Source organism: Acinetobacter sp. WCHA55 (genome assembly GCF_002165305.2).
In the GTDB taxonomy this organism is placed as follows: domain Bacteria; phylum Pseudomonadota; class Gammaproteobacteria; order Pseudomonadales; family Moraxellaceae; genus Acinetobacter.
In genome coordinates, this window is record NZ_CP032285.1 from 284,859 (window position 1) to 342,529 (window position 57,671).

At 40.2% G+C, this 57,671-nt stretch carries 54 protein-coding genes and 6 pseudogenes (2 of these 60 cut by a window edge); 36 read left to right on the forward strand and 24 right to left on the reverse strand.

The window, feature by feature from the left end; genetic code table 11:
- The 5 genes and pseudogenes from CDG62_RS02400 to CDG62_RS02420 form a co-directional block, all read right to left on the reverse strand.
- Positions 1–1,595 carry the 5' portion of a zinc ribbon domain-containing protein gene (locus CDG62_RS02400; RefSeq protein WP_024160893.1) on the reverse strand. It extends 214 nt beyond the left edge of the window, so the window shows 1,595 of its 1,809 coding nt (coding positions 1–1,595); the start codon lies at positions 1,593–1,595; its stop codon lies beyond the left edge, outside the window.
- A gap of 242 nt (positions 1,596–1,837) precedes the next feature.
- Positions 1,838–3,010 (reverse strand): annotated as a pseudogene (locus tag CDG62_RS02405) (IS3 family transposase).
- A gap of 99 nt (positions 3,011–3,109) precedes the next feature.
- A complete protein-coding gene (locus CDG62_RS02410; protein WP_024160894.1) occupies positions 3,110–3,439 on the reverse strand; it encodes a hypothetical protein in 330 nt (109 codons plus the stop codon).
- 242 nt (positions 3,440–3,681) lie between these two features.
- The gene (locus CDG62_RS02415; protein WP_042892477.1) at positions 3,682–4,143 is read right to left on the reverse strand and encodes an H-NS family nucleoid-associated regulatory protein; all 462 of its coding nucleotides are present in this window, start codon (positions 4,141–4,143) and stop codon (positions 3,682–3,684) included.
- A gap of 111 nt (positions 4,144–4,254) precedes the next feature.
- Positions 4,255–4,773 (reverse strand): DUF2726 domain-containing protein, encoded by a 519-nt coding sequence (locus tag CDG62_RS02420; RefSeq protein WP_042892478.1) that lies wholly within the window; start codon positions 4,771–4,773, stop codon positions 4,255–4,257.
- 218 nt (positions 4,774–4,991) lie between these two features.
- On the opposite strand from CDG62_RS02420, the gene CDG62_RS02425 reads away from it, so the two are divergent.
- The 3 genes from CDG62_RS02425 (at position 4,992) to CDG62_RS02435 (ending at position 7,284) form a co-directional block, all read left to right on the forward strand.
- Complete coding sequence (locus tag CDG62_RS02425) at positions 4,992–5,681, forward strand: hypothetical protein (RefSeq protein WP_042892482.1); 690 nt, start codon at positions 4,992–4,994, stop codon at positions 5,679–5,681.
- A 413-nt stretch (positions 5,682–6,094) separates the two neighbouring features.
- Positions 6,095–6,445, forward strand: coding sequence for a hypothetical protein (locus tag CDG62_RS02430; RefSeq protein ID WP_151303332.1), 351 nt, complete (start codon positions 6,095–6,097; stop codon positions 6,443–6,445).
- Positions 6,446–6,447: 2 nt separating this feature from the next.
- Positions 6,448–7,284 carry a nuclease-related domain-containing protein gene (locus tag CDG62_RS02435; protein ID WP_042892488.1) on the forward strand — a complete coding sequence of 279 codons (837 nt, stop codon included), beginning with the start codon at positions 6,448–6,450 and terminating at the stop codon, positions 7,282–7,284.
- A gap of 112 nt (positions 7,285–7,396) precedes the next feature.
- Here the strand turns inward: CDG62_RS02435 and CDG62_RS02440 are convergent, their stop codons facing one another.
- Complete coding sequence (locus CDG62_RS02440; RefSeq protein WP_042893444.1) at positions 7,397–8,434, reverse strand: hypothetical protein; 1,038 nt, start codon at positions 8,432–8,434, stop codon at positions 7,397–7,399.
- A 111-nt stretch (positions 8,435–8,545) separates the two neighbouring features.
- Between CDG62_RS02440 and CDG62_RS19550 the strand changes: the two genes are divergently transcribed.
- The 6 genes from CDG62_RS19550 (at position 8,546) to CDG62_RS19555 (ending at position 14,210) form a co-directional block, all read left to right on the forward strand.
- Positions 8,546–10,462: a hypothetical protein gene (locus CDG62_RS19550; protein WP_228254376.1), complete on the forward strand. Its 1,917-nt coding sequence runs from the start codon at positions 8,546–8,548 to the stop codon at positions 10,460–10,462.
- A 119-nt stretch (positions 10,463–10,581) separates the two neighbouring features.
- On the forward strand, positions 10,582–11,427 hold the full coding sequence (locus tag CDG62_RS02450) for a hypothetical protein (protein ID WP_042893442.1): 846 nt from the start codon (positions 10,582–10,584) through the stop codon (positions 11,425–11,427).
- Positions 11,428–11,542: 115 nt separating this feature from the next.
- Complete coding sequence (locus tag CDG62_RS02455) at positions 11,543–12,115, forward strand: hypothetical protein (protein WP_087528854.1); 573 nt, start codon at positions 11,543–11,545, stop codon at positions 12,113–12,115.
- A gap of 8 nt (positions 12,116–12,123) precedes the next feature.
- Positions 12,124–13,074 (forward strand): tyrosine-type recombinase/integrase, encoded by a 951-nt coding sequence (locus CDG62_RS02460; RefSeq protein ID WP_227541429.1) that lies wholly within the window; start codon positions 12,124–12,126, stop codon positions 13,072–13,074.
- A gap of 75 nt (positions 13,075–13,149) precedes the next feature.
- On the forward strand, positions 13,150–13,527 hold the full coding sequence (locus tag CDG62_RS02465) for a hypothetical protein (protein ID WP_005006227.1): 378 nt from the start codon (positions 13,150–13,152) through the stop codon (positions 13,525–13,527).
- Positions 13,528–13,547: 20 nt separating this feature from the next.
- Entirely contained in the window at positions 13,548–14,210 is a 663-nt protein-coding gene (locus CDG62_RS19555) for a hypothetical protein (RefSeq protein WP_227553516.1), read from the forward strand.
- 75 nt (positions 14,211–14,285) lie between these two features.
- On the opposite strand, the gene CDG62_RS19560 is transcribed toward CDG62_RS19555, so the two are convergent.
- Positions 14,286–14,426: a hypothetical protein gene (locus tag CDG62_RS19560; protein ID WP_228254377.1), complete on the reverse strand. Its 141-nt coding sequence runs from the start codon at positions 14,424–14,426 to the stop codon at positions 14,286–14,288.
- A gap of 478 nt (positions 14,427–14,904) precedes the next feature.
- Here CDG62_RS19560 and CDG62_RS02480 point away from each other — a divergent pair, with 478 nt between their 5' ends.
- A complete protein-coding gene (locus CDG62_RS02480; RefSeq protein ID WP_005006266.1) occupies positions 14,905–15,438 on the forward strand; it encodes a hypothetical protein in 534 nt (177 codons plus the stop codon).
- A 38-nt stretch (positions 15,439–15,476) separates the two neighbouring features.
- On the opposite strand, the gene CDG62_RS02485 is transcribed toward CDG62_RS02480, so the two are convergent.
- Entirely contained in the window at positions 15,477–16,118 is a 642-nt protein-coding gene (locus tag CDG62_RS02485; RefSeq protein ID WP_005028445.1) for an N-acetylmuramoyl-L-alanine amidase family protein, read from the reverse strand.
- Between the two features lie 191 nt (positions 16,119–16,309).
- Here CDG62_RS02485 and CDG62_RS02490 point away from each other — a divergent pair, with 191 nt between their 5' ends.
- Positions 16,310–17,062, forward strand: a complete 753-nt coding sequence (locus tag CDG62_RS02490) for a hypothetical protein (protein WP_005006271.1) — start codon at positions 16,310–16,312, stop codon at positions 17,060–17,062.
- 274 nt (positions 17,063–17,336) lie between these two features.
- Positions 17,337–18,170: pseudogene (locus CDG62_RS19765) on the forward strand (site-specific integrase); the annotation flags it as partial.
- Positions 18,171–18,229: 59 nt separating this feature from the next.
- Here the strand turns inward: CDG62_RS19765 and CDG62_RS02500 are convergent.
- A protein-coding gene (locus CDG62_RS02500) for an IS3 family transposase (RefSeq protein WP_223235881.1) occupies positions 18,230–19,362 on the reverse strand; the annotation gives its coding sequence in 2 pieces (ribosomal slippage) (positions 18,230–19,110 and positions 19,110–19,362; 1,134 coding nt in all).
- Positions 19,363–19,421: 59 nt separating this feature from the next.
- On the opposite strand from CDG62_RS02500, the gene CDG62_RS02505 reads away from it, so the two are divergent.
- The 3 genes from CDG62_RS02505 to CDG62_RS02515 all read left to right on the forward strand — a co-directional run bounded on the left by CDG62_RS02505 (position 19,422) and on the right by CDG62_RS02515 (position 21,411).
- A complete protein-coding gene (locus CDG62_RS02505) occupies positions 19,422–19,736 on the forward strand; it encodes a hypothetical protein (RefSeq protein WP_228254379.1) in 315 nt (104 codons plus the stop codon).
- A gap of 87 nt (positions 19,737–19,823) precedes the next feature.
- Positions 19,824–20,956 (forward strand): IS3-like element ISAba14 family transposase gene (locus CDG62_RS02510; RefSeq protein WP_223155595.1). Its coding sequence is split into 2 segments (ribosomal slippage): positions 19,824–20,076 and positions 20,076–20,956, totalling 1,134 coding nucleotides; the frame shifts between segments, so codons are not numbered across the junction.
- A gap of 47 nt (positions 20,957–21,003) precedes the next feature.
- Entirely contained in the window at positions 21,004–21,411 is a 408-nt protein-coding gene (locus tag CDG62_RS02515; protein WP_228254380.1) for a hypothetical protein, read from the forward strand.
- A 166-nt stretch (positions 21,412–21,577) separates the two neighbouring features.
- On the opposite strand, the gene merR is transcribed toward CDG62_RS02515, so the two are convergent.
- Positions 21,578–22,033 carry an Hg(II)-responsive transcriptional regulator gene (gene merR / locus CDG62_RS02520; RefSeq protein ID WP_001166626.1) on the reverse strand — a complete coding sequence of 152 codons (456 nt, stop codon included), beginning with the start codon at positions 22,031–22,033 and terminating at the stop codon, positions 21,578–21,580.
- Between the two features lie 71 nt (positions 22,034–22,104).
- Here merR and merT point away from each other — a divergent pair, with 71 nt between their 5' ends.
- The 8 genes from merT to CDG62_RS02565 all read left to right on the forward strand — a co-directional run bounded on the left by merT (position 22,105) and on the right by CDG62_RS02565 (position 26,453).
- A complete protein-coding gene (merT, locus tag CDG62_RS02525; protein WP_001294659.1) occupies positions 22,105–22,455 on the forward strand; it encodes a mercuric ion transporter MerT in 351 nt (116 codons plus the stop codon).
- Between the two features lie 13 nt (positions 22,456–22,468).
- Positions 22,469–22,744 (forward strand): mercury resistance system periplasmic binding protein MerP, encoded by a 276-nt coding sequence (gene merP, locus CDG62_RS02530; RefSeq protein ID WP_004178136.1) that lies wholly within the window; start codon positions 22,469–22,471, stop codon positions 22,742–22,744.
- A gap of 27 nt (positions 22,745–22,771) precedes the next feature.
- Positions 22,772–23,197, forward strand: coding sequence for an organomercurial transporter MerC (gene merC / locus CDG62_RS02535; RefSeq protein ID WP_000522996.1), 426 nt, complete (start codon positions 22,772–22,774; stop codon positions 23,195–23,197).
- A gap of 38 nt (positions 23,198–23,235) precedes the next feature.
- A complete protein-coding gene (gene merA / locus CDG62_RS02540; protein WP_033917455.1) occupies positions 23,236–24,870 on the forward strand; it encodes a mercury(II) reductase in 1,635 nt (544 codons plus the stop codon).
- A gap of 39 nt (positions 24,871–24,909) precedes the next feature.
- Entirely contained in the window at positions 24,910–25,536 is a 627-nt protein-coding gene (gene merB / locus CDG62_RS02545) for an organomercurial lyase MerB (protein WP_033917456.1), read from the forward strand.
- Between the two features lie 40 nt (positions 25,537–25,576).
- Positions 25,577–25,942, forward strand: a complete 366-nt coding sequence (gene merD / locus CDG62_RS02550; protein WP_033917457.1) for a mercury resistance co-regulator MerD — start codon at positions 25,577–25,579, stop codon at positions 25,940–25,942.
- Complete coding sequence (gene merE, locus CDG62_RS02555; protein ID WP_001087807.1) at positions 25,939–26,175, forward strand: broad-spectrum mercury transporter MerE; 237 nt, start codon at positions 25,939–25,941, stop codon at positions 26,173–26,175. The genes merD and merE overlap by 4 nt, the downstream gene beginning before the upstream one ends.
- 65 nt (positions 26,176–26,240) lie before the next feature.
- Positions 26,241–26,453, forward strand: a complete 213-nt coding sequence (locus CDG62_RS02565; RefSeq protein WP_000993245.1) for a DUF3330 domain-containing protein — start codon at positions 26,241–26,243, stop codon at positions 26,451–26,453.
- A gap of 79 nt (positions 26,454–26,532) precedes the next feature.
- Here the strand turns inward: CDG62_RS02565 and CDG62_RS02570 are convergent.
- The 3 genes and pseudogenes from CDG62_RS02570 to CDG62_RS02580 all read right to left on the reverse strand — a co-directional run.
- Positions 26,533–27,156, reverse strand: a pseudogene (locus CDG62_RS02570) (IS5 family transposase); the annotation flags it as partial.
- A gap of 45 nt (positions 27,157–27,201) precedes the next feature.
- A pseudogene (locus CDG62_RS02575) lies at positions 27,202–27,657 on the reverse strand (recombinase family protein); the annotation flags it as partial.
- A 53-nt stretch (positions 27,658–27,710) separates the two neighbouring features.
- Positions 27,711–28,415 (reverse strand): IS6-like element IS1008 family transposase, encoded by a 705-nt coding sequence (locus tag CDG62_RS02580; protein ID WP_001067783.1) that lies wholly within the window; start codon positions 28,413–28,415, stop codon positions 27,711–27,713.
- A 311-nt stretch (positions 28,416–28,726) separates the two neighbouring features.
- Between CDG62_RS02580 and CDG62_RS02585 the strand changes: the two genes are divergently transcribed.
- The 6 genes from CDG62_RS02585 to CDG62_RS02610 all read left to right on the forward strand — a co-directional run bounded on the left by CDG62_RS02585 (position 28,727) and on the right by CDG62_RS02610 (position 35,934).
- Complete coding sequence (locus CDG62_RS02585) at positions 28,727–29,503, forward strand: hypothetical protein (RefSeq protein WP_005093369.1); 777 nt, start codon at positions 28,727–28,729, stop codon at positions 29,501–29,503.
- Positions 29,503–30,069 (forward strand): hypothetical protein, encoded by a 567-nt coding sequence (locus CDG62_RS02590; protein ID WP_033917445.1) that lies wholly within the window; start codon positions 29,503–29,505, stop codon positions 30,067–30,069. Before CDG62_RS02585 ends, CDG62_RS02590 begins: the two co-directional genes overlap by 1 nt.
- A gap of 1 nt (position 30,070) precedes the next feature.
- Positions 30,071–33,454: a UvrD-helicase domain-containing protein gene (locus CDG62_RS02595; RefSeq protein WP_033917444.1), complete on the forward strand. Its 3,384-nt coding sequence runs from the start codon at positions 30,071–30,073 to the stop codon at positions 33,452–33,454.
- Positions 33,455–33,552: 98 nt separating this feature from the next.
- Complete coding sequence (locus tag CDG62_RS02600) at positions 33,553–34,308, forward strand: multiubiquitin domain-containing protein (RefSeq protein ID WP_005093363.1); 756 nt, start codon at positions 33,553–33,555, stop codon at positions 34,306–34,308.
- A complete protein-coding gene (locus CDG62_RS02605) occupies positions 34,283–35,467 on the forward strand; it encodes a ThiF family adenylyltransferase (protein ID WP_005093361.1) in 1,185 nt (394 codons plus the stop codon). Before CDG62_RS02600 ends, CDG62_RS02605 begins: the two co-directional genes overlap by 26 nt.
- Positions 35,461–35,934, forward strand: coding sequence for a DUF6527 family protein (locus CDG62_RS02610; protein WP_005093359.1), 474 nt, complete (start codon positions 35,461–35,463; stop codon positions 35,932–35,934). Before CDG62_RS02605 ends, CDG62_RS02610 begins: the two co-directional genes overlap by 7 nt.
- A 428-nt stretch (positions 35,935–36,362) precedes the next feature.
- On the opposite strand, the gene CDG62_RS02615 is transcribed toward CDG62_RS02610, so the two are convergent.
- The 5 genes from CDG62_RS02615 to CDG62_RS02635 all read right to left on the reverse strand — a co-directional run bounded on the left by CDG62_RS02615 (position 36,363) and on the right by CDG62_RS02635 (position 42,351).
- Positions 36,363–37,253, reverse strand: a complete 891-nt coding sequence (locus tag CDG62_RS02615; RefSeq protein WP_026438256.1) for a LysR family transcriptional regulator — start codon at positions 37,251–37,253, stop codon at positions 36,363–36,365.
- A 52-nt stretch (positions 37,254–37,305) separates the two neighbouring features.
- Entirely contained in the window at positions 37,306–38,658 is a 1,353-nt protein-coding gene (locus CDG62_RS02620) for an MFS transporter (protein ID WP_019838314.1), read from the reverse strand.
- Positions 38,659–38,926: 268 nt separating this feature from the next.
- On the reverse strand, positions 38,927–39,847 hold the full coding sequence (gene catA, locus CDG62_RS02625) for a catechol 1,2-dioxygenase (protein WP_033917443.1): 921 nt from the start codon (positions 39,845–39,847) through the stop codon (positions 38,927–38,929).
- A gap of 99 nt (positions 39,848–39,946) precedes the next feature.
- A complete protein-coding gene (salA, locus tag CDG62_RS02630) occupies positions 39,947–41,236 on the reverse strand; it encodes a salicylate 1-monooxygenase (protein ID WP_019838315.1) in 1,290 nt (429 codons plus the stop codon).
- Positions 41,237–41,436: 200 nt separating this feature from the next.
- Positions 41,437–42,351, reverse strand: coding sequence for a LysR family transcriptional regulator (locus CDG62_RS02635; protein ID WP_019838316.1), 915 nt, complete (start codon positions 42,349–42,351; stop codon positions 41,437–41,439).
- A gap of 449 nt (positions 42,352–42,800) precedes the next feature.
- Here CDG62_RS02635 and cml point away from each other — a divergent pair, with 449 nt between their 5' ends.
- From cml to CDG62_RS02655, 4 genes are all read left to right on the forward strand, one after another.
- Complete coding sequence (gene cml, locus CDG62_RS02640) at positions 42,801–44,066, forward strand: CmlA/FloR family chloramphenicol efflux MFS transporter (protein WP_020753574.1); 1,266 nt, start codon at positions 42,801–42,803, stop codon at positions 44,064–44,066.
- Positions 44,059–45,264 carry an ISL3 family transposase gene (locus tag CDG62_RS02645; RefSeq protein WP_020753573.1) on the forward strand — a complete coding sequence of 402 codons (1,206 nt, stop codon included), beginning with the start codon at positions 44,059–44,061 and terminating at the stop codon, positions 45,262–45,264. The genes cml and CDG62_RS02645 overlap by 8 nt, the downstream gene beginning before the upstream one ends.
- Positions 45,197–46,633, forward strand: a complete 1,437-nt coding sequence (locus tag CDG62_RS02650) for an aldehyde dehydrogenase family protein (RefSeq protein WP_081316864.1) — start codon at positions 45,197–45,199, stop codon at positions 46,631–46,633. The genes CDG62_RS02645 and CDG62_RS02650 overlap by 68 nt, the downstream gene beginning before the upstream one ends.
- A 72-nt stretch (positions 46,634–46,705) precedes the next feature.
- Positions 46,706–47,797 carry an NAD(P)-dependent alcohol dehydrogenase gene (locus tag CDG62_RS02655; RefSeq protein WP_019838318.1) on the forward strand — a complete coding sequence of 364 codons (1,092 nt, stop codon included), beginning with the start codon at positions 46,706–46,708 and terminating at the stop codon, positions 47,795–47,797.
- An 86-nt stretch (positions 47,798–47,883) separates the two neighbouring features.
- On the opposite strand, the pseudogene CDG62_RS02660 reads toward CDG62_RS02655, so the two are convergent.
- Positions 47,884–48,048 (reverse strand): annotated as a pseudogene (locus CDG62_RS02660) (S-(hydroxymethyl)glutathione dehydrogenase); the annotation flags it as partial.
- A gap of 62 nt (positions 48,049–48,110) precedes the next feature.
- Between CDG62_RS02660 and CDG62_RS02665 the strand changes: the two are divergent.
- Positions 48,111–48,815, forward strand: coding sequence for an IS6 family transposase (locus CDG62_RS02665; protein ID WP_058952605.1), 705 nt, complete (start codon positions 48,111–48,113; stop codon positions 48,813–48,815).
- Positions 48,816–49,109: 294 nt separating this feature from the next.
- On the opposite strand, the pseudogene CDG62_RS02670 reads toward CDG62_RS02665, so the two are convergent.
- Positions 49,110–49,565 (reverse strand): annotated as a pseudogene (locus CDG62_RS02670) (recombinase family protein); the annotation flags it as partial.
- Positions 49,566–49,626: 61 nt separating this feature from the next.
- Here CDG62_RS02670 and CDG62_RS02675 point away from each other — a divergent pair.
- Complete coding sequence (locus CDG62_RS02675) at positions 49,627–50,331, forward strand: IS6-like element IS1006 family transposase (protein ID WP_001067784.1); 705 nt, start codon at positions 49,627–49,629, stop codon at positions 50,329–50,331.
- Positions 50,332–50,422: 91 nt separating this feature from the next.
- The gene (locus tag CDG62_RS02680) at positions 50,423–50,662 is read left to right on the forward strand and encodes an ATP-binding protein (protein WP_033917553.1); all 240 of its coding nucleotides are present in this window, start codon (positions 50,423–50,425) and stop codon (positions 50,660–50,662) included.
- 102 nt (positions 50,663–50,764) lie between these two features.
- Here CDG62_RS02680 and CDG62_RS02685 read toward each other — a convergent pair whose 3' ends face one another.
- The 4 genes from CDG62_RS02685 to CDG62_RS02700 form a co-directional block, all read right to left on the reverse strand.
- Positions 50,765–52,279: an MFS transporter gene (locus CDG62_RS02685; RefSeq protein WP_033917554.1), complete on the reverse strand. Its 1,515-nt coding sequence runs from the start codon at positions 52,277–52,279 to the stop codon at positions 50,765–50,767.
- A 228-nt stretch (positions 52,280–52,507) separates the two neighbouring features.
- A complete protein-coding gene (gene adeC / locus CDG62_RS02690; protein ID WP_370538948.1) occupies positions 52,508–53,896 on the reverse strand; it encodes an AdeC/AdeK/OprM family multidrug efflux complex outer membrane factor in 1,389 nt (462 codons plus the stop codon).
- Between the two features lie 88 nt (positions 53,897–53,984).
- The gene (locus tag CDG62_RS02695; protein ID WP_033917518.1) at positions 53,985–57,095 is read right to left on the reverse strand and encodes an efflux RND transporter permease subunit; all 3,111 of its coding nucleotides are present in this window, start codon (positions 57,093–57,095) and stop codon (positions 53,985–53,987) included.
- Positions 57,095–57,671 carry the 3' end of an efflux RND transporter periplasmic adaptor subunit gene (locus tag CDG62_RS02700; RefSeq protein WP_033917516.1) on the reverse strand. 611 nt of this gene lie beyond the right edge of the window, so the window shows 577 of its 1,188 coding nt (coding positions 612–1,188); the start codon falls outside the window, past its right edge — the gene reads right to left on this strand; it ends in the stop codon at positions 57,095–57,097. Before CDG62_RS02700 ends, CDG62_RS02695 begins: the two co-directional genes overlap by 1 nt.

Consider the following 57,671-nt stretch of genomic DNA (forward strand, 5'->3'; position numbering starts at 1 on the left):
TTCATAGATGACATGCGGTTAATATCTGCTTCAGACGTTGGGGCAACCACAATGCTTTGGCTTTTGGCAAAGTCGGCTAAATGCTCTTTCAGTACAACAGCATCATCAGTACAAGCAGTCATGCTCAAGATCGCACGGTTTTGATATTTACCGAAGGTCGTTGTGCTAATTTCAGCGTACCAGACACGTAACGTCATGGTTTCAACATTGATGACTTCTTTTTGTGATTTCACGCTGTCGTCAAGGTAACGGCCAAAGTTTATTTGAGACAATTGATAGCTACCTTTAGCCTCAACCCATATTAGTTTTGATACAAAGTCAAAACGGCTCCATAGGTAATTACCGTGCTCAAAACAAAACTTCCCTAAGATCCACATCGATACACCAAAGAAACCATAAGTGAAGTCGCTAAAATCCAGATAGCTTCCGTTATATAGACCTTTGGCAAAAATAGTCATTAAAACGACTGAAGCAATAAAACTTAACAATCCAAAACTATTGAGGATGGCTAACCAGCGATACTTTTCTTCTTTGAAGCATGAGCTCAATGTCATATCACGAAGGGTATTGATTGGCACTGGTTGAGTTTCTTCTAAGATCTCACCCTCAAAAGCACCGTTTTTACTGCTAGAGTTGATAACTGGCAACTGGCGTGAATAGATTCTGTTAGGAATAGCACTTTCCCAATTCTTTTGTAGATGGCGTTCAAGTTCATCAAACAATTGCATTGGTTGGCAATTCATACTCAAACTATCCTGAACGACTCCAGCACTGGCTTGTGGTGGCTGTTTTACCATTTGAGCAACCACGGCCAAGAAGAATATCGCAATCGCAATCAGCGCTGCAATTAACGTAAAAATGGCTTTATCCATGCTTGGCAACCAAATAGGCGCAACTGCATGTTGGGTAAGGATAGGTACCAATACAGGTCCAAGAATGGCAACTAAAACCAAACCAATGACCTTAGATAAACCAATTTCTTGTGCACCTGTGTTCGGATTAGCCATAGGACGCAATAAAACAATCAAAATAATGGCGTTGTAAACAATCCCAAGCCAAGCACCTGTATTGGGTGATGCGCCCACATACGCGATTAGAGCACTCACTAAGGTAATCAGAAAAACAATCGCATTTTGAAATTGAGCTTCTGCAGCGTTACGGATGAATAATGGCGAAAAAATAAGATTAGGGAACAGTGAATATAGAATCCCGTTCACTGAGCCTTTTGGTTCTTCATAAATCAAAGCGCTTTGGCGTAGGATCTCTTTAATATCGGTTGCACCAGGATAAGCACCAGTTTCTTGAATGGATAACTCCTGTGCAAGTCCGGCTGGTTGATCACGACCAAAGTAGAACTTTAGGTTTGATAAGCCTGTGGTCAGCAGTAGAGCGCCATAACTGAACATTGCTAGACCAACTATAAGCGGTGGTAGTGCAACAAATACACCGTTACTGAATAGACCTTTTGCACTGAAAATTAAGCTTAGGCCAGCCAGCATAAAAACGATGGCACCGATCACTTTAAAAATGTTTTCTATTCGGTAGGGATTAGGGAATTCAAACCGCTTATCTTGCGAGTTATATTCATATGCCATTTTTAATACTCCTTAACGCATTTATCTAATTACGTTTTAATTGGTTAATTATAACTAAGTCGTGGGGTATAAAGTTTTTTTAGTTAAAATGAATCACTGTTTTAGTTAAGTTTTAATAAGGGAATTTAAAAAGTATTTTAAAGGCGCATTAAAAAAGGGGATAACGAATCCCCTTTAAAGAAGAGGTGGTCCCACTTGTTTGAACAACTAAAAGCGTATTTATAAGTGATATTCCGCTCTAGTTAAGCCACCTTGTTTTGTTGAGGTAGCTGATCATAGTAAAACTCATTTAGCCTTGCGAAGCAGTGCTTCTCATGTCTAGACTCGAATGAGGTCGTTTCAAATTATAAAACTCAAAATATGCACTTAATTGCTTTTTCGCATCTGTGACACTGCTATAAGCTTTGAGATACACCTCTTCATATTTAACGCTCCGCCATAATCGTTCAACCATCACATTATCTACCTATGAGCAGTATACTGCGCAAGTTTACCATCCATACTGATTTGAATGCCATTTGATTTCAATACATCAATAAATGCATCACTGGTGAACTGACTGCCTTGGTCTGTATTCAATATTTCAGGTGATCCATATTTTTCAATCGCTTCATTTAAAACCGAAATACAAAAATCCACCTCCATACTAATCGATACCCTATGCGCAAGTACCTTGCGGCTATGCCAATCAATCACAGCACATAAATAAACAAAGCCTTTTGCCATAGGGATATACGTTATATCCGTAGACCACACTTGATTACTGCGCTGAATAGCCAACCCTTTGAGCAGATATGGATATTTACGGTGAGCTTGATTAGCCTGGCTTAAATTTGGTTTGCAATATAACGCCTGAATACCCATTTTCTTCATTAAAGTACGTGTATGACGTCGTCCTATATGATGTCCTTGACGATTCAACAAATCACGCATCATACGACTGCCTGCAAAAGGATATTGCATATGTAATTCATCAATACATCGCATCAGCTTCAGATCTGATGCACTCACAGGTTTTGGGCGATAGTAATAACAACCACGGGAGACTTTCAGCAGCTTAGCTTGCTTAGATACTGAAATCTGAAGTGAGTCGTCGATTAACTTTTGTGGTTGAAGCGGCCCAGTTTCTTCAACACACCTTCTAAAAAATCAATTTCTAATGCCTGCTCACCGATTTTTGCATGTAGTTTTTTTAGATCGATGGGTGGTTCTGTTGGAGCTTTTGATTGATCGAAAGCTTGCGAGGAAGCTGAGATCAATTGATTTTTCCAGTCAATAATTTGGTTTTGATGAACATCAAACTCAGCACTCAATTCAGCAAGTGTTTTTTCTGCTTTAATCGCAGCAAGTGCTACCTTAGCTTTAAAATCATTTGAATGATTTCTTCTTGGTCTACGTGCCATAAAATACTCCATATATTGATGTTTATAACATCATTTGAGGAGCAGAATATCACTTATAGGAGTTGTTCAAATTTACGGATCCATCTCTAGATGTACCAAGCTTATGTGCTGTTATTTGTTTTGATCTGCTTGTTTTTGAGCATCTGCAGCTGCAGCGTTCAGCATAGAAGACATATCATTTTGCTCGTCCTCTTTTGGTGGATTTTGTTCTGCAGTTTTTTGATGTGCATCAAAATCGTGGCCCTCAACTTTTGAAGGTTTTTCATTATCGACATAAGTTTCACGCGCTGCTTGTAAGTCTGCAGATGGATCTACTTTGTCAATTTGTTCATCTGGTTGAATAGGTTTTGATTGAGATGTTGATTCTTCTTTTTTACTACAACCAACTAAAACCAAACCTACAGATAATAAGCCAGTTAATAATAGAGTTTTGAATGACATTTAATCGCCTCCAGCGAAACATAAGCAAAGGTATAGTCACATATACTTATAATGTATATACCAAAATTTAACTAAAACTAGTCCGTTGTATAACGTGACCTTTATAAAAACGGTTTAAGTATATACCAATTGCAAATTTTCTTGTTATGGGCTGAAAGCTAATAGACTAGGGTATCGCTTAAGGACACTATATAGTGGCAAAAAAAAACCACCTTTTACGGTGGTTTCACTAGTTTTAAAGATTAAATCTCTTTAAGGTCTAGATTTTGTTCGCAATAACTACGTACTGCTTCTTTATCTGTAGGATCAAAACCCTTTTCAGTCATTTCTTCACGTAACCATTTGATTACTTGACCGCGACCAGCCCAACGTAAGCTGTTGTTCTCACGGTGAACCCATTCATGCGTAAGCTTACGTTTTTGACGTCTTACAGGCTCAACTTTTGTGGTTTCAATGTGGTTGTTTTTTAGATATTCGCTAAGTGTATGGATGTCCACAACACCATCGGCAGTAATTTTTTCTGAAATGATTGCATTAATGGCACTAACAGCATCGTGAAAAGCTTGGTTTTCTTTAACGACTAGTTGTTGTTGAAGTTCTTCAATATAAGTCTGAAGTTCAACAGGTGACATTTGAGCAACATTTTCTGGTTTTGATACATTTAACATGTCATTAGTTCCAGTATTGCGAGTTAAGTTGTTCATGATTAAACCTTTAGAAATATATTTGAAAATTAATTCAAAATATCTCTTACGACAAAACCATTTTTACACAATTACATTATTAAAATCAATTAGAGTTAATCGTATTTATACCTAAATATACCTTGAAATGGTTTTTCTTATAACTTTTATGTCGGGAATTTCCTTAAACCTAATGACAGGAATGCCAGCACTCTTCAAAAGCTCGTCACGCCTTTTATCTTTATCCTGGGTATATTTATGATAATGCCCATCAAGCTCAATAGATAATATAGGATTGTAGTCTTCATCAACGATCAAATAATCCACGTAAAGCCTAGAAAACTGATTTCGGATACTTATGTTTTGCGTGGTCATAAAAGCACTCATGCTTACTTGCACCAAAATGTTGCGTGATGGAATGACCTGTTCTAGTGCATCAAGCATTATAATCTCGTCTTTTGTAAGGACTTTTTTAGATACAAGCTCCTGATTCTTTTGAGGCTTACGATAGCCTTTTGGTGAATTCTTTTTGGCTTTAGTTTTAGGTTTGCGAAATACGCCACATAAAGCAAAAATGAACTTAAACACTATATAAAACAATAATGAATAAATTAAGAATTTTAACAATAAGGAATTTAAAATCGTTTCCATAAACCTAATACATAACAAATTTTAAAGGGTGCTTAAACTTCTTAAACATATTAGATAGTTTTAACGGTGATTGATACGAATTAACTAAAAATGTTTAAGGACTATTAGTGATGCAATGTTAAAAATAGTATAATCTTGTAAAGACAGCTTAGAACCAGTTTTAAAAGTAAAACTGGTTCTCACAAATAACACCGACTATTTCACTGGAAAAGTTTAAAATGGTATTTAATAAACGTACTTTAGCTTTACTGATTGGTACAATCTCGCTATCAGCACACATCTATGCCAACAACACAACCGTTAAAGTCACTCAAACTCCAATTGTATCATCTTCACCAATTCCCTTAGTTAAAGCTAATGCAATTGAACAATACTATATCAACGTTAAACATCGCTTTAACGGTGCGGAATTTGAACAACCGCCTCGTAAAATTAAGAGCATTAAACTTAACTTGAATGTTATTAATAACGGGGAAGTGGTTTTAACGGCGCACGAAGCTGATAAATCCAAGCTGGAAGACTATTTACAGCAAAACCCTAAAAACTCGGAACTATTGGCTAGTTACGTTGCTCGTATGATCAATTACAACCACGGCTATACGGTTCCAGAAAACAAGGGTAAATACAGCAAGTATGCAAGTACGACTGTATATGAAGCTCTTCTTGATGAATTGAACTATAACTTCGCAACTACGCCAGTAGTATCAGTAGATAGCTATGCAAGCCAACAACAGCTTGAAGCTGTTTATCTATACATCCTTTCTCGTTTAGATCCACAAGAAAAAGCGGTGTTTTGGCAATTTGTGAACACATACAAAGTAGGGGATAAGATTGAGATCCCTGAAGGTACTGTTATAGCAGATGTCTTGAACACTTATAAAATCCAATTGAATTTTAAAGCGCCTTAATCACTAAACAGGTAAGGAATATTTAGGAACAAACTATATTATTTTTTAAAGTTATTTTTTACCTGTTCCTATATGTATTCGCCTTTTTATGTTTCCTCATGGTATAGGGTGTTTTTATTAAGCTGGTGATGTATGTTGCAGCGCTATTTGGCGTCAATACAGCTTCTATGGGTGCTTTATTCATTATTTTGGGGGTCCATTACAGCATCAGCAATAGTTGGATCATGAAATTGCTCAAACCATAAATTTCGGAACTTGACTTTTAATCAACCAATATATTGCTCGAAAATTAGAAGCATTGGGTTGATGTGATTATTTCGGATTTGTTATTAGAAATTAATTGAAAGCAGTATTTTTTTAACTTTAGGTGGAATGAAAAGGTGATTTTTTCAAGTATATTCACTGGTCTTTTTATGACGGTGGGTTTCACAGCGTTAATTTATAACTACGTGTTGATGGGTGGTAATTCTGGTTTGTTCTTTTTGGTTTGGGGTGGTGCTTTCTCTCTAGCAGGATTGTATTTCCATTACCACGGAACAATTGGGCAAATTGGGTGGCAGAGACAGCGCTTTGTTCGTAACACGCAAACACTTGAATGGTATAAGACTGAATACCCTCAATGTGTTGTGACTACAAATATCGTGAAATGTTGTTTTTGCGAAAGTACATCAATTCGCAGATATGCCTTAAAAAACAATACTTACAAAATTCGCAACTCTTGTGCTAAATGCGGTGAAGTTTTGTTTTATACGGATGAGGATTAATAATGACTATTCATGCGTATTATGGTGATATTAGCCACCTGAAAAATGAACAAAAAATGTTTGATGACTTATTAACCCAATTGAAGCTTCATTGGGGTAATAGTGAAGATTGGATTTATTTGTTCTATAACACAATGTGGTCAGGTCAGGAAATTGATGTTATTGCTTTCACCAAGGAAGCAATCGTTGTTATTGACCTAAAAAACTATTCCGGCAATCTAGTTGGGTCGGAAAATGGGGAATGGCTGATTAATGGTGAGCTTGAGGTTCAGGGTGGTTCTCAGATTAATCCATTTGTTCAGATTCGGAAGAACAGATTTGCTGTTTTAGAGTGGTTCAAAAGTGCTGAATTGTTTACCGACCAAAACTTAGGTTTTATTAGTGGTTGCATCATCCTGAATGAGTTATCTAGTACGCAAATGGATTTGTCTCATTCGGTAAGAAAGTGGTTTTATGTTACCGATATTGCTAATTCAGTGGATACTTTGTCTAGGCTCCATACCAAGGGGATTAGTCTTGCTAGTGATGATATTTTATACCTAGTAAACAAGTTAAAACTTAAAGAATATTCTTGGGATCAGGGTGTTGCTCCTAGAGTGCGTAATCTTATTCAGTCAGATGATCGTGATACTCCAAGTGATAATAGTCGTGATCAAAGTTCCGCTCCGATCAAATACACATTACATGATCAAATGGAAAAGAAATTCAAAGGTGTTTTAGCACCGTACCTATTTTTCTATGGAACGGTCATCATCTGTTTAGCTTTTGCTTTTCATATTGCAAATGGTATGAAAGTTGGAGGGATTTTTTACTTATTTGGTTTGTTCTTTGGTCGCTAAAAATATCATCTAGATAGATGTTATTCAGGTTGGGATTCCGTAATTATTAAACCTTTTTCTTTTTGCATTAAAAAAGCCTACATTGTAGGCTTTTAGATTTCATAGATCTGTATTACTGAATTAAGTCGTCAACGGCTTCACCAAGGTAGGTTGGATCGTATTGCTTATACAAATAGTTTTCCAGAATTGGTAAATCTGGTGCTAAAACCATTCGCGTAATTTTAGGACGATCTTCTTCAAGGTTAAGCTTCACATGTACGGCGAAGAAATCAATGTTGTTCGTGATGAAGTCATATTCTTTACGACCAGTACTTTTGAGTTGATCAACCATACGCGAAAAGTAGTGGTTATTCGTAATAGAGCAATTCAAGAACTCTAACGCATCTTTTTCAGTAACATTAATTTCAATAATGTTATTAAGGAAGGCCAGCTCTGGTTTAATTAAGTTGCCGTTACGGTCTGCAGTTAGACATTTTGTAGAAAAGGTACCAATACCAGCCATACGACCATCATATTTCACAAAACCGTGCTCTTCAGATGCAACTAAGTTTGACGCATGAACGTATAGAGTAGGGTGGTGCTTTGTATTCCACTCTAAATCAATAACGTCAGTTTCATTTTCTGCATAGTGAGATTGTAAAAGAGATCTATTGAGGTTGGTATAGAGGACTTGATCAAGCTCTAATACTTTACGGCGATATAGCTCAGCGAAGGCAATACCGTACTGAGACAAGATATTACATGTTGTATTGAAGCTATTGCAGTAAATCGCACGGTTATCGTTACCGCCGTCACGATCCTCACTGACTACAATTACATGGTTCCCTAAAACACCATTGATTTTATAAACCACAATTGAGCCTAATGCGAAGTTTTGGGTAAGTAGTTCTTCACCCTCAAATCGTACTGCCGTGCAGTTTTTAATATTTTCTGCGCTTAAAGGATAATTACCCGGTGTGATGGACCACAATGTTGATACTGGTACAAATAGAGGCTCAATAGCACTACTTAAGTCAACTCGACCAATCGTGATGATGCTTGTGCCGTTAAAACTATCGCCCTTGTGTTCTGCAACGGCTGATGTTCCGATCGTACCTGGTATTTGTGCGTTCTCTGAAGCGCTATTATTTGGTACAACTGATTCTGTCATGAAACAACTCACTAAAAGTTTTATCTTTGTTTAAAAATACCACATGATAAATAGTATTAAAACTTATACTAGTATTATAAGATGATCTTTAAGATTCATAAAGGTATATTTATGCTAAACCATAAAACCCAAGTTTGTTTTTTTAATAACCTAATTGGACGTTTTTATAAAAACCATTTGATCATAGATGTTAAAACTTTAAACCTAGATTTTTTTTTAGATGTTATTGAATTCCCGACATCAATTGAAGGGTTCAAAAAAGCACCTAAAGTATCAAAAATTAAAATACCTTTTACGCAACTTGCTCAGGATCTTCAGCCACAAAATTACCTAGATTTAGTCCAATCTGATGCCAAAAATCTGTATCTGCAGATTGGGCAAGAAAGACGTTATATTCACGGCGAACAAATTAATTTTTCATATGCTACATCGGTGTTTCAGCAGATCGGTGATGATGAAGTGCTCCAGCTTGAGGCTTTGAACTATGCACTGAAGCTCCAAAGCATTACTAATGGTATTCAGCAGCATACAACAGCGATTGAGACATATATCGAGCTAAAGCCTTTACGATATGCGTTTAGCTTAGATACGTTCATAAGTGCAACTGCAGATCTAGATCAACCTTTCGATACTCGTGAAGCGCTTTCTGGCCATATCGTTAACCATTGGGAAAAATGGGTTAAAGCAAACAATATCACCAGTGAAAGTTCTTATGATGCGGTGCTATTAAATGCCGATAAATTAATACTGATTCGAGTCGGTATTCACTCATTCTCAGTGAAGATTACAGACCTTGAAGTGGCTGACGGCATTATCTATTCTTCTCTTTGTGATTTAGAGCTCTTACAAGTGCTTCTACCAACGTTCTTTGATGGTATGCCTTGCCGTATTACTGCATATGCCGATATGAACATTCAATTTGCTGTATCGCAATATAAGACTTGGCTATCAAGTCAAAACCTGAAGAAGATCCAGTACGTTCGCAAACAAGGTATTGAGAAGTACTTGCGTAAAAAATTAGAAGATGAAAGTGACTTAATCGGTAACGCGCAACTAGCCAAAACCCTAATGAATACCAGCTATACAGAACAAACAGTCTCATTTTTTTCTGACGCTTGGGGATTATCGTACGCAAACCATTTTGAGAAGAAAATTCGTCATGCTTTTGATCTGGTCATACAGGCTTTGGATCATGAAGGGATCTCATTAGAGCAGCTGCAGTTCATCAATAGCCTAACAAAAGGGGCAATTGAGAATGCTATTAACGAGATGCTGAACAAGACTGGTTCGCCGTTAAACGTGGTACCAACACTCACTCAAGAATTACTGTTAATTTGTGATGAATTCAATGCCAAAAAACTCAACATATCAAGTGAGCTCTTGGATGCAATCACTCAGTTTGCAGAACAATATGCAGTATCACCACTGTTGGCCATTAAGCGTGATAGCGCCGTGTATTTGCTGTATGAACCATTAGATGCCGATAATCGGTTAATTGATTATGAGTGGTTTTCTACTGCGGTATATACCAAAAATCAGTTTGTGTCTGAAGCAGATGAACAACATAAAACAAATGTAGCGGATCTTCTTAAATCGGTTGAAGTGCTGCATGTATTCAAGCCGAATATCCTGTCGTGGACCAATGGCAAGGTATTTGAAACGCCAGAAGAAAAGAAAAATGCTTTTATGTTATGTCTCACACCTGAAGCAATTGAAAATCAAATAGAATTCTTACGCACGAAGAACGCAATACCAGGATATTTTAAAAACCTGATTACATCCTTAGGTGGTTTAAATTCAGTGGCAACGGAACAAGATAAATACGGTGTATTTTTGATTGAGTCGATCGCTAAAAATTTGACTGGTTTTGCATATCAAGGACAACTCTTTCCTATCAATCAAAATGCCCAAATTGACTTAGATCAATGCTCAAATTTAACGCTTAATTCTAAACTACTACCAAAAAACTACCTGACCTTTAAAAGACTAATGAGATTAAGCGATAGTTTAACGAATGGCGTTAAATAGGTTTAAGGAATATTATTATTTTTACTTTAAGTTTAAATAGTGGTTTTTTAAATGCACAAAAATAAAGTATTATAGTTTCAAACTTAAAACCCTTTTTAAAGTTATATAGAGAATACTGAATGAAACTATTAAAAACTGCGATGGTGGGTATCCTTGGTACTGTATTAGCGCATACAGCTTTCGCATTTGAGGATGAAACTATCCCAACACCGAACTTTAAGGAAGCGTATGTAGGACTTTTAACGCCATCTAAAAGCTTTAATGTTGTTGCTGGTGGTCTTAGACCTGAGATTAGCGAATACAAACTGTCTGATAGCTATTTTGAAAACAATTCAAATCAGCGTTATAAAGCGACAGCTCACCTTTACCAGCAAATGAATACTCAGCAACGTGCGATGTATATATTGCTTCAACATACAGCGTACTTAAACGATATTTTCTATCCTCAACGTAATCCGCTGACCAATCCGAACGTATCTGACGAACAATTAAATGTAGAGCCGGTACTTAAAAAGCTCCAGTCATTCCGTACTGATAATGGCCTGGTTGAAAAAGTTGTAGACCGTGAAACGATGCTCCAAGCATTAAAAGCACATTATGACTATTACATGCGTGACCAATTCACCGTGCGTTTTTATGGCAAAAACCAAAATACCTTTACCTATGGCATTGATAACTTTTCAGGTTTAAAAATTCGTTCGGTAGAAGGGAATATTCGCATTGTCGATCGCAAAACAGGTACATTGTTGGGTGATTCAATGATTAAGTTAAACCACTGGATTCCATCTAACCGTGCCAAAGAGCGCCGTACTATTGATTTGCCGTCTACCATGCCTGAGTGGAAGGACGTAGACATTAAAGATCTTGCAATCAAATTCCAACCAACTGCAATCACTACCATGCAGGGTAAACGCATTGATATTAATAAGATCTATGCGTACAACACTGAAAAATTCAATTTCTAATGCATAAAGCGGTCTATCTCGACCGCTATTTTTTTTGCTTATGTACAATTATTAACCGTAGCCTAAGCAAAAGTTATAAGTTACTTTTCCCACGAATCAAATTAAGGTTGAACCTATGAAAAAAGCTCTCCTATCAATTGCCACTGTAATCATGGTCGGGGGATGCTCAGAAGTGCCGAATGATATGTCACATATCGATGTTTTTTCTTCCGACCGCTACCTATCAACTGCACATCAATTTAATAAGCTTGTTGATGATACGTTTAAGTATCCGTATTCTAAAATACCGTTTTTTCTAGTGACGAAAGGGTGGGGTGTTAGTGGTCCAAAAGAGCCAGTATCGCAAATTGTGTATAGTTGCTTAACTTCTAATGAAGTGGAATTAGTGACAAAAATTAAGCCACTCATGCCCGAAGTGACCTACATCAAAACACCTGAAAACCAGGTGAAAAATTGCATCATTAAACATTCAAATGACTCAATTAATGCTGATGCGCTGAATGACCTTAAAGCGTTCCCTTTATTCCAAAAATATGCAGACAATCCATTTTTACGTAAGACCGTGGATGCTGCGAAAGCAGATGGCAAAATCTCAGTAAAAGAATATATGGATATTGTGCAGATTGTCATAAAATTAAGTGGAGCTGACAAACAGGTTCAGCTAGAGAAAACTATTCAAGAGCTTTAGGTATTCATATGTCGGAAAATCTATCCATGCATAGCATGTCGAATGAGGAATTGATTCAAGAATGGCTTGATAGCCTGAAGCTTGAAAATAAGTCCGACATGACGATTAATGAATACAAAAAGAGCTTACTTTTGATGTTAGAAATGCCTTTTTTTAAAGGTAAACATCTATTGGAACTAGACCGCGATTACATCACATCATTTCGGTTGCATCGAATCGATGTTGATATTGTTTCTGCAAGAACACTCAACAAAAATTTATCAGCTTTAAAAAACTTCCTGAACTATTGTCTGCGTAAGGAATATATACCTGAAAACTTCTTTTCTGACATTCGGGTTAAGTTCAAAAACCAAAGCTTACCGCGCCCGATCGCCGTGAATACGTTGAATGAGATACTTGATAACAAGACGCCATTAAATCCGAAATACAATAATCAAAAGTTAAGAGATCTAGCAGCTGCAGAAATTGCTTATTCTGGCGGTTTACGTATCTCTGAATTACATGCCATCAAACTAAGTGATATCAACCTCAGTGCTATGCAACTAAAGGTATTGGGTAAAGGAAATAATGAACGGATTGTTTTTTTAGGAAAAAAATCACTAGAGGCTATTTCTACTTGGCTTTTAGTTCGTAATCGTTGGATTTCAAAAGCTGGAGTAGAAGACTGCGGATATTTATTCATTGCACCATCTGGCAAACATATTGCGAAAAACCATTTAGGTGCATGCATTACAGCTCTGTTAAAGGCGCATGGTTCTGGAAATATTGGTAGTACTCATGCTTTGAGACATAGTTTTGCATCGCACTTGTATAACAAAACAAAAAATATTCGCGCCGTTCAGGAAATGCTAGGTCATAAATCACTATCTTCGACACAAGTATATATTCTTGTAGATCACGAAACGTTGATTAGTTCTTATAAAGATGCACATCCACGCGCTAGAGCGAACCAAGATTAATAATTTATTCGCTTCTTGTACTTCTAAAGATATATCGTAAACGATCGAAATAATTAACTTTTGATGGTGCCCGTAATGGCTAAGACTTTTGAACAAGTAAAAAAAGAATTTTTCAATACAAGGGTCATCACAAACAATCGACTACCTAAGCGTGGTGAAAGCCACAAAATTGCTGTGAAACTTGGTTTAATAGACCAAAAACAATCAACATATGTTAAAAAACAGAAACTTTCATATGTTGGCTTATCTGTAATTGAGTGTTTTGAAGAAGCTGGTTTAGATGATGTCTATATCAATGAAAAAATTGAAGAGTTTTCAGAGCTAAAAAACTATACTTCATTACATAAGGCATTAAGAATACTTGATGACGGCCACATGGCCCGTTTAGCAAAAAAATTAGAGGTTTCAGTCGATATGCTCAATGCGACATTGGCTGTGCTGAATAAAATATAAAAAACGGATTGAACCAACCCATGAATGCAAATGAGCTTTATGAAAAGTTACAGCAAATTGGTAAGCCACTGGTCCACGTAGAAAGCCTCGTATCTACAATGCAGTTGGAAATCCCTGTTGAGGAGATTGAAAAACACATTGAACTTTTCGGGGTTAATTTTTTACTGGTAGAAGTTGTTCGATATACCTTTGACGGTTTTCTATCTCCAGAGTACCAACACTATATAGACGAATTCATTGCAGAAAATGAACTGGATGAAGATGTCATTTTGAATATCAGAAATAAAACATCATCAGATATAGGCCTGGTTAATGTTGGCTTTAATCTAAATGGTTGCATCCTTGGCTTAACCCATACGGATGAATGGATGGAACATTTATTCCACTTGGTTAAGTTCATTACTGACAGTGAAAAACGCGAGAAAAGTAGGAACTTTTTGTCTGAACAAGACAAAATCAAGGAACAAAAAGTTTTAGAAAAACAAGCCAAAGAAAAAGAAAGGGAAGTGATGATTCAACAGGTAGAGGATCTCACCAATACCGATGATTTTAAATTATGCAAAACGAAGGGTGAAATATTGTTGTTTTGGGAAAAGAACATTCCTGACCTATACAAAACTCTATCCAGAACTTTTATGGAAACAATGTCTAAGAAATATATCTCTATATTGCGTGGCTCATGAAGTGATACGATATGAGGAAGAACAACGAGTAGTGCATAAATCAGCGTTCTTGAACAACGCAAACAACAATAAAAATTAGTACTCAGCATTCACCAAAGTTTTGTATTGAGAATATTTCGTCAAATTTACTGTGTCACGTACTTGGCCATATTGAATACTGCCTAGATCTGAGTAGGTAAGGTTTTTCTTTTTGAGATACTGCAACCAATAATTCATAGTTATTTCTTTGATTGAGTTCAATTGCTGAAGCGATATTTTTGTCTTGGCTCACTTGAGAAGTAATGCTTTGGATCTCCTTTCTATCTGAAGCAGATACATCCAATGTAGTTAAATAAAATCCGATCGATAGAAATATTGTGGCGGTTAAAGTGAATAGGGATGCACCAGTAAGATAAACGGCGCGTAGAGTTCTATACTTTGTATAAACCACAACTGAAGATATGCAGATTGCCAAACATAGCGCAAGAATAACGGCATGTTGGTCTAGATAATCTGAGAAAAGCATTGTAAAGCCTGAAGTACAAAAACATGTTATATCACTTAGCTACCAAGCCATTTGTAGTATTTGAGACTTATCGTATATATGAAATATAAATAGCAAACCTTTGGTATATACTGAATCGGTTTAAAGTGCTGAAACAATAGGCTTTAGAAATAAAATACTAGTCAAAATGTGAATAATCAGGGGGTACACATGGGGCAAGCTAAGCAAAGAGGTACAGCTCAAGAACGTGCTGAAAGTGCAATTCAAAGTACGATTGATGCAACCTTGGCAAAGATTAAGACCGTACTTGATAGATACTATCAAGACATGCCGAATAACTTCTCGCAAGCTGAAAATTACTTTACTGGATATGTCGCTGCATTTGATATTAAAGATGGGATGGAACTTGAAGGTAAAGAGTCTGAATGGGCTTATGATGGTTTACCTACGCCTACCGCTTTACTCAAACTCGTTGAAACTGAGTTAAACGAAGTGATACGTGAAGATAAAGAGTTTTTGGATGACTTTGATCCTGAAATGTATATTGAAGAACTAGGCGAAAACTTGATGTTCTTCCGCTATATAGGTGCTTCTAGTTTCGATACGCCAGATGATGTTTTGCATAATATTCAAACAGTGTCATTTTGGGCGCCACACTTGGTCATGATTAATGGCGTATGGCATAACACTTATGATGCTGGTGCGGTCAATGATGATGGTGAAACGGTCGGCATAAGATTCTAATTCTAGAGGGGTGCATATTGATTACTGCAGCATGCACCTTATTGGTTTAAACATTGCTGTATCGACTGAGCAATATTTTCAGATATTTTCCAGATTACTTTCTGATTAGATAAGCGATTTGCTTCTTCAGGATTGGCAATCACGCCGATCTCAATTAAAACCGCCGGCTTTTGTGATTTCTTCAGGACCACTAGATTGTCATATTGATATACGCCATTTGAGGTCAAAAGCTTTTTGTTTTCACCTGGTATATTAATGCCATGGTAAGTAGAAGGGCTTTCACCAATTGATTTTAGGTTCTGGCCAATGAGATTGGCGCATTTCAAACTTTTTCCGTATTCTGGATTTTTCTTTGATACAAAAATTGAAAAACCTTTGAGTTGATTCTTGTACTTGGTCAGCTCAGTAGGTATTGAGTCGTGGTGCACCGAAATAAAAAGATTAGCATTAGGGTATCTGGTCGCACGTTGAACCAGTGAGACTTTATCTTCATTCACTGAAGATCTGAGCACTTGGACATGACGCGATTTAAGAAAGTATTCAATAGAATTGACCATGCTAAGGTTGTAAGTGTATTCAGGATAGCCGTTAGCTGCAGTAGATCCAGCTTGTTTTGGTGAATGGCCAACATCAAGTACTACTGAATTTTCAGCAAAGATAGATTGTGTAATGATTGACATTGCTAATATCGATATACATTTTAGCTTTAGCACAATTAAAACCCTTTAAGCTATTATTATGGTTTTAAGTATATTTAATTTAAAAAAAATTAAAAGGTTTAAAAGGTTTTGTTAAAATGGTTTTAAGATGGTTTTAAGATGGTTTTAAGATGGTTTTAAGATGGTTTTAAGATGGTTTTAAAGTACTTATCATGAGAGCTCTAAATACAATTTTGGATATAAAATTTATACATCGACTGTTCACTCAGTTTGTAGAACATCACCCACGACCATTGAGTGTTCACTTCCTGAAAGGCACCTATATAGATGAATTAGAGGGTTATAAGTCTAAATGGCTCGTTCGTTCTATTCAGCGTCTTATTAAAAATTGGGTCCAATTGGGGATGATAGAGGATCTAGGGCGTTCTACTTGTCGCTCATCTAAATATTATAGATTAAGTAAGTATGGTGAGCTGTTCCTTAAAATATATAGAACGAATGCTAATGTTAACTTTTATGACAATCCTAAGTTTAAGATATTAAAAAAAGATATTTCATATCGTTATTTTACCTTTACATATTTTGCAGTTTGCCAAAACAAATCCTTTAAATTGTCAGATCTGCAAAAACTTGGTGACTGCCTGAATTACCACATTCACGGACGTTCTTGGCAGCGTAATATTAATTTGTTCATTGAAGCTGGAATTATTTCATGTGAACGTCAATGTCCATCAGAAAGTTATAATTATCATGTAATCAAAGCATCCATCCATGCATTTGTGAAATCAGAACCCATTGAACGCATTGAGTTTGAAAAAAACTTGCTGAACTTAGGTATCGTGAACAATTATGAAAAATATATAGACTACAATAATTTGCTGTTTCACGTTTTGTTTAGCAAATGGATTAACAGTCCAGTTGACTTTGGATATTTTGTCGATCAAAACTTTTACGGTGCCAGCTAAGCTCACTCAAAACATCTACGGTGTAATACACCGTAAAAAGAATTGCACCTGGTACTTGCCACTAAAAAATGACAGTGAATGACATTTTGAGAGAAAAAATTGTGGGGTAGTGCCTTTTCTACTCCTTTGAGAATTTTAATTATGACAATTCCGATACACCTAACAATAACTTCATATTTTTCTTTCTTGAACTAAGATTCAATAACTTAACTAATTTCTATTTCAATCATAAAATATGATATGTTGACCTTAAGAATAATTCATAAACTTTACTATGTTTGCTTTAAAAACAATTCATTTAGAAAAGAAAGTCTCAAACGAAAATCAAATTATTCTTTTATTTGATTTAGATTCATTCTGTCCATGTATGTACCCTATGCTGTACACCATGAAATTTCTTAGATTTCAAAGTATCTCTACGCAGCATGCAGATTTAATCGCAATAAAATTTTGGTATGAATTTTGGTTTGAAAAGTTTGCCACGTCCTTTTGTGAGTCGTTCTATTCGACATCCTATAATTTTGAGATCATTCAATGTGAAATTGATAATTTCATTGTTTACTTAGAAAATAATAAAAAACTTGAAAGTAATCTTATACGGCTAAGCAATTCAGAACATATTAATTACACAACAATTGGTCATAGAGTTAGATCCTTCTTAAAGTTTTACAACTTCTTGATTAATGAATACTTAAGCATGCAATCACAGCCACAACTTACGTTGAAGGAAATTCAAAAAATTAAAGAAAACTTGAATAAATATATGACAATAAAGAAAAAAATTATAAATAATTTTTCAAAAGCCAATAAGACAATTAAAAGTGAGATAAATCATAATTTTAAGAGCATGAATCAGGAAATGATTAAAGGATTGTATTCAGTCATTTCACCAAGTAACTCTAATAAATACAATGAATTAAATCCTTTTAGATCTAAAAATGTACAACTCAGAAACTTTCTGATCATACATCTCATGCTCAACTATGGTCTTAGAATTGGTGAGCTTATGCTACTAACAACCAACTCTATTAAAAAATCAATTCAGAATCATAGTTTTAGTTTAATTATTACAAATACAGATGATGAGTTCGATGATCGATCAAAAAAGAGGTGGTCCCACATGTTTGAACAACTAAAAGCTTATTTATAAGTGATACTCTGCTCTAGTTAAGCTACCTTATTTTGTTGTGGTAGCTGGTCATAGTAAAACTCATCTGGAGTCATTTTGTCCAGACTCGAATGAGGTCGTTTCAAATTATAAAATTCAAAATATGCGTTTAATTGCTTCTTCGCATCCAAAACATTGCTGTAGGCTTTGAGATACACCTCTTCATATTTAACGCTCCGCCATAATCGTTCAACCATCACATTATCAACCCATCGACCTTTACCATCCATACTGATTTGAATGCCATTTGATTTCAATACATCAATAAATGCATCACTGGTAAACTGACTGCCTTGGTCTGTATTAAATATTTCAGGTCGACCATATTTTTCAATAGCTTCATTTAATGTTTCTATGCAAAATGTAACCTCCATACTAATCGATACTCTATGCGCAAGTACCTTGCGGCTATGCCAATCAATCACAGCACATAAATAAACAAAGCCTTTTGCCATAGGGATATACGTTATATCCGTAGACCACACTTGATTACTGCGCTGAATAGCCAATCCTTTGAGCAGATATGGATATTTGCGGTGAGCTTGATTAGCCTGGCTTAAATTTGGTTTGCAATATAACGCATTAATGCCCATTTTCTTCATTAAAGTACGTGTATGACGTCGTCCTATATGATGTCCTTGACGATTCAACAAATCACGCATCATACGGCTACCTGCAAAAGGGTATTGCATATGTAACTCATCCATACACCGCATCAGCTTCAGATCTGATGCACTCACAGGTTTTGGGCGATAGTAATAACAACCACGGGAGACTTTCAGCAGCTGAGCTTGCTTAGATACTGAAATCTGAAGTGAGTCATCGATTAACTTTTGTGGTTGAAGCGGCCCAGTTTCTTCAACACACCTTCTAAAAAATCAATTTCTAATGCCTGCTCACCGATTTTTGCATGTAGTTTTTTTAGATCGATGGGTGGTTCTGTTGGAGCTTTTGATTGATCGAAAGCTTGCGAGGAAGCTGAAATCAGTTGATTTTTCCAGTCGATAATTTGGTTTTGATGAACATCAAATTCAGCACTCAATTCAGCAAGTGTTTTTTCTGCTTTAATCGCAGCAAGTGCTACCTTAGCTTTAAAATCATTTGAATGATTTCTTCTTGGTCTACGTGCCATAAAATACTCCATATATTGATGTTTATAACATCATTTGGGGAGCAAAATATCACTTATAGGTGTTGTTCAAATTTCCTGATCCACCTCTGATTACAGGAAGTCATATTTTTAGACCTAAATCACTATCCTCTATCTTTCAGCAAGAAAAGAACATCTACTTGGTTTCGTTCCCTATCCAAGATTCAGATGGTGAAACGAGTGATCATGCACCTGATGAACGTGCAAAACCACAGTCAAGCCATGACAACCCCGATCTACAGTTTGATGTTGAAACTGCCGATTGGTACGCCTACAGTGAAAACTATGGCACAAGTGAAGAAAAACGCTTTGTTAAGTTTGTTGCAACTCAAATTGACGAGCTTAAATCACGCTAAGAGATGGATCCGTAAATTTGAACAACTCCTATAAGTGATATTCTGCTCCTCAAATGATGTTATAAACATCAATATATGGAGTATTTTATGGCACGTAGACCAAGAAGAAATCATTCAAATGATTTTAAAGCTAAGGTAGCACTTGCTGCGATTAAAGCAGAAAAAACACTTGCTGAATTGAGTGCTGAGTTTGATGTTCATCAAAACCAAATTATTGACTGGAAAAATCAATTGATCTCAGCTTCCTCGCAAGCTTTCGATCAATCAAAAGCTCCAACAGAACCACCCATCGATCTAAAAAAACTACATGCAAAAATCGGTGAGCAGGCATTAGAAATTGATTTTTTAGAAGGTGTGTTGAAGAAACTGGGCCGCTTCAACCACAAAAGTTAATCGACGACTCACTTCAGATTTCAGTATCTAAGCAAGCTAAGCTGCTGAAAGTCTCCCGTGGTTGTTATTACTATCGCCCAAAACCTGTGAGTGCATCAGATCTGAAGCTGATGCGATGTATTGATGAATTACATATGCAATATCCTTTTGCAGGCAGTCGTATGATGCGTGATTTGTTGAATCGTCAAGGACATCATATAGGACGACGTCATACACGTACTTTAATGAAGAAAATGGGTATTCAGGCGTTATATTGCAAACCAAATTTAAGCCAGGCTAATCAAGCTCACCGTAAATATCCATATCTGCTCAAAGGGTTGGCTATTCAGCGCAGTAATCAAGTGTGGTCTACGGATATAACGTATATCCCTATGGCAAAAGGCTTTGTTTATTTATGTGCTGTGATTGATTGGCATAGCCGCAAGGTACTTGCGCATAGGGTATCGATTAGTATGGAGGTGGATTTTTGTATTTCGGCTTTAAATGAAGCGATTGAAAAATATGGTCGACCTGAAATATTTAATACAGACCAAGGCAGCCAGTTTACCAGTGATGCATTTATTGATGTATTGAAATCAAATGGCATTCAAATCAGTATGGATGGTAAAGGTCGATGGGTAGATAATGTGATGGTTGAACGATTATGGCGGAGCGTTAAATATGAAGAGGTGTATCTCAAAGCTTATAGCAGTGTCACAGATGCGAAAAAGCAATTAAGTGCATATTTTGAGTTTTATAATTTGAAACGACCTCATTCGAGTCTAGACAAAATGACACCAAATGAGTTTTACTATGATCAGCTACCCCAACAAAACAAGGTGGCTTAACTAGAGCGGAATATCACTTATAAATACGCTTTTAGTTGTTCAAACAAGTGGGACCACCTCTCTACAAGGGTGCAGAGATTTACCTGATACGGAATGAACTCGATTATTGGTTGTTTAGCCCTAAAGATGGTCGTAGATTCAGCCCTGACTACATGCTGATCATTAATGATGCTGAAAATAGTGAAATGTACTATCAATGCTTAATTGAGCCTAAAGGTGGTCATTTGCTTGAAAAGGATACTTGGAAAGAGGAAGTATTGATTAGTTTGGATGATGAAAGCCAAATTGTTTTTGATGCAGATCAAGATGATTCACAAAACTATGTTGAGTTCTTAAATGAAGTTAAAGAGCATGGTTATAAGGAAGTTAAATGTTTAGGCTTCAAATTCTACAATACCGAACCACGATCTGAATCAGATTTTGCTATTGATTTTCACAATAGGATGCCGAGTTAATCTAGGTTTCTCACTGTAACCTGCTGATTATTATCTTTTTGTGAAGTTGCTACATAATATTGTTTTTATTGCTTAAAATTATATTCCGATGCTTGGTCAAAACTGCAAGTATGCAGTCTTGACCAGGCATCTAGGGGTCGTCTCAGAATTCGGAAAATAAAGCACGCTAAGGCGTAGTCACCCCGTGACTCCCCCGCGCCGATGCAGCGAGCTTCGTTCCGTCTTGCAGTGACGCAATCAGCGGGCAGGAAACGTTCCCTTTCCGCGCATGGCAGGCGCACATCAGTTCAGACAGCACGGCCTCCATGCGTGCCAAGTCGGCCATCTTCTCGCGCACATCCTTGAGCTTGTGCTCGGCCAGACCGCTGGCTTCCTCGCAATGGGTGCCATCCTCCAGCCGCAGTAGCTCGGCGATTTCGTCCAGGCTAAAGCCCAGCCGCTGGGCCGATTTCACGAACCGCACTCGTGTTACATCCGCCTCGCCATAGCGGCGAATGCTGCCATAGGGCTTGTCTGGCTCCGGCAGCAGGCCCTTGCGCTGGTAGAACCGGATGGTCTCCACATTGACCCCGGCCGCCTTGGCAAAAACGCCAATGGTCAGATTCTCAAAATTAATTTGCATATCGCTTGACTCCGTACATAACTACGGAAGTAAGCTTAAGCTATCCAAACCAAATTTGAAAGGACAAGCGTATGTCTGAACCACAAAACGGGCGCGGCGCGCTCTTCGCCGGTGGGCTGGCCGCCATTCTTGCGTCGGCCTGCTGCCTGGGGCCGCTGGTTTTGATCGCCTTGGGGTTCAGCGGGGCATGGATCGGCAACCTGACGGTATTGGAGCCGTATCGGCCGATCTTCATCGGCGCGGCGCTGGTTGCACTGTTCTTTGCCTGGCGGCGCATCGTCCGACCGACCGCAGCCTGCAAGCCGGGCGAGGTGTGCGCGATTCCGCAAGTGCGCACCACCTACAAGCTCATTTTCTGGTTCGTCGCCGTGTTGGTCTTGGTCGCGCTTGGTTTTCCCTACGTCATGCCATTTTTCTACTAATCAGGAGTTCATCATGAAAAAGCTGTTTGCCTCCCTCGCTCTCGCCGCTTTCGTTGCCCCCGTGTTCGCCGCCACTCAGACCGTCACGCTGTCCGTGCCTGGCATGACCTGCGCCTCTTGCCCGATCACTGTCAAGCACGCGCTTTCCAAGGTTGAGGGCGTGAGCAAGACCGACGTAAGTTTCGACAAGCGCCAGGCCGTCGTCACCTTCGACGATGCCAAGACCAACGTCCAGAAGTTGACCAAGGCGACCGAGGACGCGGGCTATCCGTCCAGCCTCAAACGCTGATCCGTTAACCGAACTCGGGAGCGACACATGGGACTCATCACGCGCATCGCTGGCAAAACCGGCGCGCTCGGCAGCGTCGTTTCCGCGATGGGCTGCGCCGCCTGTTTTCCTGCCATCGCCAGCTTTGGCGCGGCCATCGGACTGGGCTTCTTGAGCCAGTACGAGGGGCTATTCATTGGCATCCTGCTGCCGATGTTCGCCGGCATCGCGTTACTCGCCAATGCTATCGCTTGGCTCAATCATCGACAGTGGCGACGCACGGCGCTCGGCACGATAGGCCCGATCTTGGTGCTGGCAGCGGTGTTTTTAATGCGGGCTTACGGCTGGCAGAGCGGTGGACTGCTCTATGTCGGCCTGGCCTTGATGGTTGGGGTATCGGTCTGGGATTTCATCTCGCCAGCACATCGCCGCTGCGGGCCGGACAGCTGTGAATTGCCAGAACAACGTGGCTGACGGCAACAGCCGTAGCCACCACAGAAAAGGAAAAATACATGACCCATCTAAAAATCACCGGCATGACCTGCGACTCGTGCGCGGCGCACGTCAAGGAAGCGCTGGAAAAAGTACCCGGCGTCCAATCTGCCATAGTGTCCTATGCCAAGGGCGCGGCCCAGCTCGCCCTTGATCCAGGCACAGCGCCGGACGCACTGACCGCCGCCGTGGCTGGCCTGGGCTACAAAGCGATGCTCGCCGATGCCCCGCCGGCCGACAAGGGCAGCGGCGGCGAGCGCCCGTTGCAAGTCGCCGTGATCGGCAGCGGTGGAGCCGCGATGGCGGCAGCACTGAAGGCCGTCGAGCAAGGCGCGCAGGTCACGCTGATTGAGCGCGGCACCATCGGCGGCACCTGCGTCAACGTCGGTTGTGTGCCGTCCAAGATCATGATCCGCGCCGCCCACATCGCCCATCTGCGCCGGGAAAGCCCATTCGACGGCGGCATGCCACCCACACCGCCGACGATCTTGCGCGAGCGGCTGCTGGCCCAGCAGCAGGCCCGTGTCGAAGAACTCCGTCATGCCAAGTACGAAGGCATCCTGGACGGCAATTCAGCCATCACCGTTCTGCACGGTGAAGCGCGTTTCAAGGACGACCAGAGCCTTATCGTTAGTTTGAACGAGGGTGGTGAGCGCGTCGTGATGTTCGACCGCTGCCTGGTCGCCACGGGTGCCAGTCCGGCCATGCCGCCGATTCCGGGCCTGAAAGAGTCACCCTACTGGACTTCGACCGAGGCCTTGGTCAGCGACACCATTCCCGAACGCCTGGCCGTCATCGGCTCGTCGGTGGTGGCGCTGGAACTGGCGCAAGCCTTCGCCCGGCTGGGTAGCCAGGTCACGATCCTTGCGCGCAGCACGCTGTTCTTCCGCGAAGACCCTGCCATCGGCGAGGCCGTCACAGCCGCCTTCCGTGCCGAAGGAATCAAGGTACTGGAACATACGCAAGCCAGCCAAGTCGCCCATGTGGACGGCGAATTCGTGCTGACCACTGGACAGGGCGAAGTGCGCGCCGACAAGCTGCTGGTCGCCACCGGCCGGACACCGAACACGCGCAGCCTGGCATTGGAAGCGGCGGGGGTAGCCGTCAATGCGCAGGGGGCCATCGTCATCGACAAGGGCATGCGCACCAGTAGCCCGAACATCTACGCGGCCGGCGACTGCACCGACCAGCCGCAGTTCGTCTATGTGGCGGCAGCGGCCGGCACTCGTGCGGCCATTAACATGACCGGCGGCGACGCCGCCATCAATCTGACCGCGATGCCGGCCGTGGTGTTCACCGACCCGCAAGTGGCGACCGTGGGCTACAGCGAGGCGGAAGCGCACCACGATGGCATCGAAACCGACAGCCGCACGCTGACGCTCGACAACGTGCCGCGTGCGCTTGCCAACTTCGACACACGCGGCTTCATCAAGCTGGTCATTGAGGAAGGTAGCGGACGGCTCATCGGCGTGCAGGCGGTTGCCCCGGAAGCGGGCGAACTGATCCAGACGGCTGTTCTCGCCATTCGCAACCGCATGACGGTGCAGGAACTGGCCGACCAGTTGTTCCCTTACCTGACGATGGTCGAGGGGTTGAAGCTCGCGGCGCAGACCTTCAGCAAGGACGTGAAGCAGCTTTCCTGCTGCGCCGGGTAATCGGAATCAAATCACCAAACCCCAAGGAGCCAAACAACTATGGAAACATCAACCTTCGTCAAAGAAATCGCGGAGCGTTTCTCGGTTATCAACCGACTACATCCCACTGAACTCTTGCTTCCGCTTCTTCGCGAGATTGCCAAGGGAAGTCCCGTCTCGCGGAAAACGCTCGCGACCGTGCTCGACTGGCCGGCCGACAGAGTCGCGGCAGCACTCGATCAGGTCCCCAGCACCGAGTATGACGACGACGGCAATATTGTCGGCTATGGCCTTACGCTGCGCGAAACCCCGCATACCTTTGAGATTGACGGCCAACGTCTCTACACGTGGTGCGCCCTAGACGTATTAATATTCCCGGCTTTGCTCGGCAGGAGCGCGTACGTCTCCTCGCGCTGCCCTACAACGGGTGAAGAGGTATCGCTTACGGTGGCGCCAGATGGGCTGCACCGGCTCGAACCGGCGAGCGCAGTTGTGTCACTGGTGCGACCAAATGCGTCATCCGACATTCGCTGCTCCTTCTGCTGCCACGTCCACTTTTTTGCCAGCGCCGCTGCCGCTGACGATTGGGTCGCGCAGCATGAGGGTGCCGAAGTTGTGGGCGTCGAAGAGGCCTTTCGCCTTGGGCAAGAGCTTGCTCGACAGCTGTCATCGCCTAGCGGGACGTAACTGTCCTGTGCTGCGCAGGGTGAGGAAAAGGAGGTGTTCAGTGAGCGCTTATACAGTTTCCCGCTTAGCACATGACGCGGGCGTGAGTGTGCATATCGTGCGCGACTACCTGCTGCGTGGATTGCTGCGGCCGGTGGCGTGCACCCCAGGCGGCTACGGCCTGTTCAACGATGCCGCCTTGCAACGGCTACGCTTCGTGCGGGCCGCCTTCGAAGCGGGCATCGGCCTGGATGTGCTGGCGCGGCTGTGCCGGGCGCTGGATGCTGCGGACGGTGACGGTGCGTCTGCGCAGCTTGCCGTGTTGCGGCAACTCGTCGAGCGTCGGCGCGAGGCCCTGGCCAGCCTCGAAATGCAACTGGCCGCCATGCCAACCGAACCGGCACAGCACGCGGAGAGTCTGCCATGAACAGCCCAGAGCACTTGCCGTCTGAGACGCACAAACCGATCACCGGCTACTTGTGGGGCGCGCTGGCCGTGCTCACCTGTCCCTGCCATTTGCCGATTCTCGCCATTGTGCTAGCCGGCACGACGGCCGGCGCGTTCATCGGGGAGCACTGGGGTATTGCAGCCCTCACGCTGACCGGCTTGTTTGTCCTGTCTGTGACGCGGCTGCTGCGGGCCTTCAAGGGAAGATCATGACCGCTTCCCAGCCAGCCGAGAGTGGGCAGCTTTGAGCTTCGCTACCAATCTGGAGGAGTACCACCATGAACGCAAACGCCCCGAACACTGCCAGTTGCACCACCTGCTGCGTATGCTGCAAAGAAATTCCGCTCGATGCCGCCTTCACCCCGGAAGGCGCGGAATACGTCGAACATTTCTGCGGGCTGGATTGCTATGAACGCTTCCAGGCACGCGCCAAGGCCGCGACAGAATCTGACATTGCGCCTGTCCCTGGCGGTTCGCAGCCGTCAGATTGAGGCATTCTTCAAATTAACATAGGGACTGGCTTTGTTGCATAAAGGTTTGAAAGATAGAGCGATCCTAATTGAGCCAAATTCAAGTGACAACTTGGGTGTGAGGGCGCCCCAATTCTGTGAATTTGTTCAAGACGGCTACGCGTGCATGAATCTCATTCACCTGACTAGGAAAACTCCTTGCTGTTAATTTATCGCCTAATAATTTGATGCAATGCATCTTGGTTTCCACCAAACTTCGACGATGATAACCAGACCACTTTTTCCAAAGTGACCTTCCTAGCAGTTTGACTGTTTTCAATAACTCATTTCGTTCTATAGACCTGACTTGCTGATCTTTCCAAGGCTTTGCATTCTTCCTGGGTGGAATGACCGCATGTGCATCACGATTTAAAATGACTTGTCGGCAGTGCTTTGTGTCATAAGCACCATCTGTATAGACTGAATCAATTCGTTCATCCAAGGGAACTTGAGAAAGTAAATCTTCGAGCACTTGTGAATCGCTGACATTATTTGTCGTGAGTTGTACTGCACGTATTTGAAGGGTTTCAGCTTCTATAGCAATATGGAGCTTACGCCATTGGCGACGATATTCAGATCCATGTTTCTTGCATTTCCATTCACCTTCACCTAGAAACTTCAAGCCAGTAGAGTCCACGAGTAGATGCAGACCATCTCTACTTTTTTGGTAGCTAATTGTAATATCTGAATAGCCACTGATTTTGTAGGCACCTTTCAGTCCATCTAGTGACTAATTAATTTGTTTTAAATACCGATAGACAGCCTGTCTACTGATACCAAACGCTTTTGCCAGATCAACTTTTGATGAATACTTCCCTTCTTTCCAGGCTTGCAGTAATGCTTTAGCTTGATCTGGATTCAATTTATGGACACGACCTTTATATTTGCCCTGAGCTGCTGCGATCTTAATCCCTTCTTTCTGACGTTCTAAGATAATTTCCCGCTCGAATTGAGCAAAAGCACCCATCAGTTGCAGCATCAAATTATCCATCGGCGTGGATTGGGCAGTAAAAGTAATATTCTCTTTTACAAACTGGATGGCGATCCCTCTTTTGACCAGTTTATCTACTTCAGTGACCAAATCTTTTAGACTTCGTGCAAAACGATCCATGGAATGTACAATCACCCTATCCCCTTCCCGGACATAGTTCAACATTTCTTGAAATTTCGGTCGGTCGGTATTTTTAGGCACTGTTGCAAATAGAGATTTGAGTCGATGATGTTCCCTTTAAAAAGTGCTTAGAGACCGAAAACCCTGTTGATTAGACACACTTCACCCTGAGGCTGACCATAATAAAATGACGATGCTTGTCCTTTACGTAGTGCACGCATGACTTCAATACCTTTAATTGTGGCATAAGCAGTCTTCATAGATTTGAATCCTAATGTGGCCCTGATGATTCGCTTTAACTTACCATGATCACATTCAATGACATTATTTTTATACTTAATCTGCCTGTGCTCAATATCTACTGGACATTTTCCTTCTCGCTTTAATCGTGATAAAGCATGGCCATAGGTCGCTGCTTTATCTGTATTGATGACCCGTGGAATTTGCCATTTTTTCACCGTATTGAAGATCTTTCCTAGAAAACTATAGGCTGATTTACTGTTCCGTCTAGCGGAAAGGTAAAAGTCAATCGTATGACCCCGTTGATCAACTGCACGATACAGGTAAGTCCATCGCCCCTTCACTTTGATATAAGTCTCATCCATATGCCATGAATGTAAATCTGTAGGATTACGCCAATACCAGCGTAACCGTTTTTCCATTTCTGGAGCATAACGCTGAACCCAACGATAAATTGTACTGTGATCCACATTTATGCCTCGTTCAGCGAGCATTTCTTGAAGTTCACGATAGCTGATGCCATATTTACAATACCAACGAACAGCCCAAAGAATGATTTCACCTTGAAAGTGCCGACCGTGGAAGGGATTCATCTGCTGTATCTCGAAATAAATAAGATATTTAGCTTATCATGTCAGCCTATTTGCAACAGTGCCTCTCTAATTAGTAATATTGTAGTTTCAAGCTTGAGTACAACAGGTATTTTTTTGATAATAGATGTAGAAAAGTAGTGGAATTTTAAAGTTTTTAAACAATAGAAATTTAATAACATGAATTGATTATGGATTTACCAACTCTTAAATTTTTTAACTGATATTATTGTTATATAAGATATTTTGGTTCTTTAAGATTAATTACTAATAATTGTTAAAAAATTATCGATTTAAGGTTGTTAGGGTGCTTTATGGCTAGACCTCTAAGAAAGGTTAATAGGGAAGGTGTTTTATACACTCGGCGTAGTATTGTTGAATGTGAGATTGATGAACTAGAAAAAATCAGTCATGAGGAGATTGTTGCCAGAAGTATTATTTGGCCAAAATCAATTGAGGGTTTTATATCAAGTGAAACATTGCTCTATTTTATTCGAAATACTGATAATTCTTGGCTTCGTGAAAAGTTACTCCTAGCTCTCTTAGAAAGAATACATCGTAATCTTCCTAAACCTCATAGCCTAGATGGAAGAACTTCTTCCTTAAGTAATATGGAAATCCGCGATAAAGTTCGTGATGATTTTATCGATTTACTATTAGTGGATCAGGATAGTTATGAGGAGCGTCTTGATTATTTTGAAGTCAACTTTAACAGCGCATTAGCTAAAGACCGAGTTGATGCACAAAATAAAATTCAAAATAAAGATAATCTCACTCAAGGATTATATGGTGAAGATGAAAATATCTTACCAGAGGTTGAAAATGCGTTAGAACCCTATGATCCTTTTGATGCAAATGAACTTGACAAAGAATATTACCGACGAAGTCTACATGAGGCGATTAATGTTTTATCACCACTTCAGCAACGTATTGTCGTAATGTGGTGTCACGATATACCCATTATTTCGAAAGATCCCAATGAAATGACAATCACTAAAACGTTGAAGAAGTCAGATAAAACTATTCGCACGCACCGTGATTTTGCGCTTGCAATATTGCGTAAACAACTAGAAAATAAGGAGAAATTTTAATGAGAGATCAAAATATTTCTCGTGAGGATGTACTGAGAGACTTCTCAGTAGAATTTGATTCTAGTAAAGATATCTTACTAAAGTATCTCATAGAGTTTCCTGAATATTCTAATGAATTAGTCGATCTGTCACTCGAGCTGTCTCGTGAAATTGATGACTGTGTACCACTTACCCCAGATGATGAAATAAGTATTGAGTCTGCTTTGGATCGATTTCGTAGGGGGCTTACCCAGCAATCGGAACAAATAGATATACCTCCACAGCGTTTCTCAAATGCAGCAAAGTTATTAAATCTTCCCAAACAAGTTTTAATGGCTTTTGGAGTAAGAAGAGTTGAACTGTCATCTGTTCCATTACATTTTATTAATAGGCTTGCGATAGTTCTACAGGTAACGACTGCTCAGTTGAAGGCCTTTCTTGCACTACCACCACAAGCACAACATAGCCGAAGTTATAAATCTAATGTAAAACCAACTGCGCCAAGCAAGGTATCTTTCGAAAAGATTCTTCATGATGCACTTATTCCAGAAGAACGAATTCAAGAGATAATAAATAGAGACGAATGATATGGATGCTATCGAGATCGCTCGCCAGCGCGCTGACAAACTACATCATGAGGCTGTAGGCAGAGGGCTAGATCCTTGGAACTCTTATGCTTTTGCTGTTGCTGAAGCTGCGTTTCGAGATATTGACGTAGAGAAGTGTTTACAATGTTCCGATGAATTAAATGGCGCACGGGCGTTCTTTGATAGCACATATAGATTAATTACACATGAGGATTTTGGTTCATCTTTTGAACAGGCATTTCTTGTAGCGCATGAAATTGGTCATGTTGAGCTAGGAGATGATACACAAGATGAATATGTTATTAGTATTGACCCTAGCCGTACAGCAGAATCTGAACTATCAGGAATAAGTCGCGTTGTGGATTATAACCATCGACAACGACGTGAAGTTCAGATGGATCTTTTCGCCCGAGAATTCTTGCTTCCGCGTTCAGTTGTTAAAAAAATGCATCTTGAATGCCATATGACTTGTAGTGATATCGCTAGTAAGCTCGGAGCACCTTTTGAGGTTGTTGCACAGCAAATGCTTGATGCAATGCTGTTGCCTATGGTTGAAAATAAACCACAAGAAATTGATCCAGAGATGCCTCTCAATGAAAAGCAGAATGATGCAGTAAATCATAGAGGTTCTGCTTTTTTACTTCAGGCTGGTCCAGGTACAGGTAAGACTCGAACTCTCATAGCAAGAGTTGAAAGTTTGCTGAATGAAGAGGTTGATCCTCGACGGATATTGTTATTAACCTTCTCGAATAAAGCAGCTGCGGAAATATCAGAACGTATCGCACGAAAGCAGCCCCATGAGGCAGCGGCTCTTTGGATAGGGACTTTTCATGGGTTTGGCCTTGATCTGCTTCGTCGATTTCATGATTTATGTGATTTACCAGCGGAACCCCGCTTAATGGATCGTTCAGAGGCTGTAGAACTTCTGGAAGAGGAGTTCTTACGTCTTAATTTAAATCATTATCGTGATTTGTACGATCCTTCTCAAAATATTGTCGATATTTTGAATGCTATTTCCCGGGCAAAGGATGAGGTGATAGATGCATTACAGTACCGAATTCTTGCAGAGAATATGCTAGCAAAGGCCAGTAGTGCAGAAGAACGTGAAACTGCTGAACGAGCATTAGAAGTTGCTGTAGTATACGAAGCTTATGAAAAGATAAAGAAACAAGAAAATTGTTTAGATTTTGGTGATTTAGTGATGCTACCAGTACAACTGCTGGAGGCTAATGCAGAGTTACGTCAACAGTTGCAGCATGATTATCTGCATGTATTGGTGGATGAATATCAGGATGTTAATAGGAGCAGTATCAGGTTATTAAAGGCTCTCAAACCATATGGTGATAATCTTTGGGTCGTTGGTGATGCAAAGCAGTCAATTTATCGGTTTCGTGGAGCCTCGTCATTTAATATATCGCGTTTTTGCGTGGATGATTTTCCCGGGAGTGTAGGTCAATCACTGAAAATTAATTACCGCTCTGCTTCAGAGATCGTGACATCATTTTCAAGCTTTGCATCAGATATGAAAACAGGCGGTACACACAGTGCTCTTACTGCAAATCGCCCTGCATCAGGTTTTCTTCCGGAAATACGAACAGTAGAAAGTGGTGACCTGGTAAGTTCCGCTTTAGCTGAATCAATTAATAAAATGTGTGATCTTGGTTTTAAGTATCGAGATCAAGCAGTTTTGTGTCGGGGAAATGACAAGCTCTCAGAATTAGGGCGGGATCTGGAACGATTGGGAATTCCGGTATTATTTCTGGGTAGCTTATTTGAGCGACCAGAAATTAAAGACCTTATAGCATTGGTCTCTATTTTGACAGATAAACGCGCTTCCGGATTGATTCGTATTGCATGTTGTACAGAATTTAAGATGCCAATGGAAGATGTCACTCAAATTCTAGAGCATCTACGCACAAGCGAAAGAGAACTTTGTGACTGCGACATATCATTGTTAGCTTTATCCCCAGAGGGATTATCTTCACTTGAAAAATTAAAAAATGTACTACAGGGTTTTAGTAATCACTCACACCCTTGGAATGTTTTAGCGACTGTGCTTTTCGATCGCACACGAATGATAGCTGAAATTGCAACATCAGAGTCTGTTGGAGGGAAAGCTGAAGGAATTGCTATTTGGCAGTTTATGAATTTTGCTCGGCAACAACTTAAAGGTAGTGCCTTTCCCATAGTAAAAATGATAATGCGAATACGTCGTTTACTTAAGCTTAACGATGATCGTGATCTCAGTCAGCTTCCGACAGCGGCCCAAAATATTGATGCAGTCAAATTGATGACGATTCATAGTTCAAAAGGTCTTGAGTTTCCTGTTGTTCATTTAAGTGGGGTTAATAAAGATACACTACCTGGCTCATATAGACGGACAAAATGTCCACCACCTGAGGGTATGGTTGCTGGTGGTAAAGGTTCATCTAATGATGTAGCCAGAGAAGCTCACGACAATGAGCAAGAATGTCTTTTTTACGTAGCAATGTCACGTGCACGAGAAAGACTATTTTTTTATGGTGCAAGGACTAAAGGTCAGAAAAAAATCCAACGTCCACTTTCTGGTTTTTTGGAAAGGATTGGCCCTGTTTCGCACATAAAAACTCTCCCAGTATTACAATTACCAATAGCGCCGGAAAGTATCCCATTAGTAGTGGAATTTCAGGGAGATGTAAGTTTCAGTGCTAATGCTTTAGATTTATATGATAGGTGCCCTAGACGGTTTCTATATACTCATCTTTTATGCATTGGTGGTCGTAGACAAGAAACTGCATTCATGCAAATGCATGAAGCAGTACGCGATGTATTTCAAGCATTAATTGGCTTAGATAATGATCCTTCAATAAATTGGAAACCTATGTTGGAGGCTACTTTTGAAAAGTTTGGTTTACATGAGCATGGATACGTAAGTGATTATCGTAATATCGCTGAGATGATGCTCAATTTTTTTATCCAGTCCAGAAATGGAGCAATTGTTGAAGTTTTTGATAAATTAGTTTTGAATGTTGCAGGTGTAAAGATAACAATTCATGTTGATGAAATGCTGCTACGAGATGATGTGCGTACGTTACGCTGTATCTTTACTGGTCATGCACCTAGTTCAGACCCAAAAAATATAAAATATGCAGCATTTTCCCTTGCTGCAAAGAGTACTTTTCCTGATTCATCTGCAGAATTGGTCTATTTAGCCGATAATAAGGTTTACCCTCTCGACTTTAAACCAAAAGCCCTAAACAATTTTGAAGACAAATTACGAGAAATTTTCATTCGTATCCGTGGTGGTGATTTTAAAATAGCAGATTCAGCATTTAGCTGCCCTAATTGTCCTGCGCTATTTATTTGCGGTAGAGTCCCGACCGGTATCATAAAGAAAAATTTTTAAAATAAATTATAAAAAAATTACCGACGATGCTTTGTCGGTCCGATTAAAGAGATGTAGCCAGAAAATTCCTTCTGGTCAAAACTTTAAGAGGTGTTTATATGAATCCTATTCAGGATGATTTTGATGATGTTGGCGAAGCGGTTCGTGAGAACCGTCCGTTAAAAGCTGCAAATGGATATCGCATTAGTGTTGGAATAGACAATGTGAATTTCCAACAGGCTTTTGTTTCTGATCCAGTGCCTACAGGGCGGCAGATATTATCTGTAGTAGGGCTTGATGATCGGGATGAGGTAACTCTTTATGCGATATTACCATCTGGTGAATTTGAAGATATTCGATTAAATGAAACTTTTGACTTGCGTGGGCGAGAAGTTGAACGGTTTATTGCTTTTCGTACGGATCGGGAATTCAAACTAACACTTGATGGTCGTCAGCTTAAATGGGGCAGGTCAGCTATTGAGGCCAACAACTTGTATGTATTGTCAGGTATTAGTCCAGATCAAGCCGTATTTTTGGAGGTGCGAGGTGGTACTGATCGCCTTATTGAACCTGATGAATTGCTGGATCTTACAGCTCCTGGTATAGAGCATTTTATTACAGCTAAACGACCAGTTCAGGGTTACACCATCACTATTAATTCTCTTGATGAATCAGTACCTAATAAGCAAGTCACATTTGAACAGGTTGTCCAACTGGCATTTCCTAATGACCCAATCGGATCAAATATTATCTACTCTATGACTTATCGTCATGCAGCATCTAGACCAAATGCTGGTGAGCTTGCGGAGGGTGGGGTTATTGAAGTTAAACATCAGGGGACGATTTTCAATGTCACAAAAACTATTCAATCTTAATGATGATTTACGCCAGCTTCGTGAAGCTGGCTATCATGTGCAAATTATTGCCGGCTTCCTTGTTATGAAAGAGGTACCTTATGTAAATGCACAAAAATGCGTTCGCAAAGGTACCCTTGTAACATCATTGGATCTTGCCGGTGATAATACACGTAAACCTGGGTGTCATGTCATGCATTGGGATGGGGAATATCCTTGTAAAGCTAATGGAATGCCTATAGATGAAATTCGCCATGTAACTCAGCACATGGATTTTGGTCATGGTATTACTGCTGAACATAGCTTTTCAAGTAAACCAGGTCCAGAAGGATACCCAGATTACTTTGCTAAAATGTCTACCTACGCGACGATTTTGTCTGGTCCAGCAGCGGTATTACAGCCAGGTATGAGTCCAAAGATATTTCGTGCTCCTGATGAAACTGAAATTGAAAGCATTTTTAATTATATTGATACAGCTTCTGATCGTGCCGGGATAGGCAAACTTTCAGAAAAGCTAGAAAGCGAGGTTGTTTCAATAATTGGAACTGGGGGGACTGGAAGTTATATTATTGATTTAGTTTGCAAAACTCCCGCACATGAGATACGTCTGTTTGATGCGGATGAGTTTTTACAGCATAACGCTTTTCGTGCTCCTGGTGCTCCCTTATTACATGAGCTGCGAAATGCGCCACTGAAGGTCAATTATTTCAAAAATATTTACGACCGAATGCATCGTAATATTGTTGCGAATCCAGTTAGCTTGAACTCTACCAATCTTGAATTATTAAATGGAACTTCGTTTGCGTTTATTTGTATTGATGCTGGTGAAGATAAGAAAGCGATCATTCAGAAATTGGAGTTACTTGATATACCTTTTATTGATGTTGGAATGGGAATAGAGTTCGTAAATGGTAGTCTTGGTGGCATTTTGAGAGTGACAAGTAGTACTCCTGATAAACGCGAACATATCCATTCAGGACGTATTTCATTTGCTAGTGTTGGTGAGAATGATCTTTATGCATCTAATATACAAGTCGCTGATTTAAACTCATTAAATGCGGCTTTAGCTGTAATTAAATGGAAAAAATTGAGAGGCTTTTATAGAGATTTGGAGAATGAACATCACTCTACCTACACTACGGATGGAAATATGTTACTGAATGGGGATCTGACATGCTGAAAATTAAAAAGCTAACAAACCATTTTATCCGTAATATCCCACGTGAAATCGATACAGGCGTTTTATATATCTCAATGGAATATGCAACAGCAGTGCATAGCTGCTGTTGCGGCTGTGGAGAACGGGTTGTTACTCCATTATCACCAACCGACTGGAAAATGATTTTTGATGGCGAAAGTGTTTCACTGACGCCATCTGTTGGGAATTGGAATTCTGCATGTCGTTCACACTACATTATTAAACAAAATGTAGTAATTGAAGCTGGTAGTTGGAGCGAAGATCGAATCACAGCAGAAAGAAAGAGGGATAAATTAGCTAAGACTCATTATTATCAATCTATGGCTCAACCAGAGAGTGAAGTAAATAATAATGAAAAAGAAGCTACCTTTAGAAAACCGCCTGAGAATAAAGGTATTTGGGATAGTTTGCGTAGATGGTCACGAAAATTAATTAATAAAATTGATTAGTGAAATAGGGATAATCTCTCCATGAGTCAGACAAATCCGAAGTATAGTTTTTCATATTTTCCCTGTTTAAAGCAGGGAGAATATTAGCTAACTAAAACTAACATAATATACTCTATGCAAATCTTTTAAGATCAATAGCATAATACTTTATGAAAAGCCCACTTCTACTCGAATTGTCTTTTTTATGACAACTTATGTGTCCTTCAGGCACTGTTGCAAATAATATTAGAAATGAATTGGGTTAGAAATTAAAAAATAATTTTCAGCAAGACTTTTATTTATCATAGTCTTGCTGAATTATTAAGATTAATTTATATATTTATAGTAAGAAACACACAACAAATAATAACCTCAAAGAGGTATTTGGTTATCGAGTATTTCTTTCAGAATATATAAGACTACTATCCTATATAATTCAATATTTGAGTTTAAAGAAGCTTAAAAATATTTTGTAAAGTTTGGATAAACCAAGTTCGAGCTTCTAAATCATCTCGATGGTTATACCAATTAACACTGACGTTAAAGGGTTTTACGGCAAAGGGTAATTCAAAAACATTTACCTCACTGTTTCGTTCATACACTTTTGCAGCACGTGAGGGTAAAGTAACCAACAATTCAGAACTGCTCACTACATCTTGTAAGACACTAAAATGTGGTAGCTCTAGCATAATTTCTCTTTTTAAACCTAACTCTTTCAGTCTTTGATCAATTTCAATATGCCCTGTAGAAGATTTAATAGCAGCATGTTTCTCCCGTAAATATTGTTTTAAACTGGGCTGCTGTTGTATACGGGGATGTTGTTTATGCGCTATACACATATACCGCTCTTCAAATACATTACGTGATTCAATTCTAGGCATAACGGTATAGCTACTATTAAACACGGCAACATCTAAAGAACCATCAACAAGCCATTCTTCAACTTTACTTGATCTGATTTCTTCGATTTCAATCTTAATAAAAGGTGCTTCTTTTGAAAGATACTGAATTAAAGATGGTAGCAAACATATTTCTCCCAAATCCGATAAACCCAGTCGAAATATTCGAGTGGAAGTTTTAGGATTGAAATTTTGAGAGGCAGTAATTGCTACTTCAATTTCTTCTATTGATTTGCTAAAGCTAGGATATAAGCTTTGTGCTAGTTTAGTTGGCTTAACTCCAAACTTATCACGTTCAAATAAAGGATCATTTAGAAATTTACGTAAACGATTTAGATTATAGGTCACAGAGGGCTGACTTAAATTCAATCGCTCAGCAGCATGACTGATATTTTTAGTCTCATAAACAATAATAAAAACTTTAATAAGGCTTAGATCAATCAATTTGAATATCTCGATGATATTAGGGAGGATTCCCCTCCCTGATTCACTTTTAGACTTGTACTACAGTGCGTTTCAATCTTGTTTTCTTTAAGCGGAAGTGGATCATCGATACACTGATAACAGCAATGATACAAGGAATTGCAAGAGCAATAAAATTATATTTGATCGGTAAACTTAAACTCAGTAACCAGCCACATAAAATTGGCCCTAGGATAGCTCCTAAACGTCCAATTCCTAAGGCCATGCCTAAACCCGTTGCACGTATATTAGATGAATAAAATTGAGACATATAAGCCAGTAATAAAATTTGTCCACCAATTGAAGCCGCTCCCGCAATTGCAATACAAATATAAAGAACAAAAGTCGGTAGACTGTAACTGAGGAGAAATAAGGCAATAGCGCCACTCATAAAGAGTGTACATAACACTTTGGCTAGATTAAAACGGTCAGCGAAATAACCACCACCAATTGCACCTAACATCCCCCCAATATTTAGAGCAAAAAGGAAAAACAAGCTCGTCGATAAATCATAACCTGCTTCAACCATCAGTTTTGGCAACCAGTTTCCTAAGGCGTATACCAAAACTAAGGCCATAAATACACTTCCCCAGAATAAAAGAGTGATTGGACCACGATTTTCTGTAAATAGATCTTTTACTGGGGTTTTAGAGGAAGTTTGATTAGCTTGATGCAGGCTAATGCTCGTTTGGGTAGTATAAGTAATATTACTGTCAATTTGCTTGAGAATATGAATTGCTTGTTCAGTTTTTTTGCGGCGTACCAAATAATCAATCGATTCAGGGAGTAGTAACCAAATCATAGGTAATAATAGAAGTGGTAATCCTCCTAAAATAAACATGATTTTCCAACCATATTGTGGAACCAGCCACATACCTAACAAGGCAGAACACATGCCTCCTACTGCATAGCCACTAAACATTAAAGAGACTAACGTAGCACGTAATTTTTTAGGGGCATATTCAGTCATAAGTGCAATAACATTGGGCATTACTCCACCTAAACCAAGGCCAGCAATAAAGCGGAAAATTCCAAAACTTTGCGGATTCGAAGCATAGCCACATAAAAGTGTGAAACTACTAAATAAACAAACACATAAGATAATTAATTTTTTTCGGCTAAATCCGTAAGCTTCTAATTTATCGCTCAGACTACCAAAAATTATCGCACCAAACATCATTCCAAATAAGGCGATACTACCCAGGAATCCTGCAGTAATGGAATCAATTTGCCATTCCACCATGAGCTTTGGCAGCGCCACACCATAAATAACCAAATCATATCCATCGAAGATAATGATGAGTGCGCTCAGTAAAATCACTCGCCAATGAATTGCTTTTAATGGAGCATGATCCATGACTTCATTTGCATTAATACTTTGCATTACAGACCTCCCTGGTCATATAGATTGCAATATTTTATTTGACAGACTTTAATAATTCACTACGTAATAACTGAAGTGAGAACGAGTAGATATCTATGCTCACTGTATTTATTTTCTGTACTTTCGCAGATCCATAATTTCCTTATCGGTATATTGTTACGATTAACAAATCTTTTATGCTAATTCGGATTAATTCTAAGTTTGTCTTTACATGAAGTTTGTAAAACGTCTATAGGATGGAGAGGATCAACCTATCCATCCTAAAAAATTATGCGCTAGCCCGTCGACGTTCAACATCAGAAGATGGAGTACATTCATGTTCTTTCACCAACTCAACATTAAATTGAATATGTTTAAATGGTTTATCTACATTCCGGCGTTCTATTTCAGCTTTATTAGTTACATCCACCGCGGTTGCCACTAGACCTTCACGTGTTGCAAACGCGAAGTCATCCCATAAGTACTTATCACCCTCAATATTGAACTGAGTCGTGAGCTTTCGGTAACCTGGTGCTGAAACAAAGTAATGAACATGAGAAGGACGATTACCGTGACGGCCTAATTTGTTGAGTAAAGCCTGTGTAGTACCCTCGGGAGGACAGCCATAACCGACCGGCATAGTCGTTTGAGCAGTATAATGACCATCTTGATCGGTAAAAATAGTACGACGAAGATTAAAATCAGATTGTGATTTATCGAAAAAGGAGTAGTTACCCAAGCTATTGGCATGCCAGACTTCCACTTTGGCACCTTCAATAATATTACCATCTGTATCGGTTACAGTACCTTCAATAAAAAGTAAGTCGACCTTATCAGATTCTGAACCATCATCCATGCGAGCGAAGCCGACAGATTCTGGTGCACCAGCGACATACAGTGGTCCTTCAATGGTACGTGGTGTTCCTTTCGTAATACCTGCTTTAATATCAGCTTCATCCGCACGTAAGTCTAGAAAATGTTCAAGACCAAGACCTGCAGCCAATAATCCTAATTCATTAGCTTGTCCAGCATCGGTAAGATATTCAAGACCTTTCCATACTTCACTCTGGGTCAGGTCAAGATCTTCAATCGCCTGGAATAGATCAGATACTAAACGTACCACAACTTGTTGAACGCGATCATCCACTGGACCTATTGCAGTGTCCACATTCATTTTTTTAACTAAAGTGTCAATTTCCTGACGGTTCATACTATTGCTCCTTAAGTATGTTTATTTGTTGGTGAATCATGCTTCTCTCATCATGTGAGAAACTTAGCGTCCTTTGCTTTTTCGATTTGACTTCTAATTTCAACCTACCAGTTTTAAATGCTGCTGAATGTCCAGCTGTAATGCTGTGTTAGCATCTTCAATATCCTTTTCAAGCGAGTGTTGCCATAACCAATCAAATCGATGTGCTAAATGTGCGCCTACTTCTTCAAAGCTTGGATAATCGGGTGAATAAAGTTCATAAATTTCCCCCGACTCATGGGAGGTATGTTGAACTTTAACTGCGCGATCTAAACGGATATCTTCATAAATTTTTGATACCAATTTAATATTTTCTGCTGTGAGCTGTGGATTGGCCAATAAGTTAGCCAAGATCAGTGCGTCTTCCAAGCCCTGCCCTGCGCCGGCACCCTGATGCGGTAACATGGCATGTGCTGCATCACCAATCACAATGACATTTTGGGTTTTATTTTTATAGGTGGTTAAAGGTGGTGTTTCATGTAATGCCCAAATCGTCGGCTGTTCAATCAGATTCAATAATGCCTGACAACTCTCACTCCAATCCGCAAAGTCATCTAACATTTCTTGTTTAGAAACGGATTTAGTCCAAGGCGTATTTTCAGGTAATGTCGTTTGGGTACGGTCTGATTTAAAGGCAACAATATTAATTTCTTCGCCCTGACGAATTGGGAAGGTTAAAATATGTTTATCTTTACCTAACAACATTTGAGGCACTTCAGCTAGTTCTGGATCATTACCAAGCTCTTTAATGGCTTGTTTAAAGTCCTCAAATTTAATGATTCCACGATAAGCCCAAGTTCCAGAAAATTCCGGACTTACACGTTTCAGCTGGTGAGAATCAAGTACATGGTTACGAACTACAGAATGGATACCATCACATCCAATCAGATAATCACATTCAACACGCTGACCATCTATAAATTGAATCGAAACCTGATGATCTGTAGCCTTAATTTCTTGTACTCGTTTGTTAAAATGCACATTTTTATGCGGAACCAAAGGAATCAGCGTATCCAAAAAATCTGCGCGATGTACAGAAGATTGCCCCACATTCGGAGCTATAGAAGCTGATAAGTATTCATCGGTATAACCATTACGCCATTGAAACCAGATATCGGTAAAAGGGGCTTTTACTTTGTCTGCGATACTTTCATATTCGTTCGCCAAGCCTAATAAGTGAATTGCTTTTACAGCATTTGCACCAAAAGAAATTCCTGCACCAATTTCAGAAAATTGCGGGGCTGCTTCATAAAGATGCACATCTAAATTTTGATTTTTCACCAATTGTGTAGTAAGTGCTAATCCTGCAATCCCACCACCAATCACCGCAACTTTAATCTTTTTGTCCATTTTTAGCATTCCTTACTAAACTGCTTAGATTTCCATCATTAGCGATTTTTCAGAATTTATCCAATTTATATTTTTTAACTTGAACTATCTAAATTTTTGATACTTATTATTTATAAGGACATGATCTAATTAAAAGATATTAAATATCTGATTCATAAGGATGGTGATTTAACTGAATCAGAATTTTGGATTAATCAATTTCACAAAACACTATTTCTTAATATTAAAAATTTATTTTTAATAAAATCAATGAAATACTTGTATTTTAGCTGTGTAGAATTATTTTCTCGATAAACCATATATAAGTTTCTATGCAGTGGATTAAACTCTGTCAAACATTCAACTATTTTTCCTGATGATAAATCAGCTTGAATGTCCCAATTCAATTTATAAGCAATGCCCTGGCCTGCTAATACCCATTGATGAACTATTTCACTACTACTACTAGACAATTGAGGTGAGACTTTTACTATTGTATTTTTACCATTCTCCATAAACGGCCACTCACTAAATGTATGCCGATTTCTGATCAAACAGAGACAGTGATGATCCGCCAAACTATACGGATTATCGGGTATTCCAAACTTTTTAAAATATTCAGGAGATGCGCAATAAATTTTTTTACCTTGTATAAGCGGGACAGAACAGTAATCAATCTCTAGAGGGACTTCAATCTGAAAGGAGAAATCGAGTTCCTGTTCCATTAAATCTACTTTTGAATCAGACAATAATAATTCAATGTTTAAATGAGGATATTGTTTTGCAAACTCTGCAATCCAACCAGCTAAATGCTGTTTCCCGAATTGATTGAGTGAACCAATTCGTAATCGTCCAGTCAAAAAGTCCTGTTCACCTTGTAAGTTATTTTCCATTTTTTCAAGTAAGGACAAAATATGCTGGGTATTTTCTAAAAAATATTCCCCTTTTTCAGTTAACTTGAAACGTCGAGAATTTCGATCAATTAACTTAACGCCGAATCTCTGTTCGATTTGAGATAGACGACGGCTCATTGATGGCAATGAGCTTTCCAACAAGACTGCAGCACGTGTAAGTGAACCTGCCTCTACAATTTTTAAAAAAAATTCTAGATCATTCACTTTATCTCTAATTTTCATTCTTTCATTTTATGAAACTTAAACTCTCATTTTAGCCTATTTTTTCTTCTTAAATATAGTTCATATTATCTAAATTCAAAATAAAGGATGCATTATTTTGAATTTTCAAATACTGAGAATCTATTCTTACACTACAGAATGAATCTGGGTGCTTTCAAGGAGAAATACATGTCACTAGTTCACATTTCAGGATTTATAAATGGCGATTTTTTACCCATTGCCACCCAGACTCAGCCTGTATATGATCCAGGGAATTTTAGGTTCTTTGCACTTTAGCGTGAAGATTGTTACGATATGGACTCATCCATGAGATAACCCGCACATGAGCGCTACCAAGAAAGCAGACAAGTAAGCCGCAGCAACCTTCGTTTTCGGTTGTTGCGGCGTTCTCAAGAACCTAGTTGCTCTGCAAGAGCGCCGCCAAATTCTTAACTTAAGGAGATGGCTTCGTGCGCTCAAAAGATTTTTCTTGGCGGTATTCTCTTCCCGCCACGCTATTGCTGTTATCACCATTCGATTTGCTGGCGTCACTGGGCATGGATATGTACCTGCCCGTGGTGCCTTTCATGGCGGATGCACTTGGGTCCGGTGCAGGGACGATCCAGCTGACGTTGACGGCATACCTGGTTTTGCTTGGAGCCGGACAGCTTCTCTTCGGCCCACTGTCGGATCGGCTGGGTCGCCGCCCCGTTTTACTTGGTGGCGGGATTGCCTATATTGCGGCTTCATTCGGCCTCACCGTAGTTTCATCGCCAGAACTTTTTCTGAGCTTCCGCGTTCTTCAGGCCTGCGGCGCTTCGGCATGTCTCGTTTCCACTTTCGCGACGGTACGCGACATCTATTCGGGCCGTGAGGAAAGCAACGTCATCTATGGCTTGCTCGGCTCTATGCTTGCGATGGTTCCTGCGATAGGCCCACTGCTAGGAGCGCTGGTCGACGCGTGGCTCGGATGGCGCGCAATCTTCGGCTTGCTAGGGATGGCAATGATAGGCGCTGTTATCGCAGCCTGGCGACTCTGGCCAGAGACTCGGCGGCACCGGACGGCAGACCTACAGTGGTCGCAGCTATTGACTCCTGTGAAACACCTGAACTTCTGGCTGTACACGCTCTGTTACAGCGCGGGGATGGGCAGCTTTTTCGTCTTTTTCTCGACCGCCCCCTGGCTAATGATGGGGAGGCAAGGGTTATCGCAACTTAGCTTCAGCTTGCTATTTGCTACAGTGGCCATCGCTATGATGGCTACAGCGCGAATCATGGGACGACTGATTCCCCGGTGGGGAAGCCTGAAGACCTTACGAGTGGGAATGGGGTGTCTGATGGCGGGAGCGCTGTTGCTCGCTGTTGGCGAGACATTGGCACCGGTCTCGGTGCTTGGCTTCATCGCCCCGATGTGGCTCGTGGGTGTTGGTATCGCCACTGCGGTATCGGTGGCACCCAATGCCGCTCTTCGAGGTTTCGATCATATCGCTGGGACCGCTACAGCAGTCTACTTCTGTTTGGGTGGACTACTGTTAGGGATTATCGGGACACTCATTATTACGCTTTTATCGACTGGTACCACCTGGCCGATCATCGCTTATTGCCTCATCCTCGCAACAGCAGTGCTTTGTCTGTCCTGCATCAATCCCAACAGACGCCATCTCAGCCAAGAAGAACATGATGCCTTGGCGCTACAAGGCACCGATAGCGCGCAATCGGTCCATGATCATGACTAGCGCTGATGTTTGGAGCCTGTTCTGGAAGGGCTTTTCGCCAGCGTCTCATGGGCTTCTAGATGAACAGACTTTGCTGATCCGTCTTACACACGACGAGGAGCATACGCCAATTTGTAGCCGATGCGATTGCCCTTGTTTCCTGGTACATGACATCAATTGGCGCCGAGTTCGCGAGTCACCAATTATGCAGTATCGCGTCGAGTTGGATGTACCTGTGCGGCGGCTGCGTTGTCCACAATGCGGTCCAACCAGAGAGCGGATCGATTGGCTACCACCGCGCTCCCGTATTACGCAATCATTGCGCAACTGGATTGAGAAATTAGTACAGATGCTGCCCGTCAGTCATGTTGCCAATCTTTTGGGCTTGCATTGGCATACAGTCAAGACTATTGACATGGAGCGGCTCAAACGTGATTTGCACGAGCCAGATCGAAGTCGATTGCGCCGCCTGATGATGGACGAATTCGCCTTGCACAAGGGTCATCGCTACGCCACGGTGGTCGCCTGTGCCGACACCCAGCAAGTGGTGTGGATTGGCGAGGGCCGCTCGCGTGAGGCGATCCGGCCGTTCTTCGAGTGGTTAGGCGATGCCCGGAACCAGATCGAGGCAGTGGCCATGGACATGAACTCAGCCTTCGATCTTGAAGTGAAGGCCCAGTGCCCCAACGCGGTGGTGGTCTACGACCTGTTCCATGTGGTGGCTAAGTATGGCCGCGAAGTGATGGATAGAGTGCGAGTTGATCAGGCCAATCAACTGCGAGATGACAAGGTCGCCCGCAAGGTGATCAAAAGCAGCCGTTGGATACTGTTACGCAATGCTGACAACCTTGAGCCCGAGCAGGCGGTCAAGCTGGACGAACTCCTGGCCGCCAATGCGTTCTTGACTACGGTGTACGTGCTCAAGGACCAACTTAAGACGCTATGGTTTGCGGAAAGCGAGACGACGGCCAGAAGCGCCTGGCGGGAATGGGCCGGCATGGCCCTCGGTAGCGGAATTGATGCTTTGGTACGATTTGCCAAGAAGCTGGAGCCATATATGGAGGGTATCGTTTCCAGTGCCCTCCACCGGCTGAACACCAGCGTGCTGGAGGGCATGAACAACCGGATCAAAGTCATTAAGCGGATGGCCTATGGATACCGCGACACGGACTACTTCTTCCTCAAGATCCGTGCTGCATTTCCCGGCAAAGTGCGATGAACTGAATTTTACCCATCAAATTGGTTCTATTAGTAATACCAGTTTAAATGATGTCGAAAATGCTATTAATATTGCACATCAAGCTTTTCTTAGCTGGAAAGACAGTAGTATTGCTGAACGTCAAAACTGTTTAAAACAGGCTGCCGATCTCATTTTTCAAAAAAAAGATGAACTAAAAGAACTGCTTATTTCTGAACATGGTGGCATGCTTTGGGAAGCAGAAACTGATTTTTATTTGGGTTCAGGCGTAATGAGTATGTATGCTCAGGCTCCAGATGATCTTTTGATACCTAAAGAAATTTCAGAAGAAACAGGCTGGATACGAATTCATAAAAGACCTAAGGGTGTCATCTCTGCAATTGTGCCTTGGAATATGCCTATTGTATTAACAATGATGAAGTTAGGTCCTTTATTACTTGCAGGTAATACTGTGGTATTGAAGCCTTCTCCATTCTCAGCATTGGCTTTAACTCAATTGCTTGCCAAAATAGCAGCCGTATTTCCAAAAGGCGTGATTAACGTCGTACATGGCGATGCAGATGTAGGAAATATTTTAACGAGTCACCCTCTAGTTCGTAAAGTTGCATTTACTGGTGGCACAGCCACCGGTGCAGCCGTAATGGCAAGTGCAGCGCAAACAATTAAAGATGTCACTTTAGAATTAGGTGGAAATGATGCGGCAATTATTTTAGAAGATATCGATTTCCAATCTATCCTACCAAAATTATTAAAGGGTGTATTTACACGTAGTGGGCAAATTTGTTTTGCAGTTAAACGTATATATGTGCCGAAAGATAAGCTTGATCAATATTTCGATCTTTTCTGTGAAGAAGTGGATAAATATAAAGTTGGCCATGGCTTAAATTCAGCTGCCAATTTTGGCCCACTCAACAATAAAAAGCAGTGGGCTATCGTACAGAAATTTATTGAAAATGCTAAAGCCTCGGATCAATGTGAAGTACGTGAGTTAGGTCAAAAACTGAATCCAGAACAATGGGACAATGGATACTACGTTCTACCGCACGTCGTGAAAACCCTAGATAACTCATTAGAGATTGTTCAGCAGGAACAATTCGGACCCATTATTCCACTGATCGGTTATGAAACTGTAGAACAAGCGATTGAATATGCAAATGATAATGAGCAAGGTCTATGTTCATCTGTTTGGTCTGACAATATTGAGCTTGCCTATGATATTGCACAAAAGATAGAGGCGGGTAGTACATTTATTAATAGTCATAGTTTTGACTCTTTACAACTCGGCATGCCATTTGGTGGAATCAAGCAAAGTGGTATTGGTCGTGAATTAGACATCAATGAAACATTGAAATCATATCTAGAACCCCACTCTATTCGACTTATTAAATGAAGATCTAGACCATATTAATTTATAGGTTATCTAGCGAAAAGCTAGATAACACTTACATTTAAGGAAAAATGTATGAAAATCAAAGCTGCACTTGCGAAAGAAAAAAATTATCCATTAGTTATTGAAGAAATCGAAATTGAAGAACCTAAAGAAGATGAAGTTCTAATAAAAATAGTTGCATCTGGTATTTGTCATACTGATGCAGAATCAATAAAAGGAAATGGAACTCCTTTCCCAGCAGTATTAGGACACGAAGGCTCAGGAATTATTGAAAGAGTTGGTTCAAACGTTACTCATTTAAAAGTGGGTGATCATATCGTCCTATCTTATTCATACTGTAACTCTTGCTCCCAGTGTCTTACAGGGCACCACAATTTATGTATACGTACTGTTGAACTTAATTTTGGTGGAAAACTACAAGATCAAACCTATCGACTGCATAAGGATGGTCAAAATTACTCTACCTTTTTTGGACAGTCGTCTTTTGCCACCTATGCTGTAGCAAATATAAATAATATAGTCAAAGTGGATCATGATGTAGATCTGAGATTACTAGGTCCTTTAGGATGTGGTATTCAAACTGGTAGTGGTACGGTGATGAACAGCTTGAAACCCGAACCTGGAAGCTCTATTGCCATTTATGGAGCAGGTGCAGTTGGATTAAGTGCAGTGATGGCCGCTAATCTTTTAGGGCTAAAAAATATTATCGTTATTGATATACATGAAAATCGTCTTGAGTTAGCGAAAGAACTTGGAGCTACTCATGCTCTAAATAGTCAAAGTTTAAATGTAGTAGAAGAAGTGAAAAAAATTACAGATGGCGGTGTTCATTATGCAATTGAAACGACCGGTGTTCCTGTTGTCATTAAAAATGGAATAGATTCATTGAGAGTAGCAGGAAAAATCTCGATTGTCGGTATGGGAGGAGATGTAACTTTAAACTTTACAAATGATATTTTGATGGAAGGTAAAACGATTGTAGGTACGATACAAGGTGACTCTACTCCTCAAGTACATATTCCTAAAATCATTGAATATTATAAAGAAGGAAAATTTCCTTTCGACAAGCTTGTAAAATTTTATAATTTTAATGATATTAATCAAGCATTTGAAGATTCAAAAACTGGCATAACGATCAAGCCAGTAGTTATAATTGGCTCATAGCTTACTTATAGTTATAATTAAGCTAAAAAATATAACTCATTGTTAGTACAGTACTTCATTTATAAGTACTGTACTAATCAATATGATTATTCGTAATGAATTACTGTACGAATCGATTTACCTTCGTGCATGAGGTCAAAAGCTTCATTAATGTTGTCCAAGCCCATGGTATGGGTCACAAAAGGCTCAAGTTGAATTTCCCCCTTCATTGCATCTTCAACCATGTCCGGAAGTTGTGAACGACCTTTCACGGCACTGTTGCAAATAGCCATTGATGATAAGCTAAATAGTTTTTTAGCTAAAGGTTCAGTGTATGAATCCCTTCCATGGTCGGCATTTTCAGGGCGAAATCATTCTTTGGGCTGTACGCTGGTATTGTAAATATGGCATCAGCTATCGTGAACTTCAGGAAATGCTTTCCGAACCCGGTGTAAATGTTAATCACACTACTATTTACCGTTGGGTTCAACGTTATGCTCCTGAAATAGAAAAACGCTTACGCTGGTATTGGCGTAATCCTACACATCTCGGCACATGGCATATTGATGAAACTTATGTAAAAGTGAATGGAAGATGGTTTTATCTGTATCGTGCAGTCGATCAACGTGGCTTTACCATTGATTTTTACCTTTCTTCTAGACGTAATACCAAATCAGCATATTGTTTTCTTGGAAAAATTTTAAATAATGTGAAGAAGTGGCAAATTCCACAAGTGATCAATACGGATAAAGCACCCACATATGGAGGTGCTTTATCACGGTTAAAACGGGAAGGAAAATGTCCACCAGACCTTGAGCACAGGCAGGTTAAGTACAAAAATAACGTGATCGAATGTGATCATGGCAAGCTAAAGCGGATTATCAGGGCCACCTTAGGATTCAAATCTATGAAAACGGCTTATGCCACAATTAAAGGTATTGAAGTCATGCGTGCACTACGTAAAGGACAAGCTTCATCATTTTATTATGGTCAGCCTCAGGGTGAAGTGTATCTGGTGAATAGAGTTTTCGGTCTCTAAGCACTTTTTAAAGGGAACATCATCGACTCAGATCCCTATTTGCAACAGTGCCGTTATAACTTTAGGAATTTCTTTTAAGTTATTTCTATATTTTATGAAAAATAGTTTCTATTTAAGCTGTCCTAAAATTAGCCCAATGCAGCCTATATAAAATACATTTTATTTATATTTTAAAAATCAGCAACATAATACTTTGTAAAATCCCATTCAATTTCTAATAGGATTTTTTATTGATTTATCACGTTCTAAGGCTTTCATAATCTCAACTAAATATAGTCGCCAATTCAAATTGAGTTACTCACCTGCTTTTAAATACCGATATACCGCCTGGCGACTAATTCCAAATGCTTGGCCTAATGCCATTTTTGAAGAGTACTTCCCTTCCTTCCATGCTTGTCGTAAAGCTTCGGCCTGATCAGGTTTCAATTTGTGTACCCGGCCTTTATACTTCCCTTGAGCAGAGGCGAGTTTAATTCCTTCCTTTTGTCGCTCCAGAATAATCTCACGTTCAAACTGTGCAAAAGCCCCCATCAGTTGCAGCATCAAATTATCCATCGGGGTGGATTGGGCCGTAAAAGTAATATTTTCTTTTACAAACTGGATGGCGATCCCTCCTTTAACCAGTTTATCTACTTCGGTAACCAAATCTTTTAGGCTTCGTGCAAAACGATCCATGGAATGTACAACAACCCTGTCCCCTTCCCGGAGATAGTTCAACATTTCCTGAAATTTCGGCCGGTCGGTATTTTGGCACTGTTGCAAATAACCACGAATGGTAAGCTGAAGACTGTTTTAGCTAAAGGTGCAGCATATGAATCCTTTCCATGGTCGGCATTTTCAGGGCGAAATCATTCTTTGGGCTGTGCGCTGGTATTGTAAATATGGCATTAGCTATCGTGAACTGCAGGAAATGCTGGCCGAACGGGGTGTGAATGTTGATCACACGACTATTTACCGTTGGGTTCAACGTTATGCTCCTGAAATAGAAAAACGTTTACGCTGGTATTGGCGTAATCCTACAGATCTGAGCTCGTGGCATATTGATGAAACCTATGTAAAAGTGAATGGACGATGGTCTTATCTGTATCGTGCAGTCGATCAACGTGGCGATACCATTGATTTTTATCTTTCTTCTAGACGTAATACCAAATCAGCATATTGTTTTCTTGGAAAAATTTTAAATAATGTGAAGAAGTGGCAAATTCCACAAGTGATCAACACGGATAAAGCACCCACATATGGACGTGCTTTATCACGGTTAAAACGGGAAGGTAAATGTCCACCAGACCTTGAGCACAGGCAGATTAAGTATAAAAATAACGTGATTGAATGTGATCATGGCAAGCTAAAGCGGATCATCAGGGCCACATTAGGATTCAAATCTATGAAGACAGCTTATGCCACAATTAAAGGTATTGAAGTCATGCGTGCACTACGTAAAGGACAAGCATCGTCATTTTATTATGGTCAGCCTCAGGGTGAAGTGTGTCTAATCAACAGGGTTTTCGGTCTCTAAGTACTTTTTAAAGGGAACATCATCGACTCAAATCTCTATTTGCAACAGTGCCATAAATATTATATCTGTAACCACAGTAGAACATTGGGTATTGACGTTTGAAGATGAAGGTCCAGGTATTGATGAATCGCATCTTAAACACCTGTTCAAACCCTTCTATCGTCTGGAAGACTCTAGATCACGTCTAGATGGCGGTACTGGATTAGGCTTGGCAGTGATTGATGCAATTATTGAAGCACATCAAGGTCATATTTATTATTCTAAATCCAAAAACTTAGGTGGCAGCTGTTTTACTATTCAACTGAATCGTAAGACATCAACTCATTTATAATGTGTTAAGTTCAGATCAATAGGCTTCATTTAAGCGATAAATATAAGATAACTTGATGTCTGAACTTAACAATTCTGTTTGATGATCCTCAAATAAATTTCATCACAATGAATTCTCATCTCGATATTTAGCTAGCATAAAAAATACCACAATGGAGAGTATGCCGATGATAATACCTGCTGTTGATAATAAATTCACATGAGCTGAACTGAAGGCTATTTTACCTGCATTAATCAATGCAACTCCTTGCTCTGTAGGTAATTGGCTCGCTACTAAATAGGTATCACCAATCGATAGTCTGGCTTTTTCTGCTAAAACAGCAGTTAAATCTGACGGCACTTGAAGATGACTGCCAAATATATAGGCCATGAAAACACCAAATAAAGTAATACCTAGTCCTGTACCCAGTTCATAACCTGTACTTTCAAGTGAACCTGCCGCACCGCCCTTTTCTGCAGGTACTGAGCCCATGATCGCAATGGATGAAGCTGTTAAACCAATACTCAGTGTTAATCCAATCGAAGCTAAAATAAAGGGAACGATGATTCCCGGATGATGAAAATCTGAATAACTCAAACTGACCAACGCAATTGCTGCCAATATTAATGACATGGTCGCAACCAGACGGAGTCCAAATTTATTGGATAAAAAACCAGCAATAGGCCCGCCAATAGCGGCCGCAACCATAATCGGAACCATAAAAAGACCGGCTTGCAGCGGTGTTAAACGAATGACATATTGCAGCTCCATTGCCAAAGTTAACTCAACCCCTGCCAAAGCGCCTGCAGCAACCATTGCCATAATAATGCCGGCTAAAATAGCAGGACGTGAAAATAGCGAAAGATCTAGCATCGGCTGAGGAGAATTCAGCTGTTTGCGTACAAATATGGTTAATAAGCCGATAGATAAAACGACCAAAGGCAAGACAATCAACAACGACTGTTTACCGCCTAAGCCTGCTTTTAGTGCATATACAAACGAAATCAAACCGACAATCAGCAATAGCGCTTGACCAAATGCCCAATGTCCAGGGGTTATAGCTTCTTTTCGGGACAATAAGAAATAGCACATTGGTGCGACAACCAGCATGATTGGGACGTTAATCAGGAAAACTGAACCCCACCAGAAATATTCTAACAATCCCCCACCAATGAGCGGTCCAATGGCGGCACCGGCTGATCCGATTGTGCCCCAAATACCCAGCGCAATGGCACGTTCGCGACTGTCTTCGAAGGTTCTGCGAATAATACCCAATACACAGGGCATAATCATGGCACCGCCTAATGCTAATAAAGCACGTGCGGCAATCAGCATAGAAGCCGTTTGGGAAAATGCCGCAAGGACTGAGGCAATTCCAAATATAACCAAGCCAATCAGCAGAATCTTACGATTGCCGACACGATCAGCCAAAGTTCCCATCGGAACTAAAAGTCCAGCCATAAGTAATGGATAAATATCAATAATCCATAAGACTTGGTTGCTTGTGGCACTCAGCGATTGGGTTAATGAGGGAACCGCAACATGCAGTACAGTCATATCAATCACAATCGGCAGAAATGCAAGCACGACAGCGAGCAATATCCACCAGCGTTTCGGATCAAGATTGGAAGCTTTCATTATTAAACCTACATAGATGGTCTATTCACAATTATTTGATGCTAAACAGCCTTACCATCTTGAGTGATAATATGCTCTTTGGGTTTATTTATATCTGTTGCCAAGTTTTCCTGTAAAAACCTTGTCAACAGATGGCTGTTTTTTTATCTCGCAGATTCAAATCCCAAGTGCAACACATTTGTAGTCAGTTGAAAAAGTTAGGTGTATTCATAGAATCATTAGACTTTTTCAACTCGCAATTCCTCCACCTAACGACTTATAAAGTTCGATTTGATTATTTAGTTTTATTTGTTCGAGGATAAGTAGTCCTTGTTGTGCTGCATAAGAAGAGCGTTGCGAATCTAATACCGTTAAATAACTATCAATACCTGCTCTAAAACGAGCACTGGATAGTTTATATGTTGCATCTGTTGCAATGACCAAACGACGCTGGGCTGCTAAACGATCTTCGATATGTGCATGAGCGGCAAGTGCATCATTAACTTCACGAAAAGCTGACTGTATCGATTTCTCATAGTTAGCAAGTGCAATTTGCTGTTCTGTCTGAGAGATTTTAATATTAGCTTTACGGGTTCCCCAATCAAAAATAGGAAGGTCAATACTTGGACCAACTGACCAAGAAAAACCTCCAGATTTAAATAAATCATTTAACTCTGTTGAAGCATAACCTGCGGATCCAGACAAGCTAATTGTTGGGAATAGTCGTGCTTTTGCTGCACCGATATTTGCACCCGCTGCTCTAAGTTGAAATTCAGCTGCTTTTAAATCAGGACGATTATTAAGTAAATTACTGGGCAGGCCAGTTGTGAAAGCTGTTTCCTTTGTAATACTTTTAATTCTTTGATTTGGAAGTAAATCTTGTGGAATAGTTTGTCCAGCTAAAAGATTCAGTAAGTTGTGTGCTTGTACCATTTGAGTTTTATAGTTAGCCACATCATTTCGTGCTGTTTCGACAGAAATTTGAGCTTGTCGTAATGGAACCTCGCTATCAATACCTACATCAAAACGCTTTTTATTGAGATTGTACGAATCAATTTGTGCTTTTAATGTCTGCTCCGCAAGATTTAAATTATCTTTTGCAAAAGCATAATTTAACCATGCTTGGGTGACTTGGCTTATTAAACTAATTTGAGTAGCATCTCTAGCACTTTGTGTCGCAAAGTAATTATTTAAAGCGGCATCTTTTAAACTTTGGACTCGTCCCCAGAAATCTAATTCATAAGCGGTTACACCCAAGCCAACTTGAAAAGTCGAATATGGGTTATTAGGATTAATAGAGGATTCGACTTGTCGAACTGCACTACCAGTTGCTCCAATTGTGGGCAGCTGATCATTTTTGCTAATTTGATATTGTTGTTGGGCACGTTGAATATTTAAGGCGGCAGTACGTAAATCACGATTATTGTCGATTGAAATTTCAATTACTTGTAGTAACTTAGGATCAGAAAAGAAAGTTTTATAACCATTTTCCGCAATCGATGTTCCCGTAGATGTTTGTGAAAAATTTTGTGGAATATTCGACTTCTGTACAGGTTGTGATGCCTGCATATTGATACAAGCAGTTAATGCAATGGAAAGGGAAGAAACAAGTAATCCTCGTGTTAAATGAACTGGCATTTTAAGCATGATTTTCTCCAAATAGTAAAAGCAGTAATATCGAAGAAGAGCCAAAAGAAACATTTATGTTTCTTTTGGCTCTTTTAACTTAAGGGGTCGTTTTTTTCTTTGAAGAAATGAGTTTTTCAACTGCTCCCAGTACGAAGATGAAAAATACTGGAACAAAGAAAATTGCGAGAATTGTTGCTGAAATCATGCCGCCAAATACCCCAGTACCTAATGCATGTTGTGTTTCAGAGCTCGCTCCTGATGCGATGACTAAAGGAACAACACCACATGTAAAGGCAAGAGATGTCATGAGAATTGGACGTAAACGAAGTTTTGCAGCCTGAACGGTAGCTTCAACTAAAGTCATACCTTCTTCTTTAAGCATCTTGGCAAATTCAACAATCAAAATAGCGTTCTTGGCCGATAAACCAATGATTGTGATGAGTCCAATCTTGAAGAACACATCATTCATCATGCCTCTCGTCATAATTGCAATCACAGCACCAAAAATACCCAATGGAATAACTAAGATAACTGATAGTGGAATCGACCAACTTTCATAAAGGGCAGCGAGTACAAGAAAGATCACCAGCATAGATAGGCCCAATAAAAATGCCATCTGTGATTCTGATTGTTTTTCTTGTAGAGAGATACCAGTCCATTCATAGCCAATTCCTTTAGGAAGTTTGGCCATCATTTGCTCCATTTCACGCATGGCATCACCAGATGATGTCCCAAAGTTTGGAATACCGGCAATACTTAAAGATGGACGTCCGTTATAGCGATTATATTGTTGTGGTGCTTTATTCCATTGTGGTGTCACAACTTCTGATAACGAAACCAATTGGCCACTTGAACCTGTTACTTTGAGATTAAGAATATCTTCCAACTGCATACGTGATTTTGCATCGACTTGAACAATCACTTGTTGCATACGACCTTGGTTCGGGAAATCATTGATATACATTGACCCCATAGAGGTTGAAATAATGTCTGATACATCAGCAAAATTAACACCAAGAGCATTAAGCTTTTCACGATCGATTTTCAAGCTCACACGATTGCCTTCAGGTAAACCTTCAGCCCAAACCATATAGAGCTTTGGATTTTTAGAAGCCATTTCAATCAGCTGCTCTTTAGCTGCTATAAGAGCAGGCATACCTAAGTTGGCTTTGTCTTGTAACCGTAGACTAAAACCTGAATATGTACCCAACTCGTCAATTGGCGGAGGCAATATAGACATAACGCTACCTTCATTGCTTTTTGCCATAGCTGCGTTAAGTGAATTGACATATTCAGAGGCAGGCATTTTTCTTTCTTCAAAATCTTTTAGTGTTGAGAATGAAACCCCAACGTTTTGTCCAGAACCGCCAAAACCCCAGCCAAGAACGGAAATATTGTTTTGCACATCAGGTTTTTGATTTAGATGTCCTTCAAACTCTTTCACAATATTCTGGGTTCTTTCACGTGTTGCATCTGATGGAAGTTGGAATGTTGTTAAAAACCAACCTTGGTCTTCTTCTGGCATAAATGCTGTAGGCCAATATTTCATACCAGCAAAAGTAACAACCGTAATGACAACAAAGGCAATCATCATTGGAATAGTGTGTTTAACGATTTTGAGCAAAATGACTTCATATTTTTTAGTCACTTTATCAAAACTACGGTCAAACCATGCAAAGAACCCTTTCTTTTGATGATGACCATTGATCGGTTTTAAAATGGTGGCACAAAGTGCGGGAGTTAACACTAAAGCTAGCAAAGCGGAAAATAAAATGGATACAGACATCGTCACTGTAAATTGACGATAGATGATCCCTACAGAGCCGCTTGCAAATGCCATAGGTAAAAATACGGCTGCAAGTACTAGTGTTATCCCAATAATAGGACTAGTAATTTCTTTCATGGCTTTAGAGGTAGCCTCTTTAGGTGAGAGGCCTTCTGTTGCCATGATTCGTTCAACATTTTCTACGACGACAATGGCATCATCGACAATAATTCCGATGGCAAGCACCATACCAAACATAGTTAGTACGTTGATGGAATAGCCCATCAATAACATCACTGTAAATGTACCAAGTAAAGCAATAGGTGCTACAATCGCTGGAATTAATGTATATCGAACATTATGTAAAAATATATACATCACGATAAAAACCAGAACCATGGCTTCAAGTAATGTATGAATTACCTTTTCAATTGAGATTTTGACAAATGGAGCGGTGTCATAAGGTATATCTAGTTGCATACCTTCTGGTAAATTCTGTTTTAGTTCCTCAACCTTAGCTTTAACACCATCAGCGGTTTTTACTGCATTAGCACCAGGGCTGAGCTGGATTGCTGCTGCAGTAGCAGGTTTACCATTTTTCAAAATAGCAAAACTATAGGCTTGTGAACCCATTTCAACTTTAGCAACATCTGATAGTTTTATTGAACTACCACTTACTTTACTTTTTAAACTTATATTCTTGAACTCATCAATATTTTTAAGTTGGCCCTGTGCTGATAGGGGAATACTAATGAGTTGTCCTTTTTCAGCGGGTACATCACCTAATCGACCGGGTGCAATTTCAACATTATTACTACGTATAGCATTATTTACATCACTAATAGATAAGCCATAGGACACCAATTTATTTGGATCAACCCATATTCTCATAGCCTTTTCTGAACCAAACGATTGAACTTTACCTACGCCTTCAACACGTTTTAATTCTTCAACAGCATTCCTAACTAAATAATCACTTAAATCGACTTCAGAATGTTGTCCATTAGGTGAACTCAGACTGACCAACATTAAAAAGCCTGAAGAAGATGCTTCGACTAACAAACCTTGTTGGCGTACAGTCTGCGGCAGGCGGGCTTCAACAGTTTTAATCTTATTTTGTACATTTACCTGAGCCATATCTACATCTGTACCAGGCTTAAAGGTCGCAGTAATTTGTGCTAAACCTGATGTATCTGTTGTTGCACTATAATAAAGTAAGTTTTTTACGCCTGACATTTCCCGTTCAATTAACGTTACTACGCTATCGTTAATTGCTTTTGGCGTTGCACCAGGATAAACGGCTGTAATAACCACTTGTGGTGGAGCAACACTTGGAAAACGGGCAATAGGTAATTTAGGAATACTGAGTAATCCAAAGAGAATAATAAAAATCGCAATCACCCATGCAAATATAGGGCGGCGGATGAAGAATTGAGACATAATCATTCACCTCCTTTTGTTGTAGAGGCTTTGACTTCTGCGTTTGGAAACGTATTTTTAGGTCCTGATACTTTCCATGTAGTGATTTCAAGTTTTTGATTTGGCTGGATCCGGTCAATACCCTCGACAACAATACGGTCACCTGAATTTAAGCCTTGATTGACTGTGTAAAATTGATCATGTTGTTGACCTAATTCGATTTTGCGTAACTCAGCCATTCCTTTGCTATTCACAATATAAACTTGTGAATGTCCACTGTTGTCATATTGAATCGCTTGTTCTGGAATTAGTAAGGCATTAGGAACGGAAGAACGACTCATCTTCACTCGAACGTACATCCCTGGTAAAAGCTGACGATTTTTATTGTCAACTTCAATACGCATAGTTACGTCGCCAGTTTCAGGGTCAACATTAATATCTTCAAATAATAGTCTTGCGGTAACGTTATAAGGTTGATCTTGATTATTTAAAATTTGGACGTTGTGATCAGCATTTGCGGATAATTTACCTGCTTGTAAAGCAGCTTGTAGTTTTTCATAAGCTGTAATAGATTGTTTTACATCCACATATACTTTGTCA

Coding starts and splice junctions, on each gene's coding strand:
- merC (WP_000522996.1), top strand. CDS start 22,772: ATGGGACTCATCACGCGCATCGCTGGCAAAACCGGCGCGCTCGGCAGC.
- CDG62_RS02650 (WP_081316864.1), top strand. CDS start 45,197: ATGGATACCGCGACACGGACTACTTCTTCCTCAAGATCCGTGCTGCAT.
- CDG62_RS02410 (WP_024160894.1), bottom strand. CDS start 3,439: ATGTCATTCAAAACTCTATTATTAACTGGCTTATTATCTGTAGGTTTG.
- CDG62_RS19560 (WP_228254377.1), bottom strand. CDS start 14,426: ATGAATTATTGGTTGCAGTATCTCAAAAAGAAAAACCTTACCTACTCA.
- CDG62_RS19550 (WP_228254376.1), top strand. CDS start 8,546: ATGCTAAACCATAAAACCCAAGTTTGTTTTTTTAATAACCTAATTGGA.
- CDG62_RS02580 (WP_001067783.1), bottom strand. CDS start 28,415: ATGAATCCCTTCCACGGTCGGCACTTTCAAGGTGAAATCATTCTTTGG.
- CDG62_RS02420 (WP_042892478.1), bottom strand. CDS start 4,773: ATGGAAACGATTTTAAATTCCTTATTGTTAAAATTCTTAATTTATTCA.
- CDG62_RS02465 (WP_005006227.1), top strand. CDS start 13,150: ATGGCTAAGACTTTTGAACAAGTAAAAAAAGAATTTTTCAATACAAGG.
- CDG62_RS02685 (WP_033917554.1), bottom strand. CDS start 52,279: ATGAAAGCTTCCAATCTTGATCCGAAACGCTGGTGGATATTGCTCGCT.
- CDG62_RS02655 (WP_019838318.1), top strand. CDS start 46,706: ATGAAAATCAAAGCTGCACTTGCGAAAGAAAAAAATTATCCATTAGTT.
- CDG62_RS02595 (WP_033917444.1), top strand. CDS start 30,071: ATGGATGCTATCGAGATCGCTCGCCAGCGCGCTGACAAACTACATCAT.
- CDG62_RS02620 (WP_019838314.1), bottom strand. CDS start 38,658: ATGCAAAGTATTAATGCAAATGAAGTCATGGATCATGCTCCATTAAAA.
- CDG62_RS02425 (WP_042892482.1), top strand. CDS start 4,992: ATGGTATTTAATAAACGTACTTTAGCTTTACTGATTGGTACAATCTCG.
- CDG62_RS19555 (WP_227553516.1), top strand. CDS start 13,548: ATGAATGCAAATGAGCTTTATGAAAAGTTACAGCAAATTGGTAAGCCA.
- CDG62_RS02565 (WP_000993245.1), top strand. CDS start 26,241: ATGAACGCAAACGCCCCGAACACTGCCAGTTGCACCACCTGCTGCGTA.
- CDG62_RS02455 (WP_087528854.1), top strand. CDS start 11,543: ATGAAAAAAGCTCTCCTATCAATTGCCACTGTAATCATGGTCGGGGGA.
- CDG62_RS02490 (WP_005006271.1), top strand. CDS start 16,310: ATGAGAGCTCTAAATACAATTTTGGATATAAAATTTATACATCGACTG.
- catA (WP_033917443.1), bottom strand. CDS start 39,847: ATGAACCGTCAGGAAATTGACACTTTAGTTAAAAAAATGAATGTGGAC.
- CDG62_RS02605 (WP_005093361.1), top strand. CDS start 34,283: ATGTCACAAAAACTATTCAATCTTAATGATGATTTACGCCAGCTTCGT.
- CDG62_RS02480 (WP_005006266.1), top strand. CDS start 14,905: ATGGGGCAAGCTAAGCAAAGAGGTACAGCTCAAGAACGTGCTGAAAGT.
- CDG62_RS02415 (WP_042892477.1), bottom strand. CDS start 4,143: ATGAACAACTTAACTCGCAATACTGGAACTAATGACATGTTAAATGTA.
- CDG62_RS02635 (WP_019838316.1), bottom strand. CDS start 42,351: ATGAAAATTAGAGATAAAGTGAATGATCTAGAATTTTTTTTAAAAATT.
- CDG62_RS02450 (WP_042893442.1), top strand. CDS start 10,582: ATGAAACTATTAAAAACTGCGATGGTGGGTATCCTTGGTACTGTATTA.
- merR (WP_001166626.1), bottom strand. CDS start 22,033: ATGCAAATTAATTTTGAGAATCTGACCATTGGCGTTTTTGCCAAGGCG.
- adeC (WP_370538948.1), bottom strand. CDS start 53,896: ATGCCAGTTCATTTAACACGAGGATTACTTGTTTCTTCCCTTTCCATT.
- merB (WP_033917456.1), top strand. CDS start 24,910: ATGGAAACATCAACCTTCGTCAAAGAAATCGCGGAGCGTTTCTCGGTT.
- salA (WP_019838315.1), bottom strand. CDS start 41,236: ATGGACAAAAAGATTAAAGTTGCGGTGATTGGTGGTGGGATTGCAGGA.
- CDG62_RS02590 (WP_033917445.1), top strand. CDS start 29,503: ATGAGAGATCAAAATATTTCTCGTGAGGATGTACTGAGAGACTTCTCA.
- merE (WP_001087807.1), top strand. CDS start 25,939: ATGAACAGCCCAGAGCACTTGCCGTCTGAGACGCACAAACCGATCACC.
- merT (WP_001294659.1), top strand. CDS start 22,105: ATGTCTGAACCACAAAACGGGCGCGGCGCGCTCTTCGCCGGTGGGCTG.
- CDG62_RS02460 (WP_227541429.1), top strand. CDS start 12,124: ATGTCGGAAAATCTATCCATGCATAGCATGTCGAATGAGGAATTGATT.
- CDG62_RS02585 (WP_005093369.1), top strand. CDS start 28,727: ATGGCTAGACCTCTAAGAAAGGTTAATAGGGAAGGTGTTTTATACACT.
- CDG62_RS02440 (WP_042893444.1), bottom strand. CDS start 8,434: ATGACAGAATCAGTTGTACCAAATAATAGCGCTTCAGAGAACGCACAA.
- merA (WP_033917455.1), top strand. CDS start 23,236: ATGACCCATCTAAAAATCACCGGCATGACCTGCGACTCGTGCGCGGCG.
- CDG62_RS02600 (WP_005093363.1), top strand. CDS start 33,553: ATGAATCCTATTCAGGATGATTTTGATGATGTTGGCGAAGCGGTTCGT.
- CDG62_RS02435 (WP_042892488.1), top strand. CDS start 6,448: ATGACTATTCATGCGTATTATGGTGATATTAGCCACCTGAAAAATGAA.
- CDG62_RS02665 (WP_058952605.1), top strand. CDS start 48,111: ATGAATCCCTTCCATGGTCGGCATTTTCAGGGCGAAATCATTCTTTGG.
- CDG62_RS02430 (WP_151303332.1), top strand. CDS start 6,095: ATGACGGTGGGTTTCACAGCGTTAATTTATAACTACGTGTTGATGGGT.
- merP (WP_004178136.1), top strand. CDS start 22,469: ATGAAAAAGCTGTTTGCCTCCCTCGCTCTCGCCGCTTTCGTTGCCCCC.
- CDG62_RS02485 (WP_005028445.1), bottom strand. CDS start 16,118: ATGTCAATCATTACACAATCTATCTTTGCTGAAAATTCAGTAGTACTT.
- CDG62_RS02675 (WP_001067784.1), top strand. CDS start 49,627: ATGAATCCTTTCCATGGTCGGCATTTTCAGGGCGAAATCATTCTTTGG.
- CDG62_RS02645 (WP_020753573.1), top strand. CDS start 44,059: ATGACTAGCGCTGATGTTTGGAGCCTGTTCTGGAAGGGCTTTTCGCCA.
- CDG62_RS02610 (WP_005093359.1), top strand. CDS start 35,461: ATGCTGAAAATTAAAAAGCTAACAAACCATTTTATCCGTAATATCCCA.